The organism is Ruoffia tabacinasalis (assembly GCF_042652985.1).
Taxonomy (GTDB): Bacteria; Bacillota; Bacilli; order Lactobacillales; family Aerococcaceae; genus Ruoffia; species Ruoffia tabacinasalis.
Map to the genome: position 1 here is coordinate 1 of NZ_JBHSHQ010000009.1, position 57,671 is coordinate 57,671.

Genomic DNA, 57,671 nt, shown 5'->3' on the forward strand with positions numbered 1-57,671 from the left:
GGACTTTAATGAAGTGAACCAAGCGTTTATTTCTTCTGTCGCCGTGCGCAGAAATAAAATACCTAGAAAACCTTTAAACTATAAGACGCCGTTGGAGGTCTTTATTGAGAATGTATCAGAGTTAAATTATTTCTAGCTTAAATTGACAAATCAAATTTTAAAAAGCAAAAAAACCTCCTACTTTAGTAAGTAAGAGGTTTATTCAGTCAACAATATAATCCTATTTCAGCATGATACGATAAGCTTATAATAGGCGCCTTTTAGGGGGTTTTTAATTAAACAACTTACCCCCAGTTAGAACGCCACGCTATAAAGCGCGTCATATCACCGTTTTTGTACGATCTAGGCAGGATTCGAACCTGCGACCGTTCGCTTAGAAGGCGAATGCTCTATCCAGCTGAGCTACTAGACCAAATCAATACTGACAACTCTTATATTATATCCTATGATTGACTGATTTGTCAATAACATTTTTAAAAGAGTTGTCGGTATTTTCTCACTAAATTAATGTTGTATCTTCATCTGGTTCCCAAGGTGTTTTTTCATCAATATGATCATAGAATAAGATTCCTTTTAAGTGATCAATTTCGTGTTGTACAACGACTGCTTCATAATCTCTTAAACGAATTTTCTTTTCGTTACCTTCTAAATCATTATATTTAACCGTTACACGTTTAGGTCTTGGAACGATTCCTGGTACTTCGCGAGGAACTGAGAGACAGCCTTCGCCCTCTTTCAACGCTACTTTTTGAACCGCATGGCTTATGATTTTTGGATTAACAAAGATTTCATCAATCAGAGGTTCAGTTTCATTTCCCTCTTCATCATAATCCATTAAATATACAGCAAATATTTGTTGGTCGATACCAATTTGTGGTGCTGCTACTCCTACGCCTGGACGCAAGTTATATTTTTCAGCCGTTTCTGAATCTTGGCTGTTTATTAAGAATTGTCTCATAGCCACAGCTGTCTCTTTCAATTCTTCATTGATTGGAAACTCTACAGGCCTAGCTTGTTCTCTTAAGATTGGTTCTTTTTCAGGAACAAAATCTTTCATTGTTATCATATTATTCCTCATTTCTTATATCAGTTAGACGTCGTCGATATCCCGATAGTATATAATACTGATATTCTTCATTAAATTCAATGTCTTTTATTAAAGTTTTTTGTCGGTATAGCGCTAATAACTCTGCTTCTTCAGGTTGAATTTCTACTTGAAACTCTTCTGCATTCGATATACAGATATCCCAAATCGCTTGTTTTAAGGTTTCAATACCTTTTTTATCCAGTGCTGAGATAGTTACATTAGGTTGCAATGTCGGTTCAAACCCTGGATCTGCTTTATCTATCTTGTTGTAGACAGTTAAGACCGGGATATGATCCATATCTAACTCTTTTAACAACTCTACGACGGTATCTTCATGCATATTGCTTGCAGGATGAGAGGCATCTACGACGTGTATTAATAAATCCACAAAGCGAATCTCTTCCAATGTTGAATTAAATGCATGAATTAATTCTGTAGGTAGTTCATCAATAAAACCTACCGTATCTGTAATAGTGAAGGCATCATGACCGTTAATTTCTAACTTACGCGTTAAAGGGTCTAAGGTTGCGAATAATTGGTCTTGAACATACGTCTCACTTTCAGTTAATTCGCGTAACAAGGTTGATTTCCCTGCGTTTGTATAACCTGCTAGACCAATATTAAATTCTCGGCCAGACTGTCTTCTAATACGCGTTCTTTCACGGTGTTCTTCCAATTGTTTCAAGTCTTTCTCAATCGTATGAATGCGACCACGAATGACACGACGATCTTGTTCTAGTTTAGTCTCACCGGGTCCTCTAGTTCCAATCCCACCGGCTAGTCGAGATAATGATGTCCCTTGTCCGATGACTCTTGGAAGTAAATATTGGTATTGAGCTAGTTCAACTTGAAGTTTCCCTGCTTGGCTTCGCGCTCTTTGAGCAAATATATCAAGAATCAATTGTACACGGTCAATGACTTTTACGTCAAGTTGTTCTTCTAAATACATATTTGTGTTTGGTGATAATCTATTTAAAAAGATAACTAAATCAATATCAGAGTTAATGACAAAATCACGAACATCCACTAGTTTTCCACTACCTACGACGGATTTCTGATCGATGCGCCTTAATTTTTGAGTGATTTCTCCAACCGGTAGACCATTAGCGGTCTCCGTTAGTGCCTTCATTTCTTTCATGATCGTTTCAAATTTTAAATCTGAAATGTTTTCTGTTTGTACTCCGACTATAAGTACCCTCTCGGGGTGATTTTCAGTCTCTATCATATTTTTTTATCAACCTTTCAATTATTCTCTATATGTTCTTTCACTATACGTGAAGCTTCATTTATTGCGCCTTTTTCATTCGTCATATCGATCCATTGTGGGTGCTTCATACGGTTTCTAAACCACGTTAATTGTCGTTTGGCATAACGTCTGGAGTTTTGTTGAATTGTTTCAATGACTTCTTCTTTATCCATTTGATTATTGAAGTAAGGCCACCATTCTTTATAGCCGATACCTTTCACACTTTGCCAATCGGCACCTTCTGCCTGATCATATAACCATTTTGCCTCGTTTTCTAAGTCGGCTTTGACCATTTCATGCACTCTTAAATTTATTCTATCATATAATGCTTCTCGATCGCGATTTAATACTAATAAGCATTCATTAAATACCGATTTTTTTATGTCATGTCCTGTTTGACTGGAAAAAGACCTTCCCGTTACTTGAATAACCTCAAGCGCGCGAATGGTTCTGCGAACGTTTTGGTATGGGATTTTCTTGGCTGCTTCTGGATCGAGTTCGTTCAATCGGTTCCACATTGCTAAGTTACCCAATTTTAATGCTTGTTCTTCTAACTCTTTTCGAACTTCCTCATCTTGACTATCAACGCTTCCAAATTCTAAGTCGTATAACAAGCCTTCTAAGTAGAGTCCTGTTCCACCTACGATGATCGGTAGTTTTCCTCTTTGATGAATATCTTTGATTAATTTTTTAGCTTCATGTTTAAATTCACTTGCGTTATAAGGTTCTGAAACTTCAAGAATATCAAGCATATGATGGGGAACACCGTCCATTTCAGAAGCCTTAATTTTTCCTGTTCCAATATTTAAGTGCTTATACACTTGCAGACTATCGCCATTGATAATCTCACCATTAAATTCTTTCGCTAAATCTATACTCAGTTGTGTCTTTCCTACACCTGTAGGTCCTGCTATGACGAGTATCGATATTGATTTTAAATCCATGTACATTATCCTTTATACTTACTTTTTCATTGGGTGATATTCTTTTAATAATTCTTTAGCCATACGAAGCGATGTTTGAGTCATATCTCTTCCTGAAAGCATGAGTGCTATGGCTTCAATGCGTTCATTCGGTGATAATTGCTTCACATTTGTAGCTGTTTTTTTATCTTCGACTTGCTTAAAGATATACAGTTGCTTATTCGAAATTGCTGCAACTTGTGGTAAATGCGTAATACAAAATACTTGATGGTATTGAGATACTTCGCGAATCTTTTCAGCGATGGCTTGTCCAACTCGGCCAGAGACTCCAGTATCTATCTCATCGAATACCATCACTTTGGGTGATGTTTCGCGACTAAATACGGTCTTCAATGCCAACATAAAACGCGATAACTCTCCCCCACTAGCGACTTGAACTAATGGTTTTTGATCTTCTCCCACGTTAGTTGCGACATAAAACTCCACACTATTAAAGCCAGTTGGCGTTAGTCTCACAATTTCATCGATATTAACCATGTTTAAAGCCGTATCAATACTAGGTTCACTAAATCGAACTGTAAAGCGGCTATTCTCCATATATAAATCTTTTAATTCTGCTTCAATGGCTGAAATTAAATCTTGGGCAATGGATTGTCTTTTGTCATTAAGTCGTTTAGCTTTATCTAACGCACTTTGATAAGCTTCACTCAATTGAGCTTCAAGATCTTCAAGATAACTTTCCCGATGACTAATTTGATAAACTTCTTCAGATATTTCGTTGAAATAATCTAATATCTCACTTAATTCCATCCCATACTTTCGCTTTAAGCGACTTAATTCGCCTAATCGGTCTTCAACTTGATCAATGGTTTGATTTTCTTCATCGAAGTCATTATCAAGTGCGGCCAATTGATGACTGTATTCTTCTAAATCATATTTAGATGACGAGAGTCCGTCATGGATTTTTGCGAGTTGAGGTTGATAATCTTTAATCTCTTCTAATAGTAACAAGATTTGATCTAATTGCGTGATGACACTTTGATCTGATTCGCTAAGTAAGCTATTAATAGTGCTCATATTTTGATTAATTTGTTGAGCGTGTTGCAATTGCTTACTCATCTCTTCGAGTTCTTCATCTTCACCTATAACTATTTGAGCTTCTTCGATCTCATTAATTTGAAATTCAAGGAAGTTTACCCGTTGGCGGTCATTCGTATCAGATTGCTGAGCATCTAGCCATTCTTTACGAAGTTGGCTATAAGTTATATAAGCTTTCTGATAGTCCTCCAACTCTTTTTTAATTCTTTTATTGCCATAATTATCCAATAAAGATAAATGCTTTGTACGGTCCAACAATTCTTGATGTTCATTTTGTCCATGAATATCTACGAGATAATTCCCTATTTCTTTAAGTAAGGTGACGTTAGCTAATTGACCATTAATTCGAATGGTATTTTTCCCTGATTTATTAATTTCTCGTCGAATAATCAGACCATCCATGGCTATATCAACATTTAAGCCAAATTCAACTAGGGAATTTTCTAAGTCTTCCGGTAAATGATCAAAAGAAAATAAGCCTTCAATTAATAATTTATCGTCTCCGTGTCGAATATAATCACTTGACCCACGACCACCACAAAGAATACCTAGGGCATCAATAATAATTGATTTCCCGGCTCCTGTCTCACCTGAAAGAACCGTCATCCCTTCGGTAAAATCGATATTCACTGCTTCAATAATCGCAAAATTCTCAATTGTTAAACTTTGTAGCATAACTTCACCCCATTGGTTTTTATAAATTATCGTGTGCTATTTGCACTATCTCTTCAATATTTATGTTTGCTTTACTATCATTGTTCAATTCTTTTGAGTTTTTAATATGGGCTAGAAATTCAATGTTTCCTTCGCCACCAGTAATTGGTGAATAAGTTAAATTCTCGATGGTATAGCCGATACGGCACATCATATCGATGACTTCGTGTAAGACATCTTTATGAACGGTCATATCCTTAATAATCCCTTTTTTACCGACACGCTCTGGTCCTGCTTCAAATTGTGGTTTAATAAGCACTAATACCGATCCGTCTTGTTCTAAGATTGGAATAAGTGGTGGTAAAATTAATCCAAGAGAAATAAACGAGACATCAATACTCGCAATCGTTGGCGTTCCTTCCGTGAAATCCTCAGGCACTGAATGACGGAAGTTTTGACGCTCCATCACTACCACTCGCTCATCTTGACGTAATTTATAAGCTAATTGATTATAACCTACATCCAAGGCATAACTTAACTTTGCACCATTTTGTAAGGCTGCATCCGTAAAACCTCCGGTAGAAGAACCTATATCAAGTAAGATATGATCGGTCATATCGATACCAAAATGTTTAATCGCTTTTTCTAATTTTAAGCCTCCGCGACTCACATATGGGATGGTCTTACCTTTAATATGCAACTCTTTTGTAATATCAATCTTCTCACCAGGTTTATCATAGCGCTGGTTATTCGCATCATAAATTTGCCCCGCCATAATCAAGCGTTTCGCTTGCTCACGTGTATCTGTTAGTCCAGATTGAACTACTAATTTATCTAATCGTTCTTTTTTCATATGACTCCTTAGTCTATATCTGTGAATGAGAGAAATTTATTTAAAATACTGTAATCCGTTCCACTCAACTTAGTAATTTTTTCAATGATTTTTTCCGCTTTTTCACGTTCTTGACCTAAAACTTCTTTTGATTCTTCTAAACCAAGTAAGTTTGGATAGGTTGATTTCTTGTTGAATTCATCACTTGAATGACCTTTTCCAGATAACGTACTGTCATCAATTACATCAAGTAAATCATTATGGATTTGATATAAAACGCCAAAGGTTTCACCAAAGTTTACTAATAATTCTTCAATTTCAGGGCTGAATTCGCCAATAATGGCTGCGGCTTGTGTCGCAAAGGTAAATAATTTCCCCGTTTTAAATTCATGAATCTGATTTAATTCTTCTAACGTAATTTCTTTATTCTCCGCTTGCATGTCACCTAGTTGACCTGCAACCATCCCGTGTGAACCTGCAGCAGAACTTAGTAAAGACATAATTTTAACTTTCTGTTTACTCTTTAATTTTGAATCATCACTAATCAGGCTGAATGCATCCGTTAATAATGCGTCCCCTGCTAGAATGGCTGTCGCTTCATCAAATTTAATATGAGCGGTTGGTTGACCTCGTCTTAAGTCATCATTGTCCATCGCCGGTAAATCATCATGAATTAAAGAATACGTATGAATAAATTCTAAAGCAACAGCTGTGGTTGCTCCTTTTTTCATATGCTTCTCTGATTCTGCGTTTAAGATAGCCAGTAATAGTAACGGACGTAGTCGTTTGCCGCCACCTTTTAATGAATAAATCATTGGTTTTAACATTTCAATTGGCGTTTGAAGAAGGCGAATATGTTCGTCTAATTCAGTTTCAAATACATTTCTTAAATCGTTTAAATCTTGTTTAGTCATTCATAACCTCTCTATCTAATTCAACATCACCTTTATCTGTCATCATCTTAGCGACTGTGCTTTCTGCATCAGTTAATGATTTTTGGCAATATTGGCTTAACTCTACTCCGCGTTGAAAAGATTCTAACGCTTTTTCTAAAGGTAAATCGCCCTTTTCAAGTTGAGATACAATTTGTTCTAACTCTTGTAATGCTTCTTCGAAATTTTCTGGTTGCTTTGTTTTTGCCATTGTTTACTCCTTCTCTATATCAGAAAGCTGTTGAAATATATTATCTGTAGATGTTTCTGTTACTTGTGCTTCAATTTGTCCGTCACTTAAATTTACCTTAATCATATCATTTTTTTCAACTTCAGTGATATGTTTTACAATGTTATCTTTTGAAGTCACGACTGCATATCCTCTTTGAACGCTCTTTAATGGGCTATATGCGTCAAGCAATTGCATGAGATTACCAAAGACAACTTTCTTATTGTATTGATATTGTTCCATATTACGATTTAATTGTTTCGTAAAAGCCGTTAAATCTTTTTGGTATTGATTAATAAGCCCTTGCGGTTGTTGTAAGGACAGTCGTTGTTTTAACACGTTTACTTGATTCTTTTGCTCCGTAAAGTAATTATCTTTGTTATTATTCAATCTTTCGATCGCTAAGTCTAGCTGTTGCATGTATGGTTGATATAGTCGCTCAGGTTGTGTCATGACATAAGATTGGGCAAAGCGCTCATAATACTTTCGCATATATTGAATGCGTTGATTCATTGAATAAAATACGCGCTCTTCCATCTGAGTTAAGTAAGTTAATACTTCTTGTAAGACTGGTACGGCAATTTCAGCCGCAGCAGTTGGGGTTGCAACTCGAATGTCAGCCACAAGATCAGACAAGGTTGTATCTGTTTCGTGACCAATTGAAGATATTACTGGAAGCGGACAATTTAGAATAGCCATTGCGACTTGTTCGTCATTAAAGCACCAAAGATCCTCTATGGAACCTCCCCCACGTGCAACAATGACTGTGTCAAACTCGTCTTGCCTATCTTTAACTTTATTAAAGGCTGCGACGATTTCACCCGCGGCTTCTTTACCTTGTACCCGGGTTGGAATGACTGTGATTTCAACGATTGGATAGCGACGATTGATGGTCGTAATAATATCGCGAATTACTGCTCCACTTGGACTCGTGATAACCGCGATTTTCTTAGGAAAGCGTGGAATTGGTAATTTAGGTCGATCAAATAGACCAGCTTTTTTGAATTTTTCTTTTAATTGTTCTAGTTGTTGGTATAAAGCTCCAATTCCATCTGGTTGAATGCTATCAATCACAATTTGATACGCTCCAGAAGGTTCATATAAAGTAATCTTTCCGGTAACGAATACTTTCATCCCTTCTTCAATATTGAACTTAACGCGTTGAAAAGCCGAACGATACATCACTGCACTAATTCTTGCCCCTTCATCTTTCAAGCTAAAATATTGATGGGAATTGGGTCTCAAGCGAAAATTTGACACCTCTCCTACAACAAACACTCGTTGTAAATGCGGATCGACATCAAATTTTCTTTTTATATATTTGGTTAACGCTTGTACCGTTAAGTACTCTTGATTTTTTTCACTCATAAACTAACACCGTCTATGTAATCTTCGCTATTTAAACCATGCTGAATGCAGGCACATAGAATTGTTTGCTCCATTAACATCGCTACCGTCATTGGCCCGACACCTCCGGGTACTGGTGTAATAGCACTTACTTTATCAAATACTCCTTCATAATCAACATCTCCGACGAGTCTTCCATCATCTAATCGATTAATTCCGACATCAATGACAATTGCTCCATCTTTTAAATCATCTTCTTTCACCAGATGCGGTGAACCAGCAGCGACCATGACAACATCGGCCTCAATTAAGTGTTGATGTAAGTCTCGAGTTAAGAGATGTGTAATCGTGACGGTACTACCCATATTAGCTAAAAGGATGGATAAAGGTTTTCCAACAATTTGGCTGTAACCTACAACGGTGACATCTTTTCCTTTAATGTCAATGTTGTAACGGTCAAGCAAACGTAAAATCCCTCGAGGTGTACAAGGATATAATTCACCCGTGCCCTCGACAATTTTCCCCATATTATAAGGATGGAAACCATCAACGTCTTTATCTGGTCGAATGACTTCTGTTACTGCCACTTGACTTAAATGTTTTGGTAGTGGGAATTGAACAATCATCCCTGTGACTGTGGGGTCATCATTTAAATCTTCAATCGTTTCATGTAATTCTGCTTGAGTAATCGAATGATCTAATGTTAGCCACTCAAAGTCAAAGCCAATATACTGAGCCGTTTTTTCTTTTTGTCCAACATAAATTTTACTTGCTGGATCTTCTCCTACAGTAATTACGACTAATTTCGGTGTGATCTGCTTTTCCTTCAGCTTTTCTACCGCATGTTTATATTCTTCACGTAGTTGTAACGATAATTGCTTTCCATCTAAGACTTGAGTTTTAGACATCGTACCGCCTTCTTTCTGCAAATTAAATTCTAGCTTAACCGATATCTACGATCCCCATCGGTCACTTTTATTCGTAGACTCAGTATAACTGAATTCATAAAATCTAACAATCTTAGTCGGCACTTAAAGTGAGTAACCGACCTCATCGTTCGAATTCTTTGAGTAAAACTTTTCAATCACAAAAACGAACTTTAAATATCAAACTCAGCGAATTAGCCGAGTTCATAATATTTAAAGTTCGATACTTATTTATTGAATTGTCATTGAGAATCTAACTGGTTGATTATTCAACAGGATCAGTTAATTCCTCTGCAGGTTGTTCTTCCGTTTCAGTTGCTTCACTTTCTGATAAGTCTTCACCTGGCTCTTCTTCGACTGGAACTTCCTCAGAAGGAACGTCTTCTGGAAGTGACTCTTCAGATGAAACTTCATCTTCACTTGTCTCTTCTTCTGAACTTGTTTCTTCTACTTCTGATTCTTCTGGAACATAACCAGGAAGAGTGTAGTCTGCTGGAATTTCAACTTGTGATTGGTATAAGTTCTCTACAGAAACTCCGTAGATAGCGTTAAAGTCGTAAGCAGCTTGTAATGGAACCATCTCATTCGTTACAACATCTAATTCACTCATCACGTCTGTCGCAACGTCAAATGAATACATTGTGAAATCAGCTTGGTTACCCGCTGGATTATCCCACATGTTTTCTAATGTAATAACAGTGCCTTCTTGAGTTGGATTCACATAGTTATACACTTGCGGTGCGCGACCAGTAGCAATCGCTAAGCTTGAAATAATTTCTGCTTGAACTGGATTTGATGCTTTTAAGCCTTCAAAAGCGTTTAATTTGTTTGTCCAGTTTTCTTTAATGCTTGCAAAACCAGGTTGATACTCACCAGATGCAATAAATTCATCTTGGTTCGCAGCGTATTGATACATTACAGTTCTTAAGTGGTTTAAAGCAGATTTTTCTTCAGATGTTAAATCTGGAGACATTGCTTCAAAGACAAATGTATCGCTATAAACACGGTCAACAACTTCACCAGCTTCAATCACTCGATATAATTCATCCGAGAATGCTTGTAAGATTGGGTGATAAGTTTCAGTGTCAGAGAAGTCCACACGTTCAGCAGCTAATAATTCCTCAGCTGGAACTGCGCCTTCTAAGCCAGCTAACACATCTGTCCAATCTTCTTGGATACTTTGTTCAAGTTGTCCAATTGTATCTTCAGATTGTGCTGCTTCAGTATTAGCAAACTCTTGTGCGAATTCTTCTAAAGCAAGTTGTAATTCTTCATCAGATACGCCGTAATTGTTTGTAATGTTGTTGACGATATTATTGATATTTGTGTTAGTTTCTTCACTGTTATCAACATCGACGTCTGAGTTTTCAGCATTAATATTAGTATTTACAATTTCTTGTTTAATTTCTGAAATCATTTGGTTGACTTGTGAATCAGAAATTGTTGCTCCTTCGCTCTCAATAATTTCATTTACTAAAGAAATTTCATTTTGAGCTACTTGAACATCTTCAGGATTTAATGCAACACCTTGTTGCTCTAGTAATGCATAAACACCTGCTAAAGCACCTTCACCTGTTACAGGAGATACTGTCGCAATACGGATTTGAGCGTTACGTGCACCGGCAGTAATTGCAGCATTTTGGTAAGTTGTTGCTGATACGCCAGTGATGTTTTGAGGTGTGACGATTTGAACTTGAACACCGTAGCCTTCGTTCATACCTTGGATGTATGCACTTGAGTATACAACTGTTCCTGGACCTGAACCATCTTGTAAGTATTGATTAATCATCGTTCCATCAACATAGATAATGTTACTTGAATCAACGGCGTTTGCACCTAACAATTGTAATGTTTGTTGTGCTTGGTTTTGATCTAATGATCCACCTAAGGCAACTAATTGTGATTCTTGTGCCTGAGCGTGTTGAATACCATCTGTATTAAAGTTTAATACTGGTTGAGCTAATGGTGCACCGACTAAGGCAACCATTGCTGATAATAGTAATCTCTTTTTCATTTATATACCCCATTTATAATTTTTATGTACTCTTATTATATCACAGAATATTTCTTTATTTTACTTTGAGGCATTTATGCAAATATTATTCATACATTTTTCGTAAATGTGAATAATATTTAGTATTAGATGGCAAAAAACGCCATCCAACTGAATGGATCGCGTTTTTCTGCTTATTCATTATCGGCTTTTGTATCATCTAAAACTTTTGCAACAACACCACTCACGAATTGACGAGATTTGTCGTCACTAAAGAATTTACTTAATTCAATCGCTTCGTCAGCTGCTACATTGTTTGGAACTTCTTCTTTTGAAACGAAAAAGATTTCATAGAATGCGACGCGTAAAATAATTAAATCAATACGTGCGATTCGGTCTAAACTCCAACCTGTTAAATAAGGTTCAATGAGTTTATCAATTTCGGTTTCTTTTGAACGAACTCCTTCGATGAGCTCATAAAAGTATTCATTATCGATACCTTCATAGCCTTCTTCAGGAAATACGCCTGCTTCCAATGCATAAGCCACAGCTTCATTGATATCTAAATCTTTGTGAGCTGAAATCATCTGATAAAGTGTTTGGACAACAACTTGACGCACTTCGCGTCGCTTCACTACTTTCTTACTCAAAAGCTTCACCAATTGTTTCAACAGCTTCTTCAACAATACTTGCGTCTGATTCTGAAGTTTCAGTCTCAACTGACATAACGTGAACATTGACTTCTGTCACTGCTAAGTCGGTCATGAATAGAATTTGTTCTTTCACCTTATCTTGGATGGCAATTGCAATTTCAGGTACTGAGTAACCATAATGAACACGAATTTCAACGTCGACAACGATTGAATTGTTCTCTGTTTTGATTTTTGTGTTAATACGGTCACGGTCCATCCCTAAGAAGTTTCCTACTTCTTTTTGGAAACCAGTTACTTTAGAGGCAACACCTTCGATTTCACTTGCTGCTTGAGCGGCAATTGATTCTAGGACACCTGTGGTAATTTTAATTTCGCCTAAATTTTCTTTCGCTTGTGTTTCAAATGGTACTTCGGTTATTTTAGCCATAATAGCCCTCCTTTATATACTTTACTCATCTATGTTCGCATTTTCCTTATTGTAGCGGAATTTCTTAGAAAGTGCTATACAATTATTAATTTTTTAGGACTACGGTTTAAACTTTCTACCCCGTCTGCTTTAACAATTAAGTCATCTTCAATACGAACGCCACCTAAACCAGAGACATAAATACCAGGTTCATTAGTAATGATATTGTTTTCAACTAATGGTTTCTCATTTCGGCTAGCAACCGCTGGTCCTTCATGAACATCTAAACCAATCCCATGACCTGTCGTATGACCAAAGTTTGGTCCATAGCCTTTCTCAGTAATGTAATCACGTGCAAGGGCATCGACTTCTTTCCCTGTCATCCCTGCTTTAGTTCCAGCAATTACACGGTTATGGGCTTCTAGGACGATATTGTAAATCTCTTCTAATTTCGGATCTACTTCACCTACAGCAATTGTACGTGTCATATCTGAAGTATAACCTTTGTAGTAGCAACCAAAGTCAAGGGTTACTAAATCACCGTGTTCAATTACTTTATCACTGGCAACACCGTGAGGCATTGACGATCTTACGCCACTGGCAACAATTGTATCAAATGACATGCCTGATGCCCCTTTACCTTTTAAGAAGCGGTCTAATTCGTTCGCCACTTCAATTTCGGTAACACCTGGTTTGATAAACGTTAAGATATGTTCAAAGGCTTGGTCAGTAATGTCACAAGCTTCACGAATCGTTTCAATTTCGTCTTCGCTTTTAACTTCACGAATCGTTTCAATGACACCTGATGTTTGAACTAACATTGGTTCGAATAAGTCACTTAAACGAGAATAAGTTGAAACATTCATATCATCAGCTTCAATTCCCATAGCTTTAACGTCTTCTGCGTTAAGAAGTTTGCTAATTTCTTCATACATTTTTCCTTGATGGATAATGACATCAAAGCCTTTAGCTTGTTCTTTGGCTTGGTCAGTATATCGGAAGTCTGTAATAAAGTATTCGTGTTCAGGCGTAATAACAATTAAACCCGCTGATCCTGTAAAGCTTGATAAGTAGCGTACATTTTTAGGCGTTGTCACTAAAAATGCATCTAAGTTTTGTTCTTTCATTTCTGATCTTAATTCAGTTATTCTATTATTCATACTTTGCCCTCTTTCTAAATCAATAGTTGTATTATATCAAATAAAACATAGATGTTAAACTTGTTGCTATTATTAATTTAAATGAAGGGATGGCTTAAATACCCTCAGTGAACTCTCTCTCGAAAAGGTAACCCCTCCAGCGAACGGAGTAGTTATATCGCATTTGTTCCCTTTGTTGTTGTCGACTAAATGACCGTGGCAGTAATTCCGTTGACCACATTTCAATCCCATTTGATCGGGAGTAACTCGTGAGACCATGATTAGTTTGTATTTGTAACGGCCCAATATCTTCTGGGGTCCAGTCATATGTCCTTAGGAAATCATCTACTTTACTCAAACGGAAGCCTTGGTCCAATAAAGATGCCTCTGTCGCTTTCCATAAGGCTTCAAGTTCTGGATTGCTTCCTTCAACTTGACCTGGTCGTGTAATCACGCCACTACAAACGATGGCATTGAATGCATCACAATAGTCTAGCGCTACCTCTTGTAAAAATACCTCTTGAGTATAAACATATAGTTGCTCGTATTGTTGGTTAGCGGCTAATTGTAAGACACCAAATTGCTTATGTGAATCGATGTGATCTAAGACTTGTTTCGGTTTATAAGCCGTAGCCTGTTCATTAAAGCGTATCATAATGGCTTCTTCTAAGTTTTGTGCGTCCATCTGTTCAATCGGTGGCAATAAATTCATCACAAGTTCTTCTTGAATGTTCGCTGTGTAATAATCATTAAAATTCAAATACCGACTTAAGTTGATTTGATTGAGTTTCAGTAAGCCCCAATAGATGAGTTGGCTAACGAGTAGAAAGATAATAACGTAAACCATAACCATTCCTTGTTTGTTATTTCGCATCATAATACTCCTCTAATTAGCTTTTTAGTTTCACTGAAATGAAGCCCGAAAAGACTTGTCCATTATTAAAGGTTACCGTAACACTCACTTTGCTAGCAACTTGAAATACTTGCCAAGAATATACGTCGTACAATAAAGGTTGATGACCGGGTGCGATATAAATTTTATTGTTCTGGTTGATGATGCGACTACTTCTCTTTGTTTCAGTACTTTCAATGCGAATAAGGTTAGAATCAACCCCTGTCACCGTATATTTTTCCAATTCTAATTCAAGCAGCGTCATAAAGTGTAAGAAATCCGCACTGCGATCCGTGCGAATTTCTGTTTCAATTGTGTTGTAACTATTGTAGATTGTCATAATGGAATGCATGAATAAACTCAGTACGAATAGACTGATTATTACTTCTAACAAAGTAAATCCTTTTTTAAAAGTTGAGGTCTTGAATTTCGACATACAATTCACTCCCGCCTTCTAGCGATATGTAACAATAATTTAAATCACATGCGAATTCACTCACGTTATCTTCATTTAAGGCTTCCCAATTTAGAATTAATTGCTCGCTCACAAGTGCTTTCGCCTCATCTTCTATCTGTTCATCCAATTCGACATCTACTAATTCTGAGAATAAGCGCCAGGCTTGACTCGTCTGTGACGCATCATCTATCCGCCTCAACTCATTATAATAAGCCGGCAAGTAGAGGAGCATCATCGAACTAAATAAGAAAAAACCAATCACCGTTTCTATCGTTGAAAATCCGGCTTTATGTTTGTAATTCAAATTGACCATTCCCTAACTGAAAGACTAAATAAATTCGTTGATTACGATCATAGTCATAAAAACTAATCGTTCTAAATTGATTCACACCCCCACCTTGCAAATACATAAACATATAAGGTGTTTGAAACTGTATGTGTTCAGGAGCGTCCAACGTCGCAATCCTTTCTTGACTATAAGCATCTCTAATTCTTAACTGATTTAAACTGGCGTGAAACTCAACTGAAATTAGTCGCTTTTGTAAGATAGCTATTTGTTGAGCTTGCTTTAAGTGACTCATGACTTCATCAAAGAAGATTCGACTTTCAATTTGCTTACTTAAATTGACATTAGGACGAAACATTAGCAGCAAACTCATGGCTGAAAGTAAGACGAGTACAATTAAGGACTCCATTAGCGTATAGCCTTTTTTACTCATACATATTAGTTACCAGTATCATTCGTTAATAAATTTTGAGCTTCTTGGAGTTGACGTTCAGTAATATATCCTTCATCATATAATGTTTGTAAATCGGGCGCCTCAGAACCATTCACCATTTGATACGTACTTGACTGTGTTTCAATTACTTCTTCGATATTTGTACGTGCTTGTTCATTAATACGCTCTCTTTGCCCTGCGACGTTTGGAATTATGATTGCCATAAGCAGACTTACTACGACTAAAACAATTAGCATCTCGATTAAAGTAAACGCTTTTTTGTTTAATTTTCTGAATTTTTTCATTATGTTTTATATCCTTTCATATGCCTTGCATCGTTAACATAGGTAACATCATCAATAAATACATCGACATGACTAAAATTCCGATTAGGATGAATAATATTGGCTGGACTAAAGTTAGCTTCGCTTGAATATCATCCATCAAATCTAAATAGACTTTCCTTGAATACAGATAACATTTCTGTGCTGTTTGACTTGTTAACTCTCCTTGGTAAATCACTAAAGGTAATTCCTTCGTAAAGATATTCAACTCATCTAAAATGGCAGCCAAGTCTTCACCCTTTAACATTCTTTCTTGTATTTCAATGGCTAGTTCACTTAAGAATGGATCAATCGGATAATCGACGATAACCGTCAGCGTTTGTTGAATAGAATACCCTCCAGAAAAGAAATGCCCTATTTCTTTAGAAACTTTATAAGAACTATAACTTCTTACCCATTTTTCGACTAATGGAATTCGAGTTAATATTTGGTAGCGTCTCATTTCACTTTGTTTCAGCAAATACATGTCAACACCGCCATAAATAATTAACACGAAGGCTAGTAATATTCCAAAAATCTGTGGCAAATAAGTAAAAAAGTAAACTAAAACACGAACTAAATATTGCTCATCATACACTTCTTGCGAAATAAAGCTGGCGACTTGCGGTAGAAGAAATTGCCTCATAGCAAATAACATCCCAACCAATCCCACCGCTAGAAATACTGGATAGACTAAGGTTTTTACGAGTTTCTGCTTATAATGATGAGCCTCTTTTAATTGCTTACTCGCATCAGCCAATGACTCAGTGAATCTGCCTTGTCGTTGGGCGTAGAATAATTGAGCAATGAGTGAATTAGAATAACCTAAAGCACGTAAAGACTTTTCAAAGGAAATACCCGACTCCAACTGTCTAATGATATAGTCAATCGCCGTTGTTTGTTTCTTCATCAATACACGCATAAAAACTAAACTTTGATGAATAGAGAAGCCTTCTAACAATAACTCACTTAAAGTTTGCAATAAGTAGGCTTGCAAGTTCTTAGGTATTTTTATATCCTTAGATAATTTCGAATTTAGTATACGTTGCTTCATCAATGTAACCATATGCCCATGCCTTTCGTAATTTATCATTTAACGTGTCATACTGACTTAATGTGTGATTATTATGTAATACGCCGTTTAATGCTCCTTTAGCCAAAATCTCAAAGATTGCTGCCCGTGAATATTGTGTATCCTGTTGAATTGCGGACGGCACCAATCTTTGCGAAATAACACCAATTAAGGTTTGTCTGAGTTGTTCATCGCTAATACTTAACTCTTGCAGTCTTGCAATGACCCCTCGGGTATTCTTAGCATGGATGGTCGCAATCATTAAATGCCCTGTTAACGCCCCTCGAATGGCCATCCGAGCCGTCTCTTGATCACGAATTTCTCCAATCATTAAGACATCCGGATGATGTCGCAAAGAAGACTTAATCAACAAATCATAAGTTATTCCTGCTTTCTCATTCACTTCCGTCTGCAAGAAACGCTCTTCAAATATCTCTACCGGGTCTTCCATCGTTATTATTTGTAGTGACTCATGTTGAATCAGCTCACGCAACAATTGATAGATTGTCGTCGTCTTTCCCGACCCCACCGGACCAGAGAATAAAATCAACCCACTCTTTCTTTTTGTTAGTTTGCGAAGTTCCTCAATATCTTGGGGAAAGTAAGTCATCACTTGATCACGGTCAAACTTCTGAGTTTGTAAAACTCGAATAACCATTGACTCAAGTAATAAGACATTTGTAATAGTTGAAAACCTTAATTCTACCGCTTCGCTTTCAAGTTCAATGCCGGTGGATCCGGATTGCGGTCTTCGCTTCTCGCCGACATCCATATTTGCCAAATACTTAAAGTGACTAATCAATCGCTTTCCCCACTCTAATGGCTTCTCCTCAAATAATTTTAACCGTCCATTCGCTCTGAAATGAATCACATACTGTTCCTCCGTTGGTAATATGTGAATATCAGAAACCGATTCATCGATCGCCGCTTGTATTAGTTTTTTTGCATCACCTTCAATCATCATCTCACTCCTTTAAACTAGCCTATATATATATACGTAAAAAATGGCAATTTCCATTATTTTATTTTCACTTTTTTAAAAATTGTTATTTTGCGTTAAAATATTTGACTATTCTGGAATTGAAAGGATAATATGAAGTATTGGAGTAACATCATCCGTTTTTCCCTTTTTAGATGAGTTAACTAAATTGGGATATACTTGAAATAATGAATGTGATAAAATGGTTATAGCTGTGAATTCAATAAATTCAATACTCGTTTGAAAACAAATTAATGAAAAGGAGCAAATATTAATGATATTTAAAGTATTTTATCAAGAAACAACAAATGAAGCACCGCGTCGTGAATATACTAAAACTATGTACGTGGAAGCGAATGCAGTAAGTGAAGTGCGAGAATATTTATCTGAAACTACACCATACATGATCGAACACATCACTGAAATATCAGGAGATTTCTTAGAATATGAGAAAGAAAAAAATCCTGACTTCGAGGTTGTGAAACCCTAGATGGCAGTAAATCTTAGAAACAATGAAGTCGGAGTATTCGCCATTGGTGGACTAGGCGAAATTGGGAAAAACATGTATGGTGTCCAATTCCAAGACGAAATTGTTATTTTAGACTGCGGAATTCTCTTCCCGGAAGATGAATTATTAGGAATTGACTACGTAATTAATGATTTTCAATATATCTTAGAAAATCGTCATAAAGTTAAAGGGCTTTTTATCAGTCATGGGCATTTAGACCATATTGGTGGAATTCCTTATCTATTAAAACAAATCAATGTGCCAATCTATGCTGACCCTCTTGCTGCCGCGTTAATTCGCGACAAACTGCAAGAAAATGGCTTATTACGTGATGCGGAAATTACAGAATATAATGAAGATACAGTCGTTAACTTCCGTAAATTATCGATTAGCTTTTACAGAACCGTTCACTCGATTCCTGAAGCATACGGAATTGTTGTAAAAACACCTGAAGGAAATATTGTCTTTACAGGGGATTATAAATTTGACTTTACACCTGTTGGAGAGCCTGCTGATATTCACCGTATGGCTGAAATTGGTAACGAAGGCGTTCTACTCCTTTTAGGTGATAGTACAAATGCGGAAATTCCGACCTTCACCCTTTCAGAACGGGTTGTTGGTCAATCGATTCATAATATTATCCAAGGTGTCGAGGGGCGTGTTATCTTTGCGACATTCGCATCGAATGTGTCACGTCTGCAACAAATCGTTGAAACTGCGATTAAAACAGATCGTAAAATTGCAGTCTTCGGACGTAGTATGGAAAACTCAATTAAAACTGGGATTGAACTTGGTTATATTGATGATTATGGCTTAGATATCTTTGTTGATAATCGTCAACTAGATCAATATCCAGCAGAAGAAATGATTATCGTATGTACGGGTTCTCAAGGTGAACCTATGGCTGCTTTAAGTCGAATTGCGAACGGGACACACCGTCAAATCTCAATTCAACATAATGATACAGTCATCTTCTCAAGTTCACCGATTCCAGGAAACACATTAAGTGTGAATCGTGTCATTAACCAATTAGTTGAGACTGGTGCCAACGTCATCCATGGTAAAGTGAATAACATTCATACATCAGGACATGGTAGCCAACAAGAACAATTGTTAATGCTTCGTTTAATGAAACCGAAATTCTTCATGCCAGTCCATGGTGAATACCGTATGTTAAGTATCCAAGCAAAACTGGCTGAATTAACTGGTATTGACCGTGAGAATACATTCATTATGAAAAACGGTGACATGCTTGCTTTAACTAAGAATAGTGCAAGACGTGCTGGCTTCTTTAATGCCCAAGACGTCTATGTAGACGGAAGTGGTATCGGAGATGTTGGAAATATTGTCTTACGCGACCGTAAAACTCTTTCTGAAGATGGTTTAGTCATTGTTACCGCAACGATTGATTACGAAAACAAACAACTCATTAGTGGCCCAGACATTATGTCACGTGGCTTTATCTATATGAGAGAATCTGTTGATCTAATTCAAGAGATTCAACAAGCTATGAAATCTGCAATTAACCGTGGTTTAAATGAAAACGGAAATAACGTCAACGAAAAATTAATTCGTGATATTATCTTCGATCAAATCAAACCAATCTTATTTGAACGTACTCAACGTTCTCCTATGATTTTACCGGTTTTATTAGATGTTAATAAAGGTGTTCGTAAACGCCGTAGCAAATAATGTTTAAAGTGCCAATGTTAAATCATTGGCACTTTTTTTGTCTCTTTAATAGTCTATTGATTCAATTGAGTATAAAATAAAGTTAATATAATAGAAAGAAGGTTAAAATAATGTATGATTTTATGCGAAAAATTCCTGGAGGCCTCTTATTAGTTCCAATGCTTCTAGCAGCTTTAATGAATACTTTTCTACCAAACTTCTTCACTAACCTCGGCGGTGTGAGTGAAGCCTTGTTTACAACAAGTGGATTAAATTACGTCATTGGGGCAGCCTGTTTCTGTTCTGGTGCAGGTATCGATGTTAAACGTTTAGCCATTGTCTTTAAAAAACAAGGTTTATTATTAGTCGTAAAAACAATTATTTGTTTAGTTGTAGGCTTTTTTTATATTCAATTCTTTGGTATGGGTGGCGTTTTAGGTATTAGTGCCATTGCACTAATCACAGCCATCTGTAGTACAAACCCGTCATTATATTTAGCCTTAGAGCAAGACTACGGAACACAAGATGATTTGAATGCCTTTGGATTGGTAGGTCTATTCTGTGTCCCTGCTTACCCTATGCTTGTCTTCAGTATTGCACAATCTACCCCAGTTGACTGGACACCCATTTTATCAACGCTTGTACCTATTATCTTTGGTATGATTGTGGGAAACCTTGATAAAAAAATGGCAGATTACTTAGCACCTGGTGTAGTAGTGTTAACCCCTTTTATGGGTTGGGTCTTTGGTGCTGGAATTAATTTATTCGACGCACTTCAATCAGGACTTCAAGGAATCTTATTAACAGTAATCTTTTACGTCCTATTAGTTCCAATTTTAGTTATCTTTGAACATCGTATCTTACATGAAGATGGTGTATCTTCTCTGGCGGTGTCTTCAATTGCAGGTATGTCCGTGTCAGTACCTGCTTTAATCGCTTTTTCAGCACCTGAATATGCTATTTACGTTGAAAGTGCGACAGCTCAAATTGCGTTAGGTGTTGTTATTACAAGTATTGTGACGCCGATGTTAGCCCGTTGGGAATTTAAACATACACACCCGAATGCCTAGTGCAAAATAAAACTATACAAAAAAAGTGCTTAAGATTTTTCATTACGAAAATCTTAAGCACTTTTTTATTATCTTGCTTTTAAAGCACGGTCAATATCACGTTTCATTTGTTGTTCTTTTAATGAATGACGTTTGTCATATCGGTTTTTACCTTCGGCTAAACCAATAAGAACTTTTGCTCTCCCTCTAACAATATATACTTTTAAAGGTATAATTGTTAGTCGATTTTGTTTGACTTCACGTTCTAATTTTTCAATTTCTTTTTTGTGAAGTAATAACTTCCGATTTCTCAACGGATCATGATTGAATATATTCCCTTGTTCATAAGGGCTTATATGAACATTTTTAAGGAAAGCTTCGCCTTGACGGATTGAAACGAACCCATCTTTCAAGTTAATCTTCCCTTGTCGGATCGATTTAATTTCAGTTCCTTGTAATACTAGTCCCGCTTCGACGGTTTCGAGTATCGTAAAGTCATGCCGTGCTTTTCTATTCTGTGCTAATGGTTTGTCTTGCTGTTTCGCCATAGTCATCCCTCGTTTACATCAAAGGCTATTTTTTCCGTTTTCTAATTTGGAATTTCTTGCCTTTTTTATTATTCCCTTTAGACGATTGTTTCGCAACTTGTTTAAAGGATTGTCTATTGTTACTTTGTCTTTTAGGTTTGCGACTTTTTTTCTCGCTTCGATTCTTATTCTCACTAATAACATGTTCTAAGTCTTTGTTATCCGTTGGGTACGTTTCAATGAGTTTGAAATCAATCTCGCGGTCTTCAATACTTACACGTTCAACTTCAATTAAGACTCTTTGACCAATGCGGTACACGTTGTTTGTGTTCTCGCCAATGAGAATTAAGTGTTGTTGATCATAACGGTAATAATCATCTTTTAATTCTTGCAATGAAATTAAACCTTCAACCGTGTTATCTAATTGAATGAACATTCCAAATGACGTCACTGAACTCACAGTTCCTTCAAATTGTTCTCCAACTTTATCTAACATATATTCAGCTTTCTTCAATGCATCTGTTTCACGCTCAGCTTCAACCGCACGACGTTCCATCTTAGATGAATGATCTGCGATATCTGGTAATTTTTGTGCAATATCTCTCTTTTGCTCTGATGTTGGCGTTGCTTCTAGATACTTATGAATTAAACGGTGAACCATTAAGTCTGGATAACGTCTAATCGGTGAAGTAAAGTGAGTATAATCTTTGGCAGCTAAACCGTAATGACCGAATGGCTCATCCGTATAGCGTGCTTGTTGCATACTTCTTAACATCATCATCGATACAACTTCTTCATAAGGTGTATCCGATAATTCATCCAAAGCTTCTTGTAATTGTTTTGGTTTAATTGATTCAGCACGACCTCTTAAGACCACACCAAAAGCGGTAATAAATTCCGCAAAGCGTTGCATACGTTCTTCATCTGGTTGCTCGTGGACACGGTAAATCATTGGCCAGTCTTTCTCAGTATATGTTCTTGCGATTGTTTCATTCGCTGCTAACATAAATGACTCGATTAATCTTTCTCCGACCCCTCTTTGGCGGTGAACGATATCTATAGGTTTCCCGTCTTCATCAACGATAATTTGCGCTTCAGGTGTTTCAAAGCTTAACGCTCCACGGTTTTGACGCATACCTTCCAGAATAAAGTGTAATTCACTCATCTGATCAAGCATCTCAGAAATTTCATGATACTCTTTTCTTAAATCTTCATCGCCAGCTAGAATGGCATTCACATCTGTATAAGTCATTCGGTATGAAGAATTGATCACACTTAGGAAGATATCTTGATCAACGACGCGACCATTTGAATCAATGGTCATCTCACAAGATATAGTTAAACGGTCTTCATTCGGTAATAGCGAACAAATCCCATTCGATAATCTTTGTGGAAGCATTGGAACCACTCTATCTGTTAAGTAGACAGATGTCCCTCTAGCTAGTGCTTCCGAATCAATCGGTGAATTCTCAGTCACATAGTGAGAAACATCCGCAATATGCACACCTAAACGGTAGTGACCATTATCAAGTTTTTCTAATGAAATCGCATCATCTAAGTCTTTTGCATCTGCCCCATCAATTGTAATAATCAATTCATCTCTTAAGTCACGACGACCTTCAATATCTTTTGGATCGATATCTTGTTCAATCGCTTTTGCTTCTTCTAAGACTTGTTCTGGGAATTCTGATGGAATATTGAATTGGTACAAGATAGCTAGAATATCTACACCTGGCGCATCTTTATGACCAATTTCTTTCGCTACTAGACCAGTTAGATTATTTGGCTTATCCATCGTTGGATAATCTTTAATCTTTACAATCACAATCGAATGACTCACTGGTTTCAAGCCGTCTGGTAGAACTTCAACTTTCAATTCATCGCTGAATTTCCCTTGAGGAATTACAAAGCCTAAAAAGCCTGTTGAATCGCGCATTTCTTTGTCATAGGCGACAAATTCTCCCACAATTTGTGTTGATGCTCTTTCAACAATGTTATCTACACGAGCTTCAGACCCTTTTCCTGTCGATGAATTGACGTGTTTAATAATCGTTGCTTCAACCGTATCGCCATCCATGGCATTCCCTACTTTTCCAGGTGGTACGAATAAATCCGGCTGTTCAGGATCGTAATCGATAAAGCCAAATCCACGGTCATTCCCACGGAAAGTTCCGACAGCCGTTTCTTTTTTAGTACTTTTCGCTTTAAAACGGCCAGTGTCTGTTACTTCTAATTCATTAATTCGCTCTAAAAATGCTAAAGCTTTGACTAATTTCTTGAAATTTTTACTTCCCTGATAATTAAAATGTTGGGCGATTTCATTTGTTTGATAATTTCTATCTGGGTTCTGTTGTAAAAACTCTAATATTCGTTCTTCTAATTTTGATAAACTCATAGTGCCCTCCTTCTGTACAATATTTATTGTACGACTATTTAAAACTTGTTATAAAGTCGAATAGTGCTGCTTCAAAGTCTTTGCGATTTCGGTTCACGGTGATCACATGTGTGTTTTCTGGGAACCAATTGAAGTCCACTTTCGCGTTTACTAACGCATTTTGTAATTTTTTTGCATCTTTTTCATTAATCATCTCATCTTTACCAGATTGAGCAATGAAAAAGGGTTGATCGATATTTTCTAGTTGACCTTGGAATTCGCTCTTGAAAGCTTCAAGTTGCTTCATTTGGTCTCTATGCTTAGTGAGGATGCCGTCGATCTCTTGATTGTAATTATCTTCAGATGAGAAGCGTTTGAAGATTGCTTTCACATAAGAAGTAAAATGCACTTCTACATCAATCGGGTTCTCAGTATATACAGGTGAGTTAAATACGCCCCCACCTTGAACGTCAAGTTTTGGCTGTGTCATTAACCATGTCGCAAAAATACCACCCAATGACAAGCCAAAGACAAGTATTCTATCATACTCATCTTGCATCGCTTCAACCGCATCAAGGGCTTGTTGCTTCCATGTAGTAATATCTGCATCCAAAATATCGTTCACATCTTTTGTGGCATGCCCTTCAAATTTCGGACATAAAACGCCGTAGCCGCTACGATTTAGCTCTCTCGCTAATAGATTTACATCATTTGGTGATCCGGTATAGGCGTGGAATAATATGATTCCAGTCTCTTTGTTCTCACCTTCATAATACTTTGCATCTTTTATTTCGTTTAATTTCAAGTATGAACCCTCCCAAAAACTTTATAAACAAAGTTTACATGATATTGACTAATAGTTAAACTAATTAGATTAAAAAAAGAACAAGCCCATATAGCAATCCATCAAGCACGAATTACTTTGAACATTGTTCTGATTAATTAATATAAAACTTATTTACTTGATAAATAAGCCAATGTAATTGTTAAGACAAAGAATAAAATTCCTAAAATAGTTGTTGCACGAATTAAGAAAACTTCAAATCCTCTTGCACGTGTCTTCGGTTGTCCGTCATCGCCCCCACCGAGCATACTTGCTGCATTACTCTTAGATGGTTGCATAACAACAAAAATAATCATTAAAATTGCTACAATAATCAAAGCTGTAAGTAAAACTTGATACAAAGGTCTTACCTCCTCTATAAAATATCCATTACTCATAATATCATTTATTATATATATTATCAATTAATGTTCCTGCTAATAATCATTATACTGTAAATCCTAATTAACAATCAACCGCAATCTGACGAAATTATCATCACCCATGCGACTTTCTTTGACACAGCAAATTCAAACATGATAAATTATGAGTATTGATAAAGAATGGAGTAATCAAATGCAAAATGAAGAGAACATACTAGCGGTCAGTCGCTACTTTAAAATACTAAGTGATTATAATCGCTTATCAATTCTTTACTTACTCAAAGAACAGAAACGTTCAGTCTCTCAGATTGTTGAAGCCTTGCATTTAGAGCAATCAGCGGTATCACACCAATTAAAGATATTAAGAGACTCACGCTTAGTCAAAGCGGAACGACAAGGTAAATCAATGATTTATGAATTAGATGATGATCATGTCTTCACTATCCTTCATCAAATTGTTGATCACGTCCAAGAAAACGAATAAGTCTAGCTAATTGAAAGGAAATGATTCATGTGTCAAAGCAATGGTTAGAATGGGCAAAAGAATTGCAAGCCCTTGCCCAAACCGGTCTTCACTACACAAAAGATGTCTATGATAAAGAACGATTCCAGAGAATCCGCGAGATGAGTTGGCAAATGCTCGCAACCTTAAACGATAGCGACATGAATGAGATCAAAGCATTATTCCACATTGAAGACGGCTACCAAACACCCAAAGTCGATACACGAGCGGTTGTTTGGAAAGAGGATAAGATCCTTTTAGTCCAAGAGAATGACGGTCGTTGGGCCCTTCCTGGTGGTTGGATGGACATTACAGAAACCGTCTCATCTAATGCCGAAAAAGAATTGTTCGAAGAAGCTGGTGTGGTTGGAAAAGCAGACCGAATTATTGCCATCCATGACCATCACCGGCATAATGTTGTGAATCAGATTTTTACTATTATTAAAATTTTCGTAGAATGTCACTATATTAACGGTGAATTCAAACTAAACAGTGAAACAATCGGTATGGACTTTTTCGATATGGACCATTTACCGACATTAAATGATAGCAAAACGACATATGAACAATTAGAACTATGCTGGCGTGCGCATAAAGATGCATCATTTAAAATTGAATTCGATTAAAAAAAGCCTTCTTGCCTCAGCAAGAAGGTTTTATTTATTATTGGGGTATATCAACGTAATGTGGGACACCTTTTTGGAATACAACTAATTGATTCACATCATGATTTCTCAATTTGTTAAAAGCTTCTTCAAACCCTAACTGATAATCTCCGGCCACATGCGCATCAGAACTTACTGTGAACATGTCTCCCCCAACACTTTTATATAAATCAATCGCATAGTCATAAAGATGGTCGTTGTCATAACGATACATACTTCGAGTATTTAATTCTAATGCTTGTTCATTTGACACCATGGTTTCAAAGATTTGAAGAAGTAAGTCCTCACTATCATGTAAATCTTCAACCTTCACTGCATCGTAGCCTCTCAGCCCAAAATCAAAATGCGCTAAAACATTCGCATATGGAGCGTTTCTAACGGCTTCCAGCATCAAACCGAAGTATTCCTCTAGATGTGTCTTCAAGTCCTTTACATCGTGGTTTAAGGTCATAAAACCATGTTTTCCGTTATGATGGATACTGAGTAACTTAATATCATAGTCTTTTCCTTCTAAAAACTGTTCAATCTTATCTCGATCGGCATAAGTAAACCCAATCTCAATCCCTCGAAGAAGACGATTATCATATTCTTCGTTCAACTCAGCAATCTTCTTCGAATAACCTTCGTAATCTGGAATCACATCATCGTGCGATTGATCTGGACTATAGAAATCAATGTGCTCTGTCGTTACAACAGGCAATTCGCCTTGAGATAAATAATTCTCAAATTGTTCTTTTGAATCGGGAGAAAAATATGTGTGTAAGTGTTGATCGTAATATTGCATAATAGCTCCTTTTCATCTGAATATACTATAATACGGTTTAAACAAATCCTCCTTAATTATATCGAAAATACGCAACACTTCAAAATTCTTGCACTGTATTTGAGAGCTAAAAATAGCATAATAAAAAAGCCGCTAGCCTTAACTAGCGACTTGAGATTCATTAAGCTTCTTTATTATTCACAAAGTAATCTCTTAATAAGAGGGCAGCTCCAACTAGTCCTACAATAGCAATCATAATATATGTGCTATAACTTGTTCTAGTTTCACCTGTATTCGGTAATGTTGGTGCTGTATTTTCCTCATCTTCATCAGGAACTTGAGTCGATGTTGTACGCACTCCGTATTCCTGAACTAAGACTTGACTTAATGCTTCTAAATTCTCTTCACCGTTCTGTAACCAAACGGTATACTCTTCCCATAATAATTCTTGGTCAGATACACGTTCATTCAATGAAGCTTCTTCTAGATTATAACGGTTGATTAATTCTCCACGAATGTAAGCAATCATATCTTCGAATACTTCAGGATAATCACGTAATGCCCAGTTATAAGCAGTACTTGGGTCTCCACCTTCTTCATTAATTTGCTCTGTATATGAAATCCAAGTTGTTGCCGGAATCGCTTCGAATTGGTCTGGTGTAATTGGTGTTGACTCAATCATCACCGTTCTAATTCTTTCAAGTTCAGTTTCTCCAGGTGTCTCTTCGTCATCTTGAATAACATCATGTTCCTCAATTAGACGTTGTGCTAATGTTTCAAAGTCTTCGGTGTTACCTGCTTCCACCCATACCGAATATTCTAACCACAGTAAGTCAATATCTGATACTGAGTTTAAAGACTCCTCATTTAAATTATAATCTGAAACTAATGTTCCACGAATATAAGCAATGGTATCTTCAAACACTTCTGGATAATCTTCGACAGCCCAATTATAAACGGTACTTGGGTCTCCACCACCTTCATTCACTCGATCTGAATACTCTAACCAGCTAGTTGCTGGAATGGCTTCAAATTGGTCATCTGTTAAAGGTGTTGCATCAATCATCGATTGTTTGATCGCTTCTAGACGTTCATCGCCAGGCGATTCTTCGTCATCATCTTGAGTAACATCATGCTCGTCAATTAGACGTTGTGCTAGTGTTTCAAAGTCTTCAGTGTTACCGGCATCAACCCATACTGAATATTCTAACCATAGTAAGTCAATATCCGATACTGTGTTTAATGATTCTTCATTTAAATTATAGTCTGAAACTAAAGTTCCACGTATATAAGCAATGGTATCTTCAAACACTTCTGGATAATCTTCGACAGCCCAATTATAAACGGTACTTGGGTCTCCACCACCTTCATTAACTTCATCAGCATAAGCTAACCAATCTTGAGCTGGAATAGCTTCAAATTGGTCATCTGTTAAAGGTGTAGAAGCTAACATTGTTTCTTTCAATGCTTCTACTCGTTCATTATCATCTTGGCCGTATTCTACTCCGTGTTCTTCCACTAAAGCATCAGCAAGCGCTGGTAAATCCTCTTGACCGCCTGCAGCCATCCAAATTTGATATTCTAACCATAATAAATCTCGATCACTTACAGTATTTAAGCTTTCTTCATCAAGATTATAGTTTTCAACCATTGCAGTACGGAAATTAGTGACTTCTGGTTCAAATACTTCTGGATAATCTTCGATGGCCCAGTCATAAACTGCACTTGGGTCTCCTCCTTGATTATTACCTTGTTCAACATAAGCCAACCACGCATCTTCAGAGATTTGTCCAAATTGATCTTCTGTTATAGGAGTAGCCTCTATCATTGATTGTTTAATTGCTTCGATATCACTTGCATTTGTTTCACTTGAAGCTTGCGCTTCTACAAGTGCTAAGTTACTTGCTAAACCGTCATTTGGTGCCAAAGGAGCAACATTTGCCAGTGCAGCAAGGGACAGAATTGCGAGAAGTTTTTTATTGAATTTTGTATTGATTTTCATTTTTTATATCCTCCTTAAAAGTAGATATACATTTTCTTACTTCTCTACTATCTCTAGTATGCATGACAAGTATGACTATTTTATGAAGGATTACTTAAAATTGTAAGTGTTTTCGGCATAGAAAATATGAACTAAGCAAAAAAGAGCAACTAGCTTAGCTAGTCGCCCTTCTCTCTTACTAATAATTATTTGTTATCTAAGTTGTAGAATACGTCTTTTCCGTCGTATGCTGCAACGTCAGCTAACATATCTTCGATACGTAATAATTGGTTGTATTTAGCAACACGGTCAGTACGTGATAATGAGCCAGTCTTAATTTGACCAGCGTTTGTTGCAACAGCAATGTCAGAGATAGTTGTATCTTCTGTCTCTCCTGAACGGTGAGAAATTACAGCTGTATAACCAGCTTTTTTAGCCATTTCAATTGCGTCAAACGTTTCAGTTAAAGTACCGATTTGGTTAACTTTGATTAAGATTGAGTTACCAACGTTTTCTTTGATACCACGAGCAAGAACTTCAGTGTTTGTAACGAATAAATCGTCACCAACTAATTGAACTTTACTTCCTAAACGTTCAGTAAGTAATTTCCATCCGTCCCAGTCGTTTTCGTCCATACCATCTTCGATTGAGATGATTGGGTATTTGTTAACTAATTCTTCTAAGTAGTCAACTTGTTCTTTAGCAGAACGTTTAGCACCATTGTCACCTTCGAATTTAGCATAGTTGTATACGCCGTCTTCGTAGAATTCAGATGAAGCACAGTCAAATCCTAGGTAAACATCTTTACCTGGTTCTAAACCAGCTTTTTTGATTGCTGCTAAGATTGTTTCAACACCATCTTCTGTACCTTCGAAACGAGGCGCGAATCCACCTTCGTCACCAACAGAAGTTTCTAATCCACGTTCGCTTAATAATGATTTAAGAGCGTGGAAGATTTCAGCACCCCAACGTAGAGCTTCTTTGAAAGTTTCAGCTCCAGAAGGAATAATCATGAATTCTTGGAAAGCGATTGGTGCATCTGAGTGAGATCCACCGTTAATAATGTTCATCATTGGTGTTGGTAATAATTTAGTATTAAATCCACCTAAATATTGGTATAAAGGAATATTTAAGAAATCTGCAGCTGCACGTGCAACAGCAATCGATACACCTAAGATAGCGTTAGCTCCTAATTTACCTTTGTTAGGAGTACCATCTAACTCAATCATTAATTTATCAATGGCTTGTTGTTCTAATACATCATAGCCTAATAATGCTTCAGCGATTACGTTATTCACGTTATCAACAGCTTTAAGGACACCTTTACCTAAATAACGGTCTTTGTCTCCATCACGTAACTCAACAGCTTCGTGTTCACCAGTTGACGCACCTGAAGGTACGATTCCGCGACCAAAAGCTCCGCTTTCTGTATAAACTTCTACCTCAACTGTAGGGTTTCCACGTGAGTCTAAAACTTCTCTTGCATAAATATCTGTAATAAATGGCATATTTTATTCTCTCCTTTAGTTTGTTAGGCATGAATTGACTCCATACCTTACTCTTCTATTCTATAAATTATTTACTCAAAAAGCAAAGCATATCGGATGTTTTGCTTATTTAATTAAACTTGTTCCTGTCATGTCTTCAGGTTTCTCAACACCAACTAAGTCTAATAATGTTGGAGCAAGGTCAGCTAAGCGACCTCCGTCTCTTAATTCAACACCTTCCTTAGTCACAATCACTGGAACTGGGTTTGTTGTATGAGCTGTCATTGGATTTCCTTCGATATCAATCACTTCATCAGAGTTACCGTGGTCAGCTGTAATAATCGCAGCTCCACCTTTTTCTAGTATTAAATCAACCACAGCACCAAGACACTCATCTACTGCTTCAATAGCTTTCACAGTTGGTTCTAACATACCACTATGTCCAACCATATCTGGGTTTGCAAAGTTTAAGATAATCGCATCGATTGTTTCTTCGTTGATTTTTTGCACTAGGGCATCTTTCACCTCGTAAGCAGACATTTCTGGTTGTAAGTCATAAGTTGCTACTTTTGGCGAAGGAATTAAGATACGTTCTTCACCTGCATACTCTTTATGACGTCCCCCACTCATAAAGAATGTAACATGTGGATATTTCTCAGTCTCAGCAATTCTTAGTTGTGTCTTATCAGCATCTGCTAATACTTCCCCAACTGTATTGACTAAGTCTTCTTTCTTGAATGCAACTTCTGCTATAACTGTATCACTGTAAGGTGAGAAAGTTGTCATGTAGTTGTCTGTTGGAGTCTCTCCACGTTCAAAATCGTTAAAGCCTGGATTTGATAAAGCTGTAGCTAATTGAATCGCACGATCAGGTCTAAAGTTGAAGAATACGATTGAGTCACCATCGTTTACAGTACCAACTGGTTTATTGTTTTCATCTTCAATTGTAAATGGAACAACAAACTCATCAACAATATCTTCTTCGTAAGAACGCTCTACGCCTTCTTTAGCTGAAGAAGCTGTTCTACCTTCACCATGAACGATTGCATCATAAGCTAACTGAACACGTTCCCAACGATTGTCACGGTCCATTGCATAGTAACGACCTGAAATTGTTGCGAATTTACCTACGCCAATTTCCTCGAATGCTTTCTCAGAATCATCAATATATTTCACAGCTGTTCTCGGTCCAACATCACGCCCATCAAGGAAACCATGAACATATACTTCTTCTAATCCATACTTTTTAGCTAATTTAACTAAAGCAACTAAATGTTCGTAATGTGAGTGGACACCACCGTCAGATAATAGCCCCATTAAATGTAAAGCTGTTCCTTTTCTTTTTGCTTCTTCAACAGCTTTAACTAATTCAGGTACTTCGTAAAATGATTCGTCTTCAATCGCTAAATTAATACGAGTTAAAGATTGGTATACTATACGACCTGCACCGATGTTTAAATGACCAACTTCAGAGTTCCCAATTTGACCATCAGGTAAACCGACGTCTCGTCCTGATGCTTTTAATTGGTTATGTGGAAACTGGTTCCAATAACGATCAAAGTTAGGTTTTTTCGCTGCTTTTACCGCATTACCACTGACTTCATCGCGAATTGCGAATCCGTCTAAGATAATTAAGGCATATGGGATTTTACTCATTATTTTACTGCCTCCAATAATTCGATGAATGAATCAGCTTCTAGACTTGCTCCTCCAACTAATGCACCGTCAATATGTTCTTGTGCCATATATTCAGCAATATTATTTGGTTTTACAGATCCACCGTATTGAATACGTACTTTTTCAGCTGTTTCTTCTGATGTAACTTCTGCAATAGCTTTACGAACTACGCCACAAGTTTCATTTGCTAATTCAGCAGATGATGATTTACCTGTTCCGATTGCCCAGATTGGTTCGTAAGCAACAACTGATGAAGCGATTTGTTCTTCAGTTAAACCTTCTAATGCTGCTTTTACTTGTCCAGATACAAAGTCAGCTGTTTCTCCAGCTTCACGTTGCTCTAAAGTTTCTCCACAGCAAATGATTGGTAACATACCGTTACGTAAGATTGCTTTTGCTTTTTTGTTGATGTCTTCGTCAGTTTCTCCAAAGTATTCTCTACGTTCAGAGTGTCCGATAATTACATATTCAACACCTAAATCAGCCAATGCTTTAGGACTTGTTTCCCCAGTGAATGCACCTTCATCTTCGAAGTAGCTGTTTTGTGCAGCTGTTCTTAATTCAGTACCTTCACTTAAACGTTTAATTGTTTCTAAAAATAGTGCTGGTGCACCTACGACAGAATCTACAGCATCCGCTGAAGGGATTTTCCCTTTAACTGCTTCAACAAAATCTGCAGCTTCTTGAGCTGTTTTGTTCATTTTCCAGTTACCAGCAATAATTGGTTTACGTGACATATATATACTCTCCTTAATTTAAAGTCTTAGTAATTATTTCTCGTCGATTGAAGTAACACCTGGTAATTCAGTACCTTCTAGATAGTTTAATGAAGCTCCTCCACCTGTTGAGATGTGTGAGAATTTATCTTCATAACCTAATTGTGCGACCGCAGTTGCTGAATCTCCCCCACCAACAATTGTCGTCGCGTTTTCTAGATCAGCAATGGCTTCACAAACACCAATGGTTCCTTTTGCGAATGATTCCATCTCGAATACACCCATTGGGCCATTCCATACAACTGTTTTAGCATCTTTTAATACATCTTCGAATACTTTAACAGATTCTGGTCCACAGTCTAATCCTTGCCAGTCAGCAGGGATATCATCTACAGAAACAACGTCTGTATTTGCGTCATTTGAAAAATCATCTGCAATTACTACATCTACTGGTAAAACAATTTTGTCTCCAGCAGTTTCTAGTAATTCTTTAGCTAAAGGAATACGGTCTTCCTCTAATAATGATTCTCCAACTTCTTTACCTTGTGCTTTCAAGAATGTGTAAGCCATTCCTCCACCGATAATTACTTTATCAGCTTTGTTTAATAATGATTCGATAACTTTAATCTTATCAGATACTTTCGCACCACCTAAGATAGCTACAAATGGACGTTCAGGATTATCAACTGCGTCTCCTAAGAATTTTAATTCTTTTTCAACTAAGAATCCTACAGCAGAGTCTAAGTTTGATGCAATTCCAACGTTTGATGCGTGAGCACGGTGAGTTGTTCCGAATGCATCGTTTACGAATAAGTCACCTAATGAAGCCCAGTATTTACCTAATTCTGGATCATTCTTAGATTCTTTCTTACCTTCTAAATCTTCGTAGCGAGTGTTTTGAACTAATAAAACGCCACCCTCAGATAGGTTAGCTACTGCTTCTTCTAATTCTTCTCCACGTGTTTTGTCTGAGAAAAGAACTTCTTTATCTAATAACTCGCTTAAACGTTTTGCAACTGGTTCTAAACTGTTGTTAGCTTTATCTTCTTCAGTTTTAATACGTCCTAAGTGAGAGAACAATACTACTTTCGCATTGTTTTCTATTAAATAATTGATTGTTGGTAAAGCCGCTTCGATACGGTTATCGTTAGTGATTTTCCCATCAGCCATAGGTACGTTGAAGTCAACGCGGACTAAGACTGTCTTACCATTTACTTGAATATCATTTAATGTTTTCTTTGCCATTATATATCCTCCTATATAAAGTCCTTAAAAAAATAATAGCGGGGAAGCTTAAGCCTCCCCGCTATTTTGGATAGACGCTTAGGTATAAACGCTATGCAATTAATTATAATTTAGCGAAGTATTCTAAAGTACGAACCATGTTTCCTACGAAACCAGCTTCGTTGTCATACCAAGCAACAGTTTTAACTAATTGAGATCCATCAGCTGCTTCTTGGATTTCAGTTAATGTAGAATCAAAGATTGATCCTGCATGTGTTGAAATAATATCTGAAGAAACAATTGCATCTTCATTGTATGCAAATGAATCGTTTGAAGCTTTTTTCATAGCTGCGTTGATTTCATCAACAGTAGTGTTTTTCTCTAATAATGAATAGAAGATTGTGTGTGAACCAGTTACTGTTGGAACACGTAATGCTGAACCATCTAATAATCCGTTAACTTCTGGGATTACTTTACCGATTGCTTTTGCAGCACCAGTAGATGATGGGATGATGTTTTGTGCAGCTGCACGTCCATCACGGAAGCTTCCGCTTGGTGAATCTTGTAATACTTGTGATGAAGTATAAGCATGAACGGTAACCATGTTACCAGCTTTAATTCCATATTCATTATGTAATACATTAACTACTGGAGCTAATGAGTTAGTTGTACATGATGCTGCTGAAATAATAACGTCATCAGAAGATAAGATATCTTCGTTAACACCGAATACAATTGTTTTAGTATCTGCATCTTTAGCTGGTGCAGAGATAACTACACGTTTAGCACCTGCATTGATATGTGCTTGTGATTTTTCAGCTGAAGTGTAGAATCCAGTACTTTCGATGACGATATCTACTCCAAGGTCTCCCCATGGTAAGTTATTAGCATCTTTTTCAGCAAATACTTTAATTTCTTTACCGTCAACTACTAAACTTTCACCTTGTAATTCAACATCGTGATCAAAACGTCCGTGAGCTGTATCATATTTTAATAAGTAAGCTAAGTTATCGTTATCAGTTAAATCGTTAACTGCAACAACCTCTAAATCTGCGTTTGTTTCTAAAATACGACGGAATACTAAACGTCCGATACGTCCAAAACCATTAATACCAACTTTTACTGCCATAAAAAAATTCCTCCTTAAGGATTTTATTTCAAAGGGTCTCCCCATTTAAAACCATATTTGCTAAACCTTCATCACAGATTAACCATCCATGACTCGGGGCTTTTTGAAAGAACGCTTCTACAGCTTTCGCCTTAGAAGATCCTCCCACGATTGTAAGTAACAAAGGTATATTAGATAAATCTTTAAATTTCAAACCTATCCTAGGATAACGTAAAACCGTTTCTCCATAAGAATCGAAAAATATACCAAATGCTTCTCCAACGGCGTGTCCATTCTCGATAATTTCTTGTTGTTCGTCTGTAATCTCTCTACGTTCCGCCATTACATTAGCAGTTCCTATACTTAATAACAAGCAATTTGCACTCTTACTCATATCAATGACTTCTTTAATCATTGGATCTTTGAGCAATATCTCCGAAGTTTCTTTACCTAAATTCTCAGGTATAAACAACGGAATATACTTAGAGTCTGTTTGCTGCGCCATTAAGCTCCCCACGCTATTTGATTGGATATTAATCGAACTTCCCAATCCTCCACGTGAAGGAACGAATGTAATACTTCTTCCATCTGATAATTCTGGTGTGAATGATTCTGCTACTTTAGATAAAGTAGATCCACCTGTAACTGCAACCACATTATCACCTTCAGGTAAGTGTTTGTCCAAAATTAAATGAACGACTTGACCTAAGAACTGATAAACTGATGCATCTTTATCTGCATCACCTGGTACAATCCGACAATGTTCAATATTAAGCTTTCTCTTTACAGCCTCTTCCACTTCGTAAAACTTATGTTGTTGTTGATTAAGCAGATGCTCATCAATCATCACAATAAGGTCTCTCCCTTGTTGTGTTAGTTTTACGCCACTACGGTTTACGGATACGAGTGATTGACTTTTCAGCATCTCTAATATCGTTCTTACCGTTCTTTCAGTGAAATTAGTCTGTTGTGAAATAAACTTACGACCAATTCGTTTGTTTACATCATCCAAAACACGTAATACTGCGAGCCTCTCAGCTAACAAATCACTCACTTCAGGAACAATTGACTGAATAATTGTGAATATATCGGCCATTAATTCCCTCCTAGATGGTCAAAAGGCGACCATTGCATACAGAGCTACAACTCACTCCGAAAATCTAAATGAGTCTCACACCATGTCATTATCATACCATGACTTGAGTCTTCTTGCAACTGAAAAGCTCTTTATCCTGGCTAAAAAACAACCTAACGGGTCACAATATGTCCAACGAGGTCAGTTATTATTAATTTATTAGGAATAAAACCAAACAAATACGCCCGTACAATGCTATTATCGCACGAAATACCTAAGTATTGCGAGTAATATCCATTGAACGGACGTATAAATTATAGATTATTTATCTATGTCATATTATTTTTTATTTAAAGCTTTGTTACTTTCCATGATTCCGTCAATTAAGCCGTATTCAAGTGCTTCTTCAGCTGTTTTGAAATTATCACGATCTGTGTCTTGTTCGATAACTTCAATGGGTTGACCTGTTTTGTCACTTAAGATTTGATTTAAACGCTCACGAGTTTTAAGAATATGACGAGCAGCAATTTCAATCTCTGTTGCTTGTCCTTGTGCGCCACCTAATGGTTGGTGAATCATTACTTCAGCATTTGGTAAAGCCCAGCGTTTACCTTTCTCTCCGGCTGCTAATAAAACTGAAGCCATTGATGCTGCCATACCGATAACAATTGTTTGTACATCTGCATTAATAAAGTTCATTGTATCGTACATAGCCATCCCAGCTGTTACACTCCCACCTGGTGAGTTAATATATAGGAAGATATCTTTTTCTGGATCTTGTGCGTCCAAGAATAAAAGTTGAGCAATCACTGAGTTTGCTACGTTATCATCGATTTGACCACTTAACATAATAATTCTGTCTTTTAGTAAACGTGAATAAATATCATAAGCACGTTCTCCACGTGATGTTTGTTCTATTACTGTAGGTACTAAATTCATAGTATTCCTCCTTCGCGAATTTAAAGCTGTTAAACAACTTTCTAACCAAGTATAACTTATAGGTCAATAAAGGTCAAGGATATTACTCGGTAAGATTTTTTGCATTATTTACCCCTTATATCGACGTACTAATATACAAAAATAAGGAAGCCGAGTTTTAACACTCAGCTTCTGACTACTTGTTTAGTAACCTAAATTATTCTGCAGACTCTTCTGATTCTTCTGAACTTTCTTCAGATGTTTCTTCTGATGATTCTTCTTCAGTTGAAGATTCTTCGGAGCTTTCTTCAGATGACTCTTCTGAAGTTTCTTCTGAGCTCTCTTCAGATGTTTCTTCTGAAGCTGAGTCTTCTGAATTTTCTTCAGTTGCTTCTTCTTCTGAAGCTGCTTCTTCAGTACCTTCTTCTGTAGTTTCTCCACCTTTAGTAATTCCGAATGAGTGAACGATTGATACTGTACGTTCTTCACCTTCGTGTAAGTTACCTTCGATTTGGTAGATATCTACTCTTAATTCATCTCCACTTACAGTATATGCAGCGAAGTTTTGAACTGCTGAATCACGGTTGTTTGAATGACTTGTATCGAATGCTTCTGATTCTTGTGGTTGTCCACCGAATGCGAATAAGTTGTTATAGTAATCAACGTCTTCTTGAGTCATCCAATCTAAGTTAGGACGAACAGTGTGAATGTGTTCTACACCTTTAGAATAGATATCGTCATACTCTTTAGTACCACCAGTGTTTGGTAATACGAAGATTGTTCCTTGAGGATTTACGTAATACTCTACGTCACCTTCCGTAGTAGTTTCAGCTTCGTCCACAACACCGTTAGAGAAATTCTCATCAGTTGGAACATAGTTTAATGGTTTAGTACGTGAAATTACGTGGTCGTGACCTTGTAAAGCTAAATCGATATCTAACTCATCAATTAATTCCATGAATTCTTCACGGACTAATTGAACATCTGTATCTTGTAATGAGTGATAAGATTTAGAGTATAATGGTTTGTGGTAAGATAATACAACCCACTCAGCACCGTTCGCACGTGCTTCTTCAACGTCATTTCTGATCCAATCAATTTGTTCTTGTCCTAAAGCTTTACCTTCTGGATTGTCTTCAGATTCTTTGTTATCGTTTGTGTTTGCTACAACAAAGTGAACACCGTTGTAATCGAATGAGTAGTATGATCCACCATCAATAGCATCGTTTTCAGCTGGAACATTAATATGTTCGTTAAATTTAGTCGTTAATTGAGGGTCACCATATACTAATGCGTACTCATCGTGGTTACCTGCTGCAACAGCGAATGGTACTTGTAAGATAGACTCTTTAGATTGCTCTAAGATGTCAACCCATTCATCTTCAACTTCTGCAACTTCTACCACGTCACCAGTATGTAATACGAAATCTGCTTCAGTTTCTTCTAAAGCAGTAGCAACAGTGTCAGCACCGAATGCTGCTTCATTATATACATGCTCATTCCAGTATGCGTTTTGAGTATCTGTATATTGTACGAATGTAAATTCTTCTCCTGCTTCACCAGCAGTTGTGAAAGTACCTACTTCACTTGTTTCTCCTGCTTCACTACCTACTTGATAGTAGTAAGTTGTGTTTGGCTCTAAGCCTTCTGCATTTGCTTTATATGAATATTCAGTCACTGCTACTAAATCCATTGATCCAACAGCTGAACCTGAAGTCCACTCTGGACCTGAAACATTCTCGTCTGTATAGTATCCGTTAACTTGTGGTTCACCGTTTTCGTCAGTGACTACTTCGCCCTCTTCATCATATTCGATGTCAGCAAAGATAAAGTATCCATTCTCATCACGTTCACCATAAGTGTTTACTACTTCTTCTGCAGTCGCTTCAAATTCTAAGGCGTCACTTAAATCTTCATTAGTAGAAACCCATACTTTAGCATCTTCAGCTAATTCAGTTGTATACCAGTTGAATCCCATTTGTGTGCTAGGATCACCATTAAATGTAGTAATAAGACGGTTTGGCGTATTATTAGGTGCAACCTCCGCTACAGTTGGCTTTTCTTCACTTAGTTCAATATCTTGTGCTAATGTCGCTACTGGTGAGAGTAATTGAGCAGCAAGTAATGATCCAGTGATCAATTTCTTAAGACTTAAATTTTTCATTCTTTGAAATCCTCCTCATATTTTTATAAGCTATCCACAGTGCTTATAAATATAGTTTAACAAGCCATTGTAAATACAATGTAAATTCTATGTAAATGTTACGTAAACTTTACAAGGATTCGTAATTAAAGTGTGTTTATACTGTTTTGAATTTAAAGCAAAAAAATAGAGCTAATCAAAAGATTAGCTCAACAAAATTATTCAGCTGTATTAGATACAACTTCTTTTCCATCGTAGTGTCCACATGATGAACATACACGGTGGCTTAATTTTAATTCTCCACAGTTAGCACAAGTGTTCATTCCTGGTACTTGTAACTTGTAGTGTGTACGACGTGCTCTTTTCTTTGCTTTTGATGTTTTACGTTTAGGTACTGCCATTCTCTACACCTCCTAGTTGATGTTTGAGGTTATTGTTCCTCATCTTCGTTATCTAATAGCGTTTTTAAGGCTGCAAAGCGAGGATCAACCGTTTCGGCTTTCTCTTCTGCTAAGTTTTGCTCGTATTCTTCTTCGGTGACGACTGTCCAATCATTACCCGACGGTAAATCTCCGTCTTCTTCTCCTGGCTTTAATACTCTTGTAGGTATATTAATCGCGATGTTATCAGTCACTGCAACATCTAAATCAATATAATCATACTGAAGTACAATCGTAGTCTCTTCATATTCCCCGACGTTTCCATCATATTCCTCATACACATAACGTTCGCTAATTGGAATGTTTAAGTGTAATGATACTGGTTCTAATGATCTCGATGACGGCACCGTCAGTCGAGTATCGATTTGACCATGAAGAATGATATCTTCATTAGAAGGTACGAAATATCCGTTTACAATCACTGATTCCACATCTAAGATTGAAGGGTTTCGCTCCATGAGCTGTTCTTTAATATCTAAAGATTCTTCAAAATTAATAATATCATCAGGATGATCTTTTAATTGGCGGATTGTCCATTTCATCTATTATCACCTCTAAAACGACAAGATTTATTATATTGAAGTTTACAATTCTTGTCAAGATTATTTTAATATTAACACGATTCCTTTTCAATTAATAGTGAATTGGGAATCTTCCAGTGTTTTGTTGCATTATTTTATGTTTTGGATTGACTGAATAGACTGTGTCCGCACGTAAATTTAATTGATAATTGCGTGCGTTGTCTTGAGTCAAATTACTAAATAAATTCAATCCTGTTTGGTTTCGCTTCATCTTAAGTACTTTTCTTCCGGCATCCGAGTAGCCAAGTACGCGAATCGTAAGTAGATCATTGTTTAATTCAATGCTTTCTTGCCATTCTTTGTTTGTTATATTCAACAGAATCATCATTAACTTCCTTTGGATGGAAGCTTTCGTCCATCTTTTAGATGTGAGTGCATCAATTAAAGAGTCGAAATTATCAGTTTCCAAAATTTGCTGATAAATATAATGTTCAACACCATGATCAATGCCTTGATATTGAGTTAAGCGTTCGGCACTTTGACTTTGTACTTGGTACTTTAGTAAATCATAATAATCAGTAAGTTGTACGTTTGGATGACTGATTAGTTTTTGATATGTCCGCTTTGGTACAGTATCCTCGGTGACTAATTGTTGACGATTCAATTCTCGTATTTGACTGCCACTTAAGACTGCTTGCATATGTTCATTCTGTTTAATTCTAGGAATAGCTGTAACATCCATCTTAGAATTTAATTGCTTCAATGCTTTAATATATTGAATCCCAAGTAAATGATTAGGTGAGTCTGTTAATAGTTGCGCCTTTTCAGAAGCGTTATCTATAGCTTCTACAGCAGATTGATAACTCGCTGCATAAGAATTGCCCTCGTTAAGATTAGTTTTAACACTTCTATCGATTGCTTCTTCATTCTCAGCTAACCACTGAACATAAGCATTCAAGTCTTCATAGGAAGCAGACTCTGTTCCAAAAACAAGTTGATCTGACCCTAATAATTCTAGTGTCTTAACCGACCAATACGCGAAGTAATCCGCTGCTTGTAAACTAGCTAAGAGTGGTAACTCTAAGACGAGGTCAGCACCGTATTCCAATGCAATCTCAGCTCTTTGCCATTTATCAATTAGAGCGAATTCTCCGCGTTGAACAACATTTCCACTCATCAATACAACGAGCGCATCTGCCGAAGTTCTTTGCTTCATTTGTTCTAATTGATATTGGTGACCAAGATGGAAAGGATTATATTCGGCAATGACTGAAACAATCTTCATCTTATAACACTCCCCAACTCTTACTTACTACATCTAAAGAACCAACGGTCTGCCTCTTTATCTGTTCTCTTGTCATAATATTTACTTCCGTAATCAACAAACACTTCAATCTTATCCGCTTGAAAGCCTGCTTCAACTAAAGCATCCATATACTTCTCTAATGGGAAAGTTTGCTCTTGAAGTTCAACATCGACGCGTTCAAACTGCGACCCCTCAACTTGTCTATAGACAGTCAAGTAATGCTCAACGCTAAGTGATTCAGCATCACTGGCGCTTTCCCAAATTAAAGTTGCTGACTCGTCTTGATCAAAGTATTCAAATTCAGAAAAAACATCCGTCATTTGATACGGTGTCCAAACATCGAACAATAACGTTCCTTGCTCAGACAAAGTGCGATACATCCCTTTAAATGCCTCTTTAACGGCCTCGTAGTCGTTTAGAAAGCATAGTGAGTCCAAGTAACAAGTGACTAAGTCAAAGTCCTTTAAATCCGCTGATAAACGCGTCATATCTCCATACTTGAATTCAACATTCGGTAAATTAACTACTTCTTGACGAGCAACCTCTAACATATCCTCATCAATATCAATTCCCGTAACTGAATCAACGAAAGGTATCATCAATTGAGTAAACCAACCTGTTCCACAGGCGATATCTAACATTTTTCTAGGCTTTCGGTCTAAACTATTTAAAGTATAGTCAACCCAATATTCATACACAGATAGATCATTGAATCGATCATATACATCTGCTATTTGGCTGAAACTCATTGTTCTGAGATCCAGTCGCTAACATCAACTAATGGTGCATCTTGCCAAATTTTTTCTAAATTGTAATTTGCACGTTCAGAATAGTGGAACACATGAATAATAATATCATTCATATCAATTAATACCCATTTACCACCGTTTTTACCTTCAACGTTTTTCAATTCGAAATTATTCTCATCAATCACGCTAGTAATTACATTAACAATTGCTGATAATTGACGGTCATTTTTGGCATCCATTACGACAAAGTACTCTGCTAATGGTGTCAATTGTGCGACGTCTAAGACCATGATGTCATGTGCTAAACGATCATCTGCGGCGCGTACAATTACTTCTAATTTTTCTTTTGTGTTTATAATAATTAACCCTCCTGTTTTTTTGCCCAGTGGTTATAAATAACCACGCTTTCAACATATACTTTCTTATTCGTTTCAACAAGATGTTTGATTGTTTCTCTCATCTTGTAAAAGACAACTGCATCCAAATCTGTTTCGGCTAATTTTCTAGCTTCAGCCACCCCATCAAAGTTACGACCAGGTTCAATATAATCTGCCACAAAGAGTAATTTGCTCAGTAAGCTCATTTCCTTCGCGCCAATCGTGTGTTGTGCAATGGCATGAATGATTTCATCGTCGAACACACTATATTTCGCACGCGCTAATTCTGCCGCAGCTAGGCCGTGCCATACTGCTTCGTTCGCAACTCTTAAGGGCTCATACGGTGCATACATTGTCGCAAGTTGATACATCTTTTCGTCTGAATAATCTTTACAATGATCATGCATTAAAGCAGAGATACTCACTTTTTCTAGATCTTTGTAATCATATTGTCTCGCTAATTCTAACGCTGTTTCTTCGACACGAAGAACATGCTTAAATCTTTTTGGTTTGAGTTCTTCTTTAAGATTATTAAGTAGTTCTTCTCGTGTTACGTTTATATAATCTTTAGTGTATAGAATTTCTGATACCAAACTCTTGCCTTCTTTCTTTAATCCATCTCATAAAGTTTGTGTTTTTGGATATAAGCTTCTACCTTACTTGGAACTTGATAACGAATAGATTGTTCCAAATACACTCTGAGTCGTATTTCTGTTGAACTCAATTCAATCAAGGGAGAGTCGACCCATAGTATAGGATATTGTCCTTGATAAGGGAATTCCCCTGGACGTCTGACTCCAACAAATTGAACTAATTGTACTAATTCATCAATTTGTTTCCAAGTTGACAAATCATTCGCGCTATCAGAACCGATTATAAAATAAAAATCAGATTCTGGATAAGTTTCAACGAAATGTCTCATTGTATCAACAGTATAATTCACCCCACCACGGTGAATTTCATAAGGTTGTACTTTAAATAAAGGATTGTTCTCAATGGCTAATTGAATCATTTGAACACGGTGTTGCGAAGCGATGGTCGTCTTTCCTGGTGCATGAGGTGGTTTAGCCGTTGGCATAAACCAAACTTCATCTAATTCCAATTGATTCCCAACTTGTTCTGCCATTAATAAATGTCCGAGATGTGGCGGATTAAATGTTCCACCTAAAATACCAATCCGTTGTCGATCATCCACCGATGATTTCGGAGTAAATTGACTCAGAATAATCGGTTCGAGTGCTTCTTCAATTGACATAAACTCTTGCGCTTTTACTGTGCCATTTGAAATACCCATTCTACACGTCCCCTTAGCTTAATCGATTTACTTGTTGACTGATTTCCTGATATTTTTCTTTTGTTGATGGACGGTATAAAATCGCTGTACTTCCGATTGTTTGAATAATAACACCACCGATTTCATCCGCAATTTTGTTAGCAACGTCATCTAAATCTTCATCACTGTTTTGTAAGATGACAAATTTAATTAATTCACGCTTTTCAATTGCGTTGTCCACTTGCTCGATAAATACATCTGTTAATCCTAATTTCCCCATCTGGAAAAGAGGTTTTAAATTATGCGAGTATTTACGCAAAAATTTTGTTTGTGCTTTGTTTAATGTAATCATATTAATTCCCTTCGTTTAAATAATTGCTGTACGTTTAGATACGCTAATTTCTTTAGGTAGCCAAACTTTTATTTCTGCTTTTGCATTTACTGTTAACCAACCTAAACCAGTAATACTAATGTCTTGTGTTTGGTCTAGTGTGAATGTTTGCTCAACTAGCTCTGGATACTCTTCTGCATAATCCTTGCTAGGTGGTGCTAACATCTCACCAACATGTTTCTGATACAACTCATCTGCATTCTCAGTTTTAGTACGATGTAAGTACAAATCAGTTGAGACGTAGAAAGTCATCGCTGTCTTTTCAACATCTGACTGAACGAGATCCACTCGACCGACACCGGCTAAGAAGATTGTTTGTCCTTCATTTAATTGGAAGGTTTTTGGTTTGATTGGTTTACTTGGTAGCACACTTTGGTTGTCTGAACGACTTAAATGATGTGCTAATTGTGTACGACGGATGATACCCGGTGTATCAATGATCGCATGCGCATCAGTTAAAGGAATTTGAATTAAATCCAACGTCGTACCAGGATGGTTTGATGTCGTAATGACTTCCTTATCTCCACCGTAATAACCAATCAATTGATTAATCAATGTTGATTTCCCAACATTTGTCACCCCAACGATATAAACATTACGGTCACTAATGACTTCTTCAATTTTTTCAGCTAATGAATAAATTCCCGCGCGTTTTGTACCGTAAGTTAATACGATATCTTCAGGATATAAACCATGACGATTCACTGTTTGGCGAATCCAATCTTTTACTTTTGATTTACGCGTTACTTTCGGAAGTAAATCGAATTTGTTTGCTGCGATAATAAACGGTTGGTTCCCGATAAATCGGTGTAAACCAGAGATTAAACTTCCCTCAACATCAAAGATGTCTACAACTAATACAACAAAGGCATCATCATTAGCGATTTCACCCAATTTGTTTAAAAATACATCGTCATCAATATCTAAATCTTGTAATTGATTGTAATGTCTAAGTTTAAAACAACGTTGGCAGTAAAACTCGCCTTTTTCTATCCCTTTATTTAACGCAGATTGTGGTAAGTAACCTATCTCATCTGGATTCTCTGTTTGAATGGTTGCCCCGCAACCGATACATTGAAATGTTTCTTGCTCACTCAAGCGTATTCCCCCAATCTCCTGTTCGGTCAATGCCGACGATTTTAAATGCTATCTTTTCTAACATACGATTAATTATTGTAAATATATTATCATTTGGCGCAATAGGTTTGACTAAGATACTCTTAAGATGATTACGATTCGCACCAATCACATCTGTCATAACTTGATCTCCAATCACAGCAACATTCTCTTTAGGTACTTGTAAATCCTCGATAGCAAGTACAAAATGCTTTCTGCGTGGTTTTAAAGCACTTGAAGTAAACCTTAACTCTAATGGTTCTGCTACTTTAAGTACTCGATCATAGTTGTTGTTTGATAAGAGGTAAATACCAATCCCTGCGTCTTTAAATCTTGTTAACCATTCAGCCATCTCTTCAGTATGCTCCCACTGATTCCACGCAATGAGCGTGTTATCTAAGTCGCATATGATTGCTTTAATATCATGTCGCAATAAATCTTCTGGCTTAATTGCGTAAATTGAATTGATGGTCCAGGTTGGAGTCAATAATTTTTTCATATAGTCCCCTTTTAAATTCTTATATTGTCTTTGATATTATAACATATTCTTCCAACATTCTATAATAACATATCATATCTGAGTACTGTACACTATTTGATCAAATTGACAAATATATATTCTATTCTAACAAAAAATAATCCTAATAAATTATTGCCCCATGTTATAAATCTATAACATTGAATAATTTATTGGGATTATTTACTGAGTTTATTTAACCTAATAATTCGTAAATTTCAATTGCTACTAAATCGATATCATCGAAACGGTAAGTTGTTCCTCGTTGACTATCTGATAATTCGAATGCTTTATCATCTGCATGATAAGTTACTTGGCATTTTTCAACACCATCTAATTCAAAACGGCGAACCTCTGGTTCACTATTATTAGCATTTACCATAGCTTCTAAGCGTTGGATAATACCTGTCAAAACTGAAGTTTTCATAGTTGATTCCTTTCGTTAACAGAATTGCTCAATATGTGAGCAGCAAAACTAAACTAGGTTAGTTTTTCAATATAGTATATGTTAACAAAATGCTTTGAAATTGCAAGAAGTTACATAAACTATTTTCGATAAATTCTTATTTTTCTACATCTACTACATAAGTTACGTATTACTCCACGGTTCTTTAAACTCACTTAACATTCTATCAAAGAAATTTGAGCGTGACTGATCTGTATTTTGAATAATATCGTCATAAAACGCATAAACATTCTCTGCAAAGCGTTCAGCAGAGATGCTTTCTAATGAATCAGGATTAATATTCTCAATTTCACCCGCGTATTTCTTATTTAGATATTTAACAATCGCTTCTGATAATGACCCATTTGGTGCATAGAGTTGTCCGAATTCTCCTGATTGAATAATTAAGTTTAAGTAATCATTTTCCTTCGCCACAATTGGCAATCGATTCGCGATTGACTCTAAGTAAGTTAAACCTTGTGATTCTGATTCACTCGCATTTATGTATAAATCGGCCATTTGGTAATATTGATTGACTTCATTATGTGAAATTTCACCAATGAAGTGAACATTCTCCAATTCAAATCCTTTAGCAATGGTTTCTAGCGTCTCGCGGTAAGGTCCGTCTCCGACTATGACTAAATGAGCCGATGGATACGCTTCTTGAACCGCCGGAAATGCCATAATAACCTCGTCTAAAGACTTCTCTTTCGATAAGCGTGATAAAGATAGTAATACCGGTGCTTCTTGTGGAATATTCAATTTCTTACGCATCATCGGACGGTAATCTTCGTTGAATTCTGGTAAAAGAACGCCGGTTGGAATAATGCGCATCGGCGCTTCAACACCATAGTCTTTTAACGTTGCATAAGTTAATTCACTTGGTGTAATCACTCCGTCTGCTTGTCCACAGAATACTTTTGAAAACCAACGTACGTGTTGTCGTTTAATTAAACGCCCATCCCAAATGTAGTGAGTGTAATTTTCATACATCGTATGATAAGTATGAATCGTCGGAATTTTTAATCTGCTTGCTACGTATTTACCTGCTAAACCTAAGCTGAATTCTGTATGTGTATGGATTATATCTAAGTCATATTCTCTCGATATCTTCACACATCGATCTAAACCACCAAAAGCTATTCGGCGATCTTCAAAACTCGCAAAAGGTATACTTGGTAATCTAACTACGCCATTTTCTGGCCGTGCTTCTGGATCTGATGTTGTAAATATTATGACTTCATGGCCAACTTTTCTTAACTGATCACAAAGTATCTTGATTGAAGTCGATACTCCACTTACTTGTGGAAAATATGTGTCAGTAAACATGCCAATTCGCATCAAATACCCCTCTCAACTATAATTTCTCATATAAATTATAGTACTTTTTAAAGTGTAGACCTATTGTATCACAAGGTATTTTCAATGTGTAGATTTACATTTATAAGATACGTTTAAGTCTCTTATAGATAAAGATGGCTAGGAATGCCTTAAAGATATCTCCAGGAATAAAAGGAATGAGTCCTAGTTGTAAAACATGCGTAAAACCAGTCTCAATATTTAATACATTTCGGAAAATAATATACATGTAACTTAAACCGATAATATACAAAATGATCGTTCCAATTAATGTGATGCCAATGAGCTTCGAATTCGTTTCAGTTTTCAAATGTTGTTTGAGATAACTAATAATAAAACTCACTGGTATAAAACCAATCGCAAAACCAAAGGATGGTGACAAGAAAGACCCGAATCCTCCACTTCCTCCACTAAATACAGGCAGTCCGAAAAGACCAATGATTAAGTATATCAACGTAGTTAATCCAGCATAATTTGGTGTTAATACTAGCCCTATCATTAATACTGCAAACGTTTGTAGAGTTAAAGGGACAGGACCAAATGGAATCGTTAGTTGGGAACAAATAATTAGCAAAGCTAGCATTAGTGCCATTTGTGTCAGTTGTCTTGTCTTCATTTAGTTACCTCTCTTAGCAAACTGACTACTAGAAAGATGTATTTCTTGTCCGAATAATTCATCAAACTCACCTGAAGGTAACTCCACTAATAAATGGCCCTCATCGTTTATTCCTCGAATAATCCCATGTCTTTCCTCAGCTTTAACGGTATACGTCACAGGCTTGTTAATTCCTAATAAATGATTCGAATAGTAAGGTATATATTCTTTCTTATCAATCTCTTTAATATAAGTTAGGAGACGATTGACGTAAGTTGCGAGTAATACATTTAAGTTTAATTCTCTAGGTAACTCGCTTCCGTATAAGGTTCCTGCAACACCTTGTGTCAACTCATCAGCTTCATCGAAGTCACCTGCCAGATTCAGCCCTAAACCTATAACAACCGATGTAATCTGGCCACTTTCGATATCACTAATCGCTTCGCATAGAATCCCACTGACTTTTTTACCTTCATAAAATAAATCATTAACCCACTTTATATCTATTGCTTTCCCTGTTACTTCTTCAATGGCTTCTGACATCGCAGTGGCAGTTGCAATGGTAAAAAGCGGAATATGCTCTGGTCGTGTTTGATTCACTGGTACAAGTAAAGATGAGTAAAGTCCTTCTTTGATCGTAGAATGAAAGCTCTTACCGTACCGGCCTCTTCCTTTCGTTTGCTTTCTAGAGATCACATATTTACCTTCGTTCGGATGGTTAGCTGCATGTACTTTAGCGACATCATTGGTTGATGTGACTTCATCATAGTAAGTAACTTTTAAGTCTGGACCATTTTCCTCTAAGAGTATCTTTATTTGCTCCGGATCAATACCTTTTGAACTTTGAATGTACTGATACCCTTTTCTAGGGATACTTTGAATCACATAACCTTGATCACGTAACTCTTCGATTGCTTTCCAAACAGCACTTCGTGTGACAGCAAATCCAGCGGCTAATTCTTGTCCTGAGTGAACTGTGCTGTTCCCTTCAGAAAGTTTCTTTAATAATTTATTTTTTAGTGTCATCTTTTACTCCTTTGGTCAACCATATATTATTTTCGGTTGACGTATAGTGAATAATAAAATCCTAGGCTAAGTTAATAACCTAGGATGTTTTATTAAATTTATTTTGTTGCTTCTTCAACTAATGCGACAACTTCTTCTGATGATGTACATTCATTAATTGCTTTTTCAGCTAATGCTTGCATATCAGTTAAGTTTAAGCGTCTCACTAAACTACGTGTTTTTAATACACTTGAAGCACTCATAGAGAACTCATCTAAGCCTAATCCAAGTAATAATGGTACAGCCGTTTGATCTCCGGCCATCTCACCACACATACCTGTCCATTTACCTTCAGCGTGTGAAGCATCAATCACGTTCTTAATTAAACGTAGAATTGATGGATTATATGGTTGGTATAAGTAAGAGACACGTTCATTCATACGGTCTGCTGCCATTGAATATTGAATTAAGTCGTTTGTTCCGATACTGAAGAAGTCAACTTCTTTGGCGAATTGATCCGCTAGCATTGCTGCAGCAGGAATTTCAACCATAATACCAATTTGAATATCTTCTGAAACTTTTACACCTTCAGATAATAATTCTTCTTTAACTTCTAGTAAGAATGCTTTTGCTTCACGGAATTCTTGTAAAGTAGCAATCATCGGGAACATAATACGTAATTTACCATGTACAGATGCACGTAGTAAAGCACGTAATTGAGTTTTGAACATATCTTTCTTGTCTAACGAGATACGAATTGCTCGGTATCCTAAGAATGGGTTCATCTCTTCTGGCAATTCTAAATATGGTAACTCTTTGTCTCCACCAATATCCATCGTACGAACAACAACTGCTTTACCATCCATTGCTTCTAGCACTTCGCGGTATGCGTCGTATTGCTCATCTTCAGTTGGGAAGTCAGAAGAATCCATATATAAGAACTCAGTACGGTATAAACCAATCGCTTCGGCACCGTTCTCAAGAACAGCCGTCACGTCTTTAGGCGTACCAATGTTTGCAGCGAGTTCAACTGCGTGGCCATCTTTAGTTTCTGATGGTGAATCCACAAGTTTAGCCCATTCTGCTTTTTGTTCTTCAAAAGCTTGCGCTTTCTCTTCGTATTCTTTAACTTGTTCTTCTGTCGGGTCAACAATAATATGACCTTCCATTGCGTCAACGATAACTAAATCGCCATCTTTAACTTGAGATACAATTGAGTTTGTTCCAACAATTGCAGGAATCTCTAAAGAACGCGCCATGATTGCCGAGTGAGAAGTACGTCCACCAATATTTGTAACGAACGCTTTCACAAACTGCTTGTTTAATTGAGCAGTATCACTTGGTGTTAAATCATGTGCAACAATAACAACTTCTTCGCTAATTGTCGCTGGGCTTGGTAATTTAACGCCTAATAAAGCAGCGAGAATACGTGTTGAAACGTCTTTAACGTCTGCAGCACGTTCTTGCATATATGCGTTATCTTCCATTGCACTAAACATTTGAATGAACATGTCACTCACGTCGCCTAATGCAGCTTCAGCGTTGATTCCTTCGCTCGATACTTTTTCTCTCACTTGTCCAGTAAATTCTGGGTCAGATAAGAACATTAAGTGAGCATCGAAAACTTGCGCTTCCTCTTCACCTAATGATTTTTCAGCAATTGAGCGAATTTGAGTGATTTCAGCTGTCGCTTGTTCAACCGCTTTATCAAAGCGAACTGCTTCTGCTTCAGCATCTTCCACTGTAGTGCGATCAAAAGTTAAATCTGGTTCTGTTAATAGATACACTGGTGCAATTGCAATACCATCACTAGCAGCAATCCCAGTAACTTCGATTTTTGTCATTATGCAGATAATCCTTCGTTTTTCATTGTCTCTGCAACAGCTTCAATGGCTTCTTTTTCGTCGTCACCTTCAGCAGTGATTACAACATCAGCACCTTGCCCAACACCTAAAGACATAACCCCCATGATAGACTTAAGGTTAACTGATTTACCTTTATACTCTAAGTTAATGTCTGAAGCAAATTTACTTGCCGTTTGCACCAATAATGTCGCGGGACGTGCGTGAATCCCAGTCTCAGCAATTACGTTAAATTCTTTCTTTTCCATTCGAAAAATCTCCTTTATAAATGAAATTTTAATACGAGTTTCAATAAATAAAACTCTTACATATATAAGAATACCATTTTTTAAGCGTTTCAACAATATAAAACTATCGATTTATAATCTTTAATGTTTAAAGATGCCTTTAATGTATAAGTTAGCAACGATTAACTGTGTTTACAATAGTTGTTCTAACTCAATATCTGGATATTTATCTTGGAACCAACGCTCAGCAAATTGATTCTCAAATAAGAACACTGGAGCACCAAAGCGGTCACGAACTAGTAAGTTACGACTTGAAGACATACTTGGATCCAAATCTTCCTCTTTAATCCAACGTGCAATTTTACTCCCCATTGGAGTCATATCAACTTCGGCATTATATTCATTCAATAAGCGGTATTGGAAGACTTCAAATTGAAGTTGTCCAACGGCACCAATAATATATTCTTCCGTATGATATGTTTTGTATAACTGAATCGCACCTTCTTGAACTAATTGTTCAATTCCTTTGTGGAATGATTTTTGTTTCATAACATTTCTCGGACTTACTTTCATGAACATCTCAGGCGTAAATTGTGGTAGAGGTGGGAAAGCAACAGCCTTCTTTCCTGAATACAAAGTATCTCCAATTTGCAGATTTCCTGTATCATATAGACCGATAATATCTCCAGCAACGGCTGTACTCACTTCTTCACGAGTATCTGCCATGAATTGAGTCGTATGAGCCATGCGTATCTTCTTTTGTGTACGGTTTAAGGTCACATTCATACTCGGTTCAAACTGCCCAGAAGCAATCCGAATAAAGGCAATACGATCTCGGTGTGCCGGGTTCATGTTTGCTTGAATCTTGAAGACAAAGCCTGTGAAGTCATCTTCAACTGGGTCGACTTCATCGCCACTTTCAAGTTCAATCGCTTCCGGTGCTGGCGCTAACTCTACGAAAGCATCTAAGAATGTTTGAACACCAAAACCAGTTAAAGCTGATCCGAAGAAGACGGGCGTTAACTTACCGTTAGCAATCTTGTCTAAATCAAATTCATTTCCTGCTTCATGCAATAATTGTGCATCTTCTAAAGCTTGAGAATAGATTGATGATTCTTTAAACGAATGCTCACCTTGAGCTTCTCCGTCCTCATCTAAAGGAATAAAGATATCATCTTCTTCCTCATCATTTCCTCTTAATTCAACTCGCTCATTATATAAATCATAAAGACCGATTAAATTACGTCCCATACCCATCGGCCAATTCATTGGGTACGCATCAATACCTAAGACCTCTTCCAATTCAGCCACTAACTCTAAGGGCTCACGACCATCACGGTCTAATTTGTTAATAAAGGTAAAGATTGGAATTCCACGGTGACTTACAACTTCGAATAATCGTTTCGTCTGTGGCTCAATCCCTTTACCAGAGTCAACAACCATAACTGCCGCATCCACGGCCATTAATGTACGATACGTATCCTCTGAGAAATCCTCATGTCCCGGTGTATCGACAATATTAACTTGATGTCCGTCATAATCTACTTGCATCACCGAACTGGTTACAGAGATCCCTCTTTGTTTCTCGATCTCCATCCAGTCAGATTTTGCGAATTTGTTTGATTTTTTACCCTTTGCCTTAACTGTCCCTGCTTCACGTATGGCTCCACTGTATAACAGCATTGCTTCGGTAATGGTTGTCTTACCCGCATCCGGATGGGAGATAATCGCAAATGTCCGTCTTCTTTTGACTTCTTGCTCTAAATTATTTACCAAATAGTTACTTCCTTTCGTTATTGTCCGTTTCAAAAAAATGGAACAATGCAATGTGATTGAGTTCATCATTGCATTGTTCATAACATAAAAATTATCCGTTTAGTGTTCTCAACTCGATTAATTTTTTCTCGATATTACGTTCAGGTCCTTGAGTTTCTTTTGAAGCTGCATCATTGGCAATCACTTCATGAATTAATTTCTCTAATTCACGTTTCTCTTCATCTGTTAAAGTACTCTCAGAGACTGACCCTTCGTCGCTTTCTTTGCGTTTTTCAACTTTGCCATCTGAAAATTCGTTAATCTGCATCGTAAATTGATCCACTTCACTTTTAGGGAATAGTGATTCAAAATCTGTGCCATCAATAAACTCTGATACTTGATCAACCATTTCACGCATTTCGTCTTTCATGAATGTTAAGCGATCTCTTAAAGCATTCCCACCATTCAATAAATCATTTCCACGATTAATTGTTTCCTCTTTTAATTGAGTTGCTTGCTCATTCGCTTTACTAATGATTTGTTCAGCTTGTCCAGCTGAATCTTCGATTATTTGTGAACCTTTTTGTCTTGCGTCAACGATTCCTTCTTTTAGGGCTGACTCTAATTCGATATAGGTCGCTAGTTGACTTTCTAAGCTTTCAATCTTCTTTTCCAATTCGTCAATTTTACTTGTCTGTTGACTCATCATCGAATCTACTTGACTTGTATTATAGCCAAATAAACTTTTCGATATATCTACCACTCATATCACTCCTCTACACTCTAACTCTCACTATGTTATGTACTTCTTATAGTAGCAAATTTCAAGGCATTTTACACGTTCTTTTTACATATTAATTTAATCAATCATTTCTGATTCTAAATAACTTGCAATTAATTCATATGTAGCGTCTACAGATTCGAAGTGAGTGCGCTCGTAAGCATGACTAGAATCAATGCCTGCTCCGATTAAACCGTGACGAACATCTGCCCCAGCTCTCATGGCTGCTGATGCATCACTTGAATAGAATGGGTAAATATCTAATTGATATTCAATATCATTTGCTTTACATAATTGAACGAATTGATTACGTAAGCCTAAGTGATATGGACCAGATCCATCTTTCGCACAAATCGACACACTATATTCATCCGTCCGTTGGTCATCGCCCATGGCTCCCATATCTACCGCAAGATATTCTTTCACTTCAGAAGCAATATTAGAATTACCTCCATAACCAATCTCTTCATTGGTTGAGATATAGAAGTGCGTCGTATGTGCTAAATCAATCTGATTACGATGAATATTCTCAACTAATTCAATTAATAAAGCAACACTGACTTTGTCATCTAAATGACGTGATTTAATAAAGCCTTCGTCTGTAATAGTAGCTCTTGGGTCGAATGAGATAAAATCTCCCACTTGAATACCAAGTTTTTCAACATCTTCTTGGTTCTTCACTTTATAATCTAAGCGAATTTCCATATTGTCTTGATTACGTTCTGCTGTACGCGCATCTTTATAGACATGCACACTCGTTTGGTGCATGAGGATTGTTCCGTTATACTCTTTATCTTCTAAACTTGAATGAACGGTACAGTATTCCCCTTCAATGGCGTTAAATGTAAAGCCACCAATCAAATCAAGTTTTAAGCGACCATTCGGTTTAATCGCACGAACCATTCCACCTAAAGTATCCACATGAGCTGTCACAAAGCGATGACTTTCCTTATTCTTACCATCGATACTTACAAGTAAGCCACCCTTGGGCGTCACTTCATAAGTTACACCCATCTCATCGAACAAGCCACAAATATAATGGATAATATCTGCTGTATAGCCCGTTGGAGATGGAATCGTTGTTAAGTTTTTTACATTTTCTAATCGTTTTTTTGATACTTCTTTTATTTCTGTCATAAAAACACCCTTTGCTCATTGTATTTATATTCTGTATTATAGTAAAATAACGTCAATAATGTCACTGTGATTAATTATACATGAAATCGTGGAGGGTTTTAAATGAAATTTACTTGGGTATTAGATGGAGACACTTCAAAATTAAAGGACGCATTCGATATTCGTAAGAAAGTCTTTATTTACGAACAAAATGTTGATCCAGGACTTGAATTAGATGGTTTGGATCAGCAATTAATTCACCTAATTGGATATATTGACAATCGTCCCGTCGCAACGGCACGAATCAATCTTAATGACGCTAAGACAAAAGCAAAGATCCAACGTGTGGCAGTTCTAAAAGAACAAAGAGGTCAGCGCTTAGGATTTAAATTGATGGAAGAAATTGAAAGATGGGCAAGAGAAACTAACCCTTCCATTGAGGTACTTAGCTTATCTGCTCAAGATCCAGCTATCCCCTTCTATGAGAAATTAAATTACGCAATCACAAATGAAGAAGGCTACTTGGATGCCAACATCCCTCATCATGACATGGAAAAACAAATCAATTAAAAAACGACCCTTTGACTATTTTTTAAACCAGTCAAAGGGTCGTTCTTTTTTGTGTATTGCTTTAAATAATTGCTGATAAGAATAATTGAGCAATACTAAAGTAAATAAATACTGAAGTTAAGTCACTCAGTGTTGAAATAAATGGTCCACTCGCAACTGCAGGGTCAAAACCAAGTCTGTCCATAATCTTCGGTATAAATGAACCTGCAAGATTCGCTACGATAATTGCAGCCATCATCGCAATTCCAATGACCGCTCCTAGAACAAGGTTTTGTTTCCAAACTAAGACGATTAACATCACGGTAATTCCGACAATTAATCCAGTAATCGCACCGGTAATTAATTCAAACATTATTGAAGAAAAGAAATTATCGTCATCGTATTTATTTGTTAATTTCCTTACGGCTACGGCCAGTGACTGCGTCCCAGCATTCCCGGCAGTACCTGTAATTAAAGTAACAAAGGCGGATAAGACACTTGCTTCAGCGATTAGCGCATCATACCGACTAATTAAAGTCGCTGTTCCCATTCCTAAGAATAGTAAGGTTACTAGCCAAGGTAGACGACTTCTTGCTGCTGATAGTGGCGTGTCATGGGTCTCTCTAACGTCAACCGCCGCTAAACCAGAGTAGTCACTATCTGCTTCATCTTGCATAACATCTAAGACATCATCAACCGTAATAACACCTAATAATTCACGGTCAAAACCAACAACAGGAAGCGCTAAAAGGTCATAATCTTGAACCATTTTGGCTACTTCTTCTTGATTATCATTTACTTGAACCGAAATCACACGGGTATTCATCACATCATGAATTAATTTATCTTCATCATTAATGATTAAATCTCTCAGTGAAATAACCCCAACTAAACGGTTATTCTCATCAACGACATACACATAGTAAATCGTCTCTGCTTTAATCGCTTGCTCTCTCAATCTGTGATAAGCGGCACCTAAGGTTGATTCTTCCTGAACAGAGATAAATTCTGTCGTCATAATCGCCCCAGCGGTCTCGTCTAAGTAATTAATCAATGAACTGATTTCGCGAGCATTTTCAGCTGGCATTAAATTCATGTAGATATTAACGCGGTCGCGGTCTTTTAAATTATTCAACACATCCACGGCATTATCGGCATACATCTCACCCAGAACTGTCGCAGCATAGGGATGTGACATCTCATCAAAGTAGACATCGATAGTCTCATCTTGCGATTCAAGCAAGTCAAACACATCCGCTAATTCTGAAGGAGATAAATATTGATAAATCTTTTCACGATCCTCTTTTTCCAAATTCGCAAATATCTTACTTTGCTCATAATTATGTAAGGCTAGATACTCGGTTCTAAATCGAGTCATCCGGTTTTCGTTCAATAATTTTTTAAACGTTTCAATACTCTCTTCAAGAGATCTTTCAAATATCTCCATATTCTATCTCCCCTTTTCTGATATTTAACCACGTGTGCATATCTTCAGGAATCGCTTGGGTAATGTGGATGTCATCACCTGTAAAAGGATGAATAAATTGTAACTCACCACAATGCAAGGCTTGTCTTGAAATCACTGAATCTTTTACCCCGCCGTATAAATCATCCCCAACTAAAGGCCCACCTTTGTGAGCTAAGTGAACTCTGATTTGATGCGTACGCCCTGTATGAAGTTGCATTCTAAGTAGGCTTGCCTCTTCCACTTGTTCTTTTAACCAAAATTCTGTTAAAGCGGCTTGCCCATCTGGGTCCACAATCCGACTGATGATTGATTCAGGAT

Annotated in this window: 61 protein-coding genes, 1 tRNA gene and 1 pseudogene (1 of these 63 running past the window's edge); 7 read left to right on the plus strand and 56 right to left on the minus strand. The window is 36.9% G+C overall.

Going from position 1 to position 57,671, the window contains the following annotated elements; all coding sequences use genetic code 11:
* A pseudogene (locus ACFO5Y_RS01455) lies at positions 1–136 on the plus strand (IS30 family transposase); the annotation flags it as partial.
* Between the two features lie 202 nt (positions 137–338).
* Here ACFO5Y_RS01455 and ACFO5Y_RS01460 read toward each other — a convergent pair.
* From ACFO5Y_RS01460 to comGA, 21 genes are all read right to left on the minus strand, one after another.
* Positions 339–412: transfer RNA gene (locus ACFO5Y_RS01460), tRNA-Arg, on the minus strand.
* Between the two features lie 87 nt (positions 413–499).
* A complete protein-coding gene (def, locus tag ACFO5Y_RS01465) occupies positions 500–1,066 on the minus strand; it encodes a peptide deformylase (protein WP_197104471.1) in 567 nt (188 codons plus the stop codon).
* Position 1,067: 1 nt separating this feature from the next.
* Positions 1,068–2,312: a GTPase HflX gene (gene hflX, locus ACFO5Y_RS01470; protein WP_138404071.1), complete on the minus strand. Its 1,245-nt coding sequence runs from the start codon at positions 2,310–2,312 to the stop codon at positions 1,068–1,070.
* Between the two features lie 17 nt (positions 2,313–2,329).
* Positions 2,330–3,277 (minus strand): tRNA (adenosine(37)-N6)-dimethylallyltransferase MiaA, encoded by a 948-nt coding sequence (miaA, locus tag ACFO5Y_RS01475; RefSeq protein ID WP_197104472.1) that lies wholly within the window; start codon positions 3,275–3,277, stop codon positions 2,330–2,332.
* Between the two features lie 18 nt (positions 3,278–3,295).
* Positions 3,296–5,029 carry a DNA repair protein RecN gene (recN, locus tag ACFO5Y_RS01480; RefSeq protein WP_197104473.1) on the minus strand — a complete coding sequence of 578 codons (1,734 nt, stop codon included), beginning with the start codon at positions 5,027–5,029 and terminating at the stop codon, positions 3,296–3,298.
* A 19-nt stretch (positions 5,030–5,048) separates the two neighbouring features.
* Complete coding sequence (locus ACFO5Y_RS01485; protein WP_197104474.1) at positions 5,049–5,861, minus strand: TlyA family RNA methyltransferase; 813 nt, start codon at positions 5,859–5,861, stop codon at positions 5,049–5,051.
* 8 nt (positions 5,862–5,869) lie between these two features.
* The gene (locus ACFO5Y_RS01490) at positions 5,870–6,754 is read right to left on the minus strand and encodes a polyprenyl synthetase family protein (RefSeq protein WP_197104475.1); all 885 of its coding nucleotides are present in this window, start codon (positions 6,752–6,754) and stop codon (positions 5,870–5,872) included.
* The gene (locus tag ACFO5Y_RS01495) at positions 6,747–6,983 is read right to left on the minus strand and encodes an exodeoxyribonuclease VII small subunit (RefSeq protein WP_138404076.1); all 237 of its coding nucleotides are present in this window, start codon (positions 6,981–6,983) and stop codon (positions 6,747–6,749) included. Before ACFO5Y_RS01495 ends, ACFO5Y_RS01490 begins: the two co-directional genes overlap by 8 nt.
* Before the next feature lie 3 nt (positions 6,984–6,986).
* Positions 6,987–8,369 carry an exodeoxyribonuclease VII large subunit gene (xseA, locus tag ACFO5Y_RS01500; RefSeq protein ID WP_197104476.1) on the minus strand — a complete coding sequence of 461 codons (1,383 nt, stop codon included), beginning with the start codon at positions 8,367–8,369 and terminating at the stop codon, positions 6,987–6,989.
* Entirely contained in the window at positions 8,366–9,256 is an 891-nt protein-coding gene (locus tag ACFO5Y_RS01505) for a bifunctional 5,10-methylenetetrahydrofolate dehydrogenase/5,10-methenyltetrahydrofolate cyclohydrolase (RefSeq protein ID WP_197104477.1), read from the minus strand. The genes xseA and ACFO5Y_RS01505 overlap by 4 nt, the downstream gene beginning before the upstream one ends.
* 283 nt (positions 9,257–9,539) lie before the next feature.
* Complete coding sequence (locus tag ACFO5Y_RS01510; RefSeq protein ID WP_197104478.1) at positions 9,540–11,288, minus strand: DUF1002 domain-containing protein; 1,749 nt, start codon at positions 11,286–11,288, stop codon at positions 9,540–9,542.
* 173 nt (positions 11,289–11,461) lie between these two features.
* On the minus strand, positions 11,462–11,917 hold the full coding sequence (nusB, locus tag ACFO5Y_RS01515; protein WP_231606881.1) for a transcription antitermination factor NusB: 456 nt from the start codon (positions 11,915–11,917) through the stop codon (positions 11,462–11,464).
* Complete coding sequence (locus ACFO5Y_RS01520; protein ID WP_197104480.1) at positions 11,910–12,347, minus strand: Asp23/Gls24 family envelope stress response protein; 438 nt, start codon at positions 12,345–12,347, stop codon at positions 11,910–11,912. The genes nusB and ACFO5Y_RS01520 overlap by 8 nt, the downstream gene beginning before the upstream one ends.
* A 74-nt stretch (positions 12,348–12,421) precedes the next feature.
* On the minus strand, positions 12,422–13,486 hold the full coding sequence (locus ACFO5Y_RS01525) for a M24 family metallopeptidase (protein ID WP_197104481.1): 1,065 nt from the start codon (positions 13,484–13,486) through the stop codon (positions 12,422–12,424).
* 94 nt (positions 13,487–13,580) lie between these two features.
* On the minus strand, positions 13,581–14,339 hold the full coding sequence (locus ACFO5Y_RS01530; protein WP_209494339.1) for a hypothetical protein: 759 nt from the start codon (positions 14,337–14,339) through the stop codon (positions 13,581–13,583).
* 16 nt (positions 14,340–14,355) lie between these two features.
* Positions 14,356–14,793 carry a competence type IV pilus minor pilin ComGF gene (locus ACFO5Y_RS01535; protein ID WP_197104530.1) on the minus strand — a complete coding sequence of 146 codons (438 nt, stop codon included), beginning with the start codon at positions 14,791–14,793 and terminating at the stop codon, positions 14,356–14,358.
* Positions 14,765–15,118, minus strand: a complete 354-nt coding sequence (locus ACFO5Y_RS01540) for a type IV pilus modification PilV family protein (RefSeq protein WP_197104483.1) — start codon at positions 15,116–15,118, stop codon at positions 14,765–14,767. Before ACFO5Y_RS01540 ends, ACFO5Y_RS01535 begins: the two co-directional genes overlap by 29 nt.
* A complete protein-coding gene (gene comGD, locus ACFO5Y_RS01545) occupies positions 15,102–15,533 on the minus strand; it encodes a competence type IV pilus minor pilin ComGD (protein WP_331459518.1) in 432 nt (143 codons plus the stop codon). Before comGD ends, ACFO5Y_RS01540 begins: the two co-directional genes overlap by 17 nt.
* Positions 15,534–15,538: 5 nt before the next feature.
* Positions 15,539–15,838, minus strand: a complete 300-nt coding sequence (gene comGC / locus ACFO5Y_RS01550; protein WP_197104485.1) for a competence type IV pilus major pilin ComGC — start codon at positions 15,836–15,838, stop codon at positions 15,539–15,541.
* 16 nt (positions 15,839–15,854) lie between these two features.
* Entirely contained in the window at positions 15,855–16,949 is a 1,095-nt protein-coding gene (gene comGB / locus ACFO5Y_RS01555; RefSeq protein WP_380706325.1) for a competence type IV pilus assembly protein ComGB, read from the minus strand.
* Positions 16,876–17,889, minus strand: coding sequence for a competence type IV pilus ATPase ComGA (gene comGA / locus ACFO5Y_RS01560; RefSeq protein WP_197104487.1), 1,014 nt, complete (start codon positions 17,887–17,889; stop codon positions 16,876–16,878). Before comGA ends, comGB begins: the two co-directional genes overlap by 74 nt.
* A 292-nt stretch (positions 17,890–18,181) precedes the next feature.
* On the opposite strand from comGA, the gene ACFO5Y_RS01565 reads away from it, so the two are divergent.
* The 3 genes from ACFO5Y_RS01565 (at position 18,182) to ACFO5Y_RS01575 (ending at position 21,156) form a co-directional block, all read left to right on the plus strand.
* On the plus strand, positions 18,182–18,397 hold the full coding sequence (locus tag ACFO5Y_RS01565; protein ID WP_197104488.1) for an RNA polymerase epsilon subunit: 216 nt from the start codon (positions 18,182–18,184) through the stop codon (positions 18,395–18,397).
* Complete coding sequence (gene rnjA, locus ACFO5Y_RS01570; RefSeq protein WP_197104489.1) at positions 18,398–20,107, plus strand: ribonuclease J1; 1,710 nt, start codon at positions 18,398–18,400, stop codon at positions 20,105–20,107.
* 110 nt (positions 20,108–20,217) lie between these two features.
* Positions 20,218–21,156: a 2-keto-3-deoxygluconate permease gene (locus tag ACFO5Y_RS01575; RefSeq protein WP_197104490.1), complete on the plus strand. Its 939-nt coding sequence runs from the start codon at positions 20,218–20,220 to the stop codon at positions 21,154–21,156.
* Between the two features lie 68 nt (positions 21,157–21,224).
* On the opposite strand, the gene smpB is transcribed toward ACFO5Y_RS01575, so the two are convergent.
* From smpB to secG, 4 genes are all read right to left on the minus strand, one after another.
* Positions 21,225–21,683, minus strand: a complete 459-nt coding sequence (gene smpB, locus ACFO5Y_RS01580) for an SsrA-binding protein SmpB (RefSeq protein ID WP_138405488.1) — start codon at positions 21,681–21,683, stop codon at positions 21,225–21,227.
* Between the two features lie 25 nt (positions 21,684–21,708).
* Positions 21,709–24,057, minus strand: a complete 2,349-nt coding sequence (gene rnr, locus ACFO5Y_RS01585; RefSeq protein WP_197104491.1) for a ribonuclease R — start codon at positions 24,055–24,057, stop codon at positions 21,709–21,711.
* Positions 24,058–24,091: 34 nt separating this feature from the next.
* On the minus strand, positions 24,092–24,841 hold the full coding sequence (locus ACFO5Y_RS01590) for an alpha/beta hydrolase (RefSeq protein ID WP_197104492.1): 750 nt from the start codon (positions 24,839–24,841) through the stop codon (positions 24,092–24,094).
* 149 nt (positions 24,842–24,990) lie between these two features.
* Complete coding sequence (gene secG, locus ACFO5Y_RS01595; RefSeq protein ID WP_138405485.1) at positions 24,991–25,221, minus strand: preprotein translocase subunit SecG; 231 nt, start codon at positions 25,219–25,221, stop codon at positions 24,991–24,993.
* A 214-nt stretch (positions 25,222–25,435) separates the two neighbouring features.
* Here secG and ACFO5Y_RS01600 point away from each other — a divergent pair, with 214 nt between their 5' ends.
* The gene (locus ACFO5Y_RS01600; RefSeq protein ID WP_197104493.1) at positions 25,436–25,726 is read left to right on the plus strand and encodes an ArsR/SmtB family transcription factor; all 291 of its coding nucleotides are present in this window, start codon (positions 25,436–25,438) and stop codon (positions 25,724–25,726) included.
* Positions 25,727–25,755: 29 nt separating this feature from the next.
* Positions 25,756–26,370 carry an NUDIX hydrolase gene (locus tag ACFO5Y_RS01605; protein ID WP_331459519.1) on the plus strand — a complete coding sequence of 205 codons (615 nt, stop codon included), beginning with the start codon at positions 25,756–25,758 and terminating at the stop codon, positions 26,368–26,370.
* Positions 26,371–26,407: 37 nt separating this feature from the next.
* On the opposite strand, the gene ACFO5Y_RS01610 is transcribed toward ACFO5Y_RS01605, so the two are convergent.
* The 29 genes from ACFO5Y_RS01610 to ACFO5Y_RS01750 all read right to left on the minus strand — a co-directional run bounded on the left by ACFO5Y_RS01610 (position 26,408) and on the right by ACFO5Y_RS01750 (position 55,357).
* Complete coding sequence (locus tag ACFO5Y_RS01610; RefSeq protein ID WP_197104495.1) at positions 26,408–27,193, minus strand: PHP domain-containing protein; 786 nt, start codon at positions 27,191–27,193, stop codon at positions 26,408–26,410.
* 160 nt (positions 27,194–27,353) lie between these two features.
* On the minus strand, positions 27,354–29,174 hold the full coding sequence (locus ACFO5Y_RS01615) for an LPXTG cell wall anchor domain-containing protein (RefSeq protein ID WP_197104496.1): 1,821 nt from the start codon (positions 29,172–29,174) through the stop codon (positions 27,354–27,356).
* A gap of 185 nt (positions 29,175–29,359) precedes the next feature.
* A complete protein-coding gene (gene eno, locus ACFO5Y_RS01620) occupies positions 29,360–30,661 on the minus strand; it encodes a phosphopyruvate hydratase (RefSeq protein ID WP_197104497.1) in 1,302 nt (433 codons plus the stop codon).
* A gap of 105 nt (positions 30,662–30,766) precedes the next feature.
* Entirely contained in the window at positions 30,767–32,296 is a 1,530-nt protein-coding gene (gpmI, locus tag ACFO5Y_RS01625) for a 2,3-bisphosphoglycerate-independent phosphoglycerate mutase (RefSeq protein WP_380706327.1), read from the minus strand.
* The gene (gene tpiA, locus ACFO5Y_RS01630) at positions 32,296–33,054 is read right to left on the minus strand and encodes a triose-phosphate isomerase (protein WP_138405476.1); all 759 of its coding nucleotides are present in this window, start codon (positions 33,052–33,054) and stop codon (positions 32,296–32,298) included. Before tpiA ends, gpmI begins: the two co-directional genes overlap by 1 nt.
* A gap of 33 nt (positions 33,055–33,087) precedes the next feature.
* Positions 33,088–34,278, minus strand: coding sequence for a phosphoglycerate kinase (locus tag ACFO5Y_RS01635; RefSeq protein ID WP_209494335.1), 1,191 nt, complete (start codon positions 34,276–34,278; stop codon positions 33,088–33,090).
* A gap of 103 nt (positions 34,279–34,381) precedes the next feature.
* Entirely contained in the window at positions 34,382–35,386 is a 1,005-nt protein-coding gene (gap, locus tag ACFO5Y_RS01640; protein WP_197104499.1) for a type I glyceraldehyde-3-phosphate dehydrogenase, read from the minus strand.
* Between the two features lie 28 nt (positions 35,387–35,414).
* Complete coding sequence (locus tag ACFO5Y_RS01645) at positions 35,415–36,461, minus strand: sugar-binding transcriptional regulator (RefSeq protein ID WP_197104500.1); 1,047 nt, start codon at positions 36,459–36,461, stop codon at positions 35,415–35,417.
* Positions 36,462–36,779: 318 nt separating this feature from the next.
* Positions 36,780–37,379: an ATP-dependent Clp endopeptidase proteolytic subunit ClpP gene (gene clpP, locus ACFO5Y_RS01650; protein WP_197104501.1), complete on the minus strand. Its 600-nt coding sequence runs from the start codon at positions 37,377–37,379 to the stop codon at positions 36,780–36,782.
* 196 nt (positions 37,380–37,575) lie between these two features.
* Positions 37,576–39,522, minus strand: a complete 1,947-nt coding sequence (locus ACFO5Y_RS01655; protein ID WP_197104502.1) for a purple acid phosphatase family protein — start codon at positions 39,520–39,522, stop codon at positions 37,576–37,578.
* Positions 39,523–39,719: 197 nt separating this feature from the next.
* A complete protein-coding gene (gene rpmF, locus ACFO5Y_RS01660) occupies positions 39,720–39,902 on the minus strand; it encodes a 50S ribosomal protein L32 (protein WP_138404853.1) in 183 nt (60 codons plus the stop codon).
* 29 nt (positions 39,903–39,931) lie between these two features.
* Complete coding sequence (locus ACFO5Y_RS01665) at positions 39,932–40,483, minus strand: YceD family protein (protein ID WP_197104503.1); 552 nt, start codon at positions 40,481–40,483, stop codon at positions 39,932–39,934.
* A gap of 91 nt (positions 40,484–40,574) precedes the next feature.
* A complete protein-coding gene (locus ACFO5Y_RS01670) occupies positions 40,575–41,747 on the minus strand; it encodes a tRNA(Met) cytidine acetate ligase (RefSeq protein ID WP_197104504.1) in 1,173 nt (390 codons plus the stop codon).
* 20 nt (positions 41,748–41,767) lie between these two features.
* Complete coding sequence (locus tag ACFO5Y_RS01675; RefSeq protein ID WP_197104505.1) at positions 41,768–42,517, minus strand: class I SAM-dependent DNA methyltransferase; 750 nt, start codon at positions 42,515–42,517, stop codon at positions 41,768–41,770.
* Positions 42,514–42,903, minus strand: a complete 390-nt coding sequence (gene rsfS, locus ACFO5Y_RS01680) for a ribosome silencing factor (RefSeq protein WP_269434923.1) — start codon at positions 42,901–42,903, stop codon at positions 42,514–42,516. Before rsfS ends, ACFO5Y_RS01675 begins: the two co-directional genes overlap by 4 nt.
* Positions 42,879–43,487: a bis(5'-nucleosyl)-tetraphosphatase (symmetrical) YqeK gene (gene yqeK, locus ACFO5Y_RS01685; RefSeq protein ID WP_197104506.1), complete on the minus strand. Its 609-nt coding sequence runs from the start codon at positions 43,485–43,487 to the stop codon at positions 42,879–42,881. The genes rsfS and yqeK overlap by 25 nt, the downstream gene beginning before the upstream one ends.
* A gap of 17 nt (positions 43,488–43,504) precedes the next feature.
* A complete protein-coding gene (locus ACFO5Y_RS01690) occupies positions 43,505–44,149 on the minus strand; it encodes a nicotinate-nucleotide adenylyltransferase (RefSeq protein ID WP_138404856.1) in 645 nt (214 codons plus the stop codon).
* Between the two features lie 52 nt (positions 44,150–44,201).
* Positions 44,202–44,519: a ribosome assembly RNA-binding protein YhbY gene (gene yhbY / locus ACFO5Y_RS01695; RefSeq protein ID WP_197104507.1), complete on the minus strand. Its 318-nt coding sequence runs from the start codon at positions 44,517–44,519 to the stop codon at positions 44,202–44,204.
* Between the two features lie 15 nt (positions 44,520–44,534).
* On the minus strand, positions 44,535–45,656 hold the full coding sequence (yqeH, locus tag ACFO5Y_RS01700) for a ribosome biogenesis GTPase YqeH (RefSeq protein WP_197104508.1): 1,122 nt from the start codon (positions 45,654–45,656) through the stop codon (positions 44,535–44,537).
* Entirely contained in the window at positions 45,649–46,173 is a 525-nt protein-coding gene (locus tag ACFO5Y_RS01705) for a YqeG family HAD IIIA-type phosphatase (RefSeq protein ID WP_197104509.1), read from the minus strand. Before ACFO5Y_RS01705 ends, yqeH begins: the two co-directional genes overlap by 8 nt.
* A gap of 214 nt (positions 46,174–46,387) precedes the next feature.
* On the minus strand, positions 46,388–46,618 hold the full coding sequence (locus ACFO5Y_RS01710) for a YkuJ family protein (protein WP_138404844.1): 231 nt from the start codon (positions 46,616–46,618) through the stop codon (positions 46,388–46,390).
* A 162-nt stretch (positions 46,619–46,780) separates the two neighbouring features.
* Positions 46,781–47,977, minus strand: coding sequence for a glycosyltransferase family 4 protein (locus tag ACFO5Y_RS01715; RefSeq protein ID WP_138404855.1), 1,197 nt, complete (start codon positions 47,975–47,977; stop codon positions 46,781–46,783).
* Positions 47,978–48,077: 100 nt separating this feature from the next.
* On the minus strand, positions 48,078–48,611 hold the full coding sequence (locus ACFO5Y_RS01720; RefSeq protein ID WP_197104510.1) for a biotin transporter BioY: 534 nt from the start codon (positions 48,609–48,611) through the stop codon (positions 48,078–48,080).
* Positions 48,612–49,616, minus strand: a complete 1,005-nt coding sequence (locus ACFO5Y_RS01725) for a biotin--[acetyl-CoA-carboxylase] ligase (protein WP_197104511.1) — start codon at positions 49,614–49,616, stop codon at positions 48,612–48,614.
* 98 nt (positions 49,617–49,714) lie between these two features.
* Positions 49,715–51,439 carry a phosphoenolpyruvate--protein phosphotransferase gene (gene ptsP / locus ACFO5Y_RS01730; protein ID WP_197104512.1) on the minus strand — a complete coding sequence of 575 codons (1,725 nt, stop codon included), beginning with the start codon at positions 51,437–51,439 and terminating at the stop codon, positions 49,715–49,717.
* On the minus strand, positions 51,439–51,705 hold the full coding sequence (locus ACFO5Y_RS01735; RefSeq protein ID WP_138404840.1) for a phosphocarrier protein HPr: 267 nt from the start codon (positions 51,703–51,705) through the stop codon (positions 51,439–51,441). Before ACFO5Y_RS01735 ends, ptsP begins: the two co-directional genes overlap by 1 nt.
* Before the next feature lie 171 nt (positions 51,706–51,876).
* Positions 51,877–53,460, minus strand: a complete 1,584-nt coding sequence (locus ACFO5Y_RS01740; RefSeq protein WP_197104513.1) for a peptide chain release factor 3 — start codon at positions 53,458–53,460, stop codon at positions 51,877–51,879.
* Between the two features lie 91 nt (positions 53,461–53,551).
* Positions 53,552–54,202: a DivIVA domain-containing protein gene (locus tag ACFO5Y_RS01745; protein ID WP_197104514.1), complete on the minus strand. Its 651-nt coding sequence runs from the start codon at positions 54,200–54,202 to the stop codon at positions 53,552–53,554.
* A 96-nt stretch (positions 54,203–54,298) separates the two neighbouring features.
* Positions 54,299–55,357 (minus strand): M42 family metallopeptidase, encoded by a 1,059-nt coding sequence (locus tag ACFO5Y_RS01750; RefSeq protein ID WP_197104515.1) that lies wholly within the window; start codon positions 55,355–55,357, stop codon positions 54,299–54,301.
* A gap of 102 nt (positions 55,358–55,459) precedes the next feature.
* Between ACFO5Y_RS01750 and ACFO5Y_RS01755 the strand changes: the two genes are divergently transcribed.
* Positions 55,460–55,906, plus strand: a complete 447-nt coding sequence (locus ACFO5Y_RS01755) for a GNAT family N-acetyltransferase (protein WP_138404836.1) — start codon at positions 55,460–55,462, stop codon at positions 55,904–55,906.
* Between the two features lie 61 nt (positions 55,907–55,967).
* On the opposite strand, the gene mgtE is transcribed toward ACFO5Y_RS01755, so the two are convergent.
* Both mgtE and ACFO5Y_RS01765 read right to left on the minus strand, forming a co-directional pair.
* Positions 55,968–57,332 carry a magnesium transporter gene (mgtE, locus tag ACFO5Y_RS01760; RefSeq protein WP_197104516.1) on the minus strand — a complete coding sequence of 455 codons (1,365 nt, stop codon included), beginning with the start codon at positions 57,330–57,332 and terminating at the stop codon, positions 55,968–55,970.
* Positions 57,319–57,671: the end of an RluA family pseudouridine synthase gene (locus ACFO5Y_RS01765; protein WP_197104517.1), read on the minus strand. The gene runs 562 nt beyond the window's last position; only the last 353 of its 915 coding nucleotides appear in the window; the start codon falls outside the window, past its right edge — the gene reads right to left on this strand; its stop codon occupies positions 57,319–57,321. Before ACFO5Y_RS01765 ends, mgtE begins: the two co-directional genes overlap by 14 nt.

Excerpts from the sequence above, each read along its gene's own strand:
- def (WP_197104471.1), bottom strand. The coding sequence starts at position 1,066 with ATGATAACAATGAAAGATTTTGTTCCTGAAAAAGAACCAATCTTAAGA.
- hflX (WP_138404071.1), bottom strand. The coding sequence starts at position 2,312 with ATGATAGAGACTGAAAATCACCCCGAGAGGGTACTTATAGTCGGAGTA.
- miaA (WP_197104472.1), bottom strand. The coding sequence starts at position 3,277 with ATGGATTTAAAATCAATATCGATACTCGTCATAGCAGGACCTACAGGT.
- recN (WP_197104473.1), bottom strand. The coding sequence starts at position 5,029 with ATGCTACAAAGTTTAACAATTGAGAATTTTGCGATTATTGAAGCAGTG.
- ACFO5Y_RS01485 (WP_197104474.1), bottom strand. The coding sequence starts at position 5,861 with ATGAAAAAAGAACGATTAGATAAATTAGTAGTTCAATCTGGACTAACA.
- ACFO5Y_RS01490 (WP_197104475.1), bottom strand. The coding sequence starts at position 6,754 with ATGACTAAACAAGATTTAAACGATTTAAGAAATGTATTTGAAACTGAA.
- ACFO5Y_RS01495 (WP_138404076.1), bottom strand. The coding sequence starts at position 6,983 with ATGGCAAAAACAAAGCAACCAGAAAATTTCGAAGAAGCATTACAAGAG.
- xseA (WP_197104476.1), bottom strand. The coding sequence starts at position 8,369 with ATGAGTGAAAAAAATCAAGAGTACTTAACGGTACAAGCGTTAACCAAA.
- ACFO5Y_RS01505 (WP_197104477.1), bottom strand. The coding sequence starts at position 9,256 with ATGTCTAAAACTCAAGTCTTAGATGGAAAGCAATTATCGTTACAACTA.
- ACFO5Y_RS01510 (WP_197104478.1), bottom strand. The coding sequence starts at position 11,288 with ATGAAAAAGAGATTACTATTATCAGCAATGGTTGCCTTAGTCGGTGCA.
- ACFO5Y_RS01520 (WP_197104480.1), bottom strand. The coding sequence starts at position 12,347 with ATGGCTAAAATAACCGAAGTACCATTTGAAACACAAGCGAAAGAAAAT.
- ACFO5Y_RS01525 (WP_197104481.1), bottom strand. The coding sequence starts at position 13,486 with ATGAATAATAGAATAACTGAATTAAGATCAGAAATGAAAGAACAAAAC.
- ACFO5Y_RS01530 (WP_209494339.1), bottom strand. The coding sequence starts at position 14,339 with ATGCGAAATAACAAACAAGGAATGGTTATGGTTTACGTTATTATCTTT.
- ACFO5Y_RS01535 (WP_197104530.1), bottom strand. The coding sequence starts at position 14,793 with ATGTCGAAATTCAAGACCTCAACTTTTAAAAAAGGATTTACTTTGTTA.
- comGD (WP_331459518.1), bottom strand. The coding sequence starts at position 15,533 with ATGAGTAAAAAAGGCTATACGCTAATGGAGTCCTTAATTGTACTCGTC.
- comGC (WP_197104485.1), bottom strand. The coding sequence starts at position 15,838 with ATGAAAAAATTCAGAAAATTAAACAAAAAAGCGTTTACTTTAATCGAG.
- comGB (WP_380706325.1), bottom strand. The coding sequence starts at position 16,949 with ATGATAAATTACGAAAGGCATGGGCATATGGTTACATTGATGAAGCAA.
- comGA (WP_197104487.1), bottom strand. The coding sequence starts at position 17,889 with ATGATTGAAGGTGATGCAAAAAAACTAATACAAGCGGCGATCGATGAA.
- ACFO5Y_RS01565 (WP_197104488.1), top strand. The coding sequence starts at position 18,182 with ATGATATTTAAAGTATTTTATCAAGAAACAACAAATGAAGCACCGCGT.
- rnjA (WP_197104489.1), top strand. The coding sequence starts at position 18,398 with ATGGCAGTAAATCTTAGAAACAATGAAGTCGGAGTATTCGCCATTGGT.
- ACFO5Y_RS01575 (WP_197104490.1), top strand. The coding sequence starts at position 20,218 with ATGTATGATTTTATGCGAAAAATTCCTGGAGGCCTCTTATTAGTTCCA.
- smpB (WP_138405488.1), bottom strand. The coding sequence starts at position 21,683 with ATGGCGAAACAGCAAGACAAACCATTAGCACAGAATAGAAAAGCACGG.
- rnr (WP_197104491.1), bottom strand. The coding sequence starts at position 24,057 with ATGAGTTTATCAAAATTAGAAGAACGAATATTAGAGTTTTTACAACAG.
- ACFO5Y_RS01600 (WP_197104493.1), top strand. The coding sequence starts at position 25,436 with ATGCAAAATGAAGAGAACATACTAGCGGTCAGTCGCTACTTTAAAATA.
- ACFO5Y_RS01610 (WP_197104495.1), bottom strand. The coding sequence starts at position 27,193 with ATGCAATATTACGATCAACACTTACACACATATTTTTCTCCCGATTCA.
- ACFO5Y_RS01615 (WP_197104496.1), bottom strand. The coding sequence starts at position 29,174 with ATGAAAATCAATACAAAATTCAATAAAAAACTTCTCGCAATTCTGTCC.
- eno (WP_197104497.1), bottom strand. The coding sequence starts at position 30,661 with ATGCCATTTATTACAGATATTTATGCAAGAGAAGTTTTAGACTCACGT.
- gpmI (WP_380706327.1), bottom strand. The coding sequence starts at position 32,296 with ATGAGTAAAATCCCATATGCCTTAATTATCTTAGACGGATTCGCAATT.
- tpiA (WP_138405476.1), bottom strand. The coding sequence starts at position 33,054 with ATGTCACGTAAACCAATTATTGCTGGTAACTGGAAAATGAACAAAACA.
- ACFO5Y_RS01635 (WP_209494335.1), bottom strand. The coding sequence starts at position 34,278 with ATGGCAAAGAAAACATTAAATGATATTCAAGTAAATGGTAAGACAGTC.
- gap (WP_197104499.1), bottom strand. The coding sequence starts at position 35,386 with ATGGCAGTAAAAGTTGGTATTAATGGTTTTGGACGTATCGGACGTTTA.
- ACFO5Y_RS01645 (WP_197104500.1), bottom strand. The coding sequence starts at position 36,461 with ATGGCCGATATATTCACAATTATTCAGTCAATTGTTCCTGAAGTGAGT.
- clpP (WP_197104501.1), bottom strand. The coding sequence starts at position 37,379 with ATGAATTTAGTACCTACAGTAATAGAACAAACATCACGTGGAGAACGT.
- ACFO5Y_RS01655 (WP_197104502.1), bottom strand. The coding sequence starts at position 39,522 with ATGAAAAATTTAAGTCTTAAGAAATTGATCACTGGATCATTACTTGCT.
- rpmF (WP_138404853.1), bottom strand. The coding sequence starts at position 39,902 with ATGGCAGTACCTAAACGTAAAACATCAAAAGCAAAGAAAAGAGCACGT.
- ACFO5Y_RS01665 (WP_197104503.1), bottom strand. The coding sequence starts at position 40,483 with ATGAAATGGACAATCCGCCAATTAAAAGATCATCCTGATGATATTATT.
- ACFO5Y_RS01670 (WP_197104504.1), bottom strand. The coding sequence starts at position 41,747 with ATGAAGATTGTTTCAGTCATTGCCGAATATAATCCTTTCCATCTTGGT.
- ACFO5Y_RS01675 (WP_197104505.1), bottom strand. The coding sequence starts at position 42,517 with ATGAGTTTCAGCCAAATAGCAGATGTATATGATCGATTCAATGATCTA.
- ACFO5Y_RS01690 (WP_138404856.1), bottom strand. The coding sequence starts at position 44,149 with ATGTCAATTGAAGAAGCACTCGAACCGATTATTCTGAGTCAATTTACT.
- yhbY (WP_197104507.1), bottom strand. The coding sequence starts at position 44,519 with ATGATTACATTAAACAAAGCACAAACAAAATTTTTGCGTAAATACTCG.
- ACFO5Y_RS01705 (WP_197104509.1), bottom strand. The coding sequence starts at position 46,173 with ATGAAAAAATTATTGACTCCAACCTGGACCATCAATTCAATTTACGCA.
- ACFO5Y_RS01710 (WP_138404844.1), bottom strand. The coding sequence starts at position 46,618 with ATGAAAACTTCAGTTTTGACAGGTATTATCCAACGCTTAGAAGCTATG.
- ACFO5Y_RS01715 (WP_138404855.1), bottom strand. The coding sequence starts at position 47,977 with ATGCGAATTGGCATGTTTACTGACACATATTTTCCACAAGTAAGTGGA.
- ACFO5Y_RS01720 (WP_197104510.1), bottom strand. The coding sequence starts at position 48,611 with ATGAAGACAAGACAACTGACACAAATGGCACTAATGCTAGCTTTGCTA.
- ACFO5Y_RS01725 (WP_197104511.1), bottom strand. The coding sequence starts at position 49,616 with ATGACACTAAAAAATAAATTATTAAAGAAACTTTCTGAAGGGAACAGC.
- ptsP (WP_197104512.1), bottom strand. The coding sequence starts at position 51,439 with ATGACAAAAATCGAAGTTACTGGGATTGCTGCTAGTGATGGTATTGCA.
- ACFO5Y_RS01735 (WP_138404840.1), bottom strand. The coding sequence starts at position 51,705 with ATGGAAAAGAAAGAATTTAACGTAATTGCTGAGACTGGGATTCACGCA.
- ACFO5Y_RS01750 (WP_197104515.1), bottom strand. The coding sequence starts at position 55,357 with ATGACAGAAATAAAAGAAGTATCAAAAAAACGATTAGAAAATGTAAAA.
- ACFO5Y_RS01755 (WP_138404836.1), top strand. The coding sequence starts at position 55,460 with ATGAAATTTACTTGGGTATTAGATGGAGACACTTCAAAATTAAAGGAC.
- mgtE (WP_197104516.1), bottom strand. The coding sequence starts at position 57,332 with ATGGAGATATTTGAAAGATCTCTTGAAGAGAGTATTGAAACGTTTAAA.